We start from the raw sequence: 57,671 nt of genomic DNA, 5'->3' as shown, positions 1-57,671 counted from the left end.
TCCAGGACACGGTGTCCGTGACCAACCCCACCACCCGGCCGGTCACCGTACGGCTGCGCGGCACGGGCGTGCCGATCACCCTCGCCGCCACGGCGGTTCGCGTACCCGCCCGTACCCGGGCCGACATCCCGTTCACGGTGAACGTCCCCGCGACCGCCGCACCCGGCGACCGCACCGGCGCGATCGCGGCCCGCGACACCGACGGCCGGGAGGCGACGGTACGACTCCAACTCCACGTCAACGGCCCGAAGTTGTCCGCCCTGTCCGTCGAACACCTCGTGGTCCACGGCGACCGCATCACCTACGACCTGGTCAACCGCGGCACCACACCTCTCACCCCGAGCCTCGCCGTCCACGCCACCGGCGTCCTCGGTACCCACCTCGACCGCGCGCCGCGCACCCTCCCCGTCCAACTCCCGCCCGGCCGCCGCCTGAAGCTCACCGAACCCTGGCACCACCCCGCCCTCGACGCGGTCGACATCCGCCTCACGGCCACGGCACCGGGCGGCGCCCACGACACGGCGCAGACGTCGGCACGCTTCGTGTCATGGGGCGCGGTGGCGGGGGCCGGGGGTGCGCTGACGGCCGCGGGCGCGCTGTTTCTCGTACGACTACGACGTCGGTGGCGCCGTGGGCACAACGACGGTCGGACGGCCGAACCCCCGCGTACGGAAGCCGAGTTGACGGGAGCGGTGATGTGAGCGGCAAGGTGCGGATCTCGGCGGTGGTGGCGGTGGTCGCGCTGCTTCTGCTGCCGTTGGCGGGGGCGACGCCCGTCGCGGCGGCCGACGGACCGAAGGTGACGCTCTCCAAGTCGCAGGCGGGGAGCGGCGGTTCGATCACCGTCTCCGGCAGCGGCTGGCGGACGCACGCCCTGCTGATGGTGCTGATCTGCGGGCAGGCCACGCCCGCGCGCGGGGTGATCGGCGGCACCAACTCCTGTGCCAACGCGGACGGCCGGGCCGTCACGACCGACGCCAAGGGTGTCTTCAGCAAGAAACTGCCGGTGTCCGAGCCGCCGGTGCCGTGCCCGTGCGTGGTGCACGTGGCGACGGTGACGGGTGCGAGCGCGTCGGCGGACGCGGTCTTCCAGGTGGCGGGCCACGCGGTCGAACCGCTCCCCGCAGAGCCTGCCACCGGGCGGTTGTCGGTCCTCTCCGACACCCGGCTGGACGGTTCGAGCGGGCTGCTGACCTGGTTCGGGGCACCGCCGTCCCGCACGCTGGTCTTCACCGTCGGCAATGCCGGCTCGTCTCCCGTCAAGAACCCGGTGTTCCAAGTCGGCACCTCCCACGGGGTGTTCGCGCCGCAGTGGGACGACCAGCAGTTCAGCGGCACGATCGCGCCCGGCGGCAAAGCGGAGATCAGACTCCCGGTCGAACTGTCGGCCGGGGCGCACGGCGACTACAGCGTCTCCCTGAAGTACGGCGGCCGCGTGCTCGCCGAGGAGCCGTGGGGCGTGGGCCGCCCCTGGGGCGTGACCCTGTTCTGGATCCTGCTCTGCGTGGTCGTACCGGCGGCGGTGTTCCGCGTCGGCATGGCCGTGGTGGACCGGATACGGCCGCGCAAGGCGGGCCGCAGCAAGGGCCCGGCCCGGCACCGGGGCCTGCGCCTACGGCTGCGACAGGGGTTGCCCGAACAACTCGCCCTGCGCCTGCCGAAGTCCGGCACGGCCGCACCACCGCACACCACCCCCGTGGCCTCGACCCTGCCGTGGTTCACCCCGGACTCCGATCCGGGCACGGCCGGCCGGCTCTCCGCACCGCACGACGACAGTCCGACGAGTCCAACGACTCCCACCAGGAAGGGACTTCAGTGAGAAAGCGAAGGAGAGTCATACCGGCCGGCGGACGGAGGGCGGGTGCGGCGGCCGCCGCGATGATCCTCGGCGGCGCGGGCGTCCTGCTCGGCATGAGCGCCGGGTCCGCGCAGGCCGCCGAGGTGTCCTACGCCACCCACTGCGTGCCGCCCGCGGGCATCGACCCGGTCGACGGCACCACCAAGGTCGAGATCACCGCGCCCGCCACGGCACACGTCGGCGACACGGTCGACGTCGTGTGGAAGTTCACGCAGGCCGCGTCCAAGAACCCCGACATCATCGACCTGCCCGCCAACTCCGTTCAGCCGTCCGGGACTTTGAAGGCGGGAGGCGCGCAGACCGCCAATATCGCGATGCTTGGTCCGCGCGAGAATCCGGCGATCCCCAAGGGCGGCGCGATGACGCTGTCCGACATGAAGGGCACCCTGAAACTGACGACGGCCGGCGAGGTGACGCTGACACCGGACGCGTACACGGTCAACGCGTTCGGGACGGACACCAAGTGCGCGCCGACGGTGACGGTACCGACGTCGGCGACGATCGATGTGACGGCGGGGGACGGCAGTTCGCCGAGCACGTCACCGACCCCGACGGACTCGACGTCGGCGTCGGAGTCCGCGTCCGAATCCGCTTCCCCGTCCGAGTCCGCGTCGAGCAGCCCCAGCGACTCGACGTCTGCGAGCCCGAGCGATGGCACCGGCCAGACGGACTTCACCGGCAAAGAGGTCTCCGTCCCGTACGCGTGCAAGACGCCGATCGGTGACAAGAGCGCGACCTCGCCCGTGCAGATCAACGCCAAGAAGAACGGCGGGAGTTACGACCTCACCGTGCAGTTCAACGGCTCCGTGATGGACAGCCCCGCCGACATCCCGGCGAACTCCGTCAGCCCCTCGATGGAGGTGGTCCTCGGCGGCGCCGACAAGGGCACCGTCCACGTGGAGGGACCGACGAACTCCTCGGCCATCAAGTCCGGCGACCCGATCGAGATCCCCGACCTGACAGGCACGTACAAGCCGGGCGCGAGCGGTACGTCGACGCTGGCTCCCGGGGTCCTGACGGTCAAGGCCCTCGGCACGACGACGACCTGCACCCCGACCAAGTCCGAGGTCTCCCTGACGCTGGACACCACGGAGCAGGCGAGCGGCGCGTCGGGCAGCACGTCGTCATCCGGTGGTACGTCGACGTCGACCTCGGGCGGCCTGGCGGAGACGGGATCCGACAGTCACGGGGGTCTCAAGGCGCTCGGCCTGGTCTCCGGGACGGCGATCCTGTTGGGTGTGGCGGTGTTCACGTTCCTGCCGGGGCGGAGGCGACTGCGGTAGACAAGTGCCGTTGGGCCACTCGCTTCTTTGGCAGTGTCGGGCTTCCGCGGACCGAGTAAAGGGTGCTGCGCTGCGCTCCGCGTCGGCTTCACCGATGGCCCTGCGGGTCACCCTTGACTAGGTCCGCTCCAACCCGGTTGAGAAGCGAGCGAGCGGCCGGGAGGAGTGGGGGGCCGAGGTGTGTCGGTCCCTTGCGTGTCCTGCGTTGTGGGCCAGCGGTAGGAGAGGCGCGTCCGCGTTTCGTCGGCACGCCGGGCCGGCTCGGCGGCCACCCGCCGGTGGTGGGGGGAGGGGCGAGACCTGGGGGGTGGGGTGGGCCGTCAAAGAATCCACTCCCTCGCCGTTGGCCGCTGAGCCGACGCGACGCGGACGCGCTTCCGCTCCGCTGGTTGCGGACGCAGCCGACGTGAGGGGTTGGCGGACCTGGGCCCCCATTCCTCCGGGCCGCTCGCTCGCTTCTCAACCGGGCTGGAGTGGAGCGAGTCAAGGGTGGAGCGCAGCGGAATCGCCGCAGCCGACGCGACCGCAGGGAGCGCCCTTTACTCGGTCCGTGGAAACCCGACACTGGCAAAGAAGCGAGTGGCCCACCAGCACCATCAAAACACCGGCAACACGAACGCCGGCGTCAGCGCGTCAGTGCACATCCCCCATGAGCTCCCGCACCTTCTTCCGGTACATCCACACCGCCGCACCAGCAAGCACCGCAAGAACTGCCTGCAACGCGACAACGCCCGTCTTGTTCAGGTCCACTCCGGCGATCGACAGCAGACCAGTCGTCGCGTCGCCCGCCGTGACCGCGAGGAACCAGACGCCCATCATCTGGGAGGCGTACTTGGCCGGAGCCATCTTCGTGGTGACGGAGAGGCCGACGGGGGAGAGGGTCAGTTCGCCGACCGTCTGGACGAAGTAGATCGCCACGAGCCACATCGCCGCCGCCTTGTGACCGCCGTCGGCGATCGCGAGCGGGGCCAGGAAGAGGAAGAAGGACGCGCCGATGAGGATCAGGCCCATCGCGAACTTCGTCGCCGTGCTCGGCTCCTTGCCGCGGCGGGCCAGGGCCAGCCAGGCCCAGGCGAAGACCGGGGCCAGCGCCATGATCATGACCGGGTTGACCGACTGGTACCAGGAGACCGGGAAGTCCCAGCCGAAGATGGTGTTCTTCGCCGAGGAGTCGGCGAACAGGGACACCGTCGAGCCGCCCTGGTCGTAGATCATCCAGAACACGGCCGCGGCGACGAAGAACCAGATGTACGCCGACATTTTCGACTGGTCGGCACGGTCGAGGTCCTTGTCGCGCTTGATGCGGGCGATGACCACGACCGGGATGAGCAGACCGGCGACGGTGATGGGGACCAGCAGCCAGTTCAGCGTGTAGTGGCCGGAGAAGCCGACGACCGCGTAGAAGACCACGGCGACGGCCGCCCACAGCGCCGACTTGCGCAGCGTGGCCGCCTTCTCCTCGGCGGACAGCGGGGTGGGGACGACACTGGAGCGCGAGCTCAGGTGTCGCGTGCCGAGCAGGTACTGGGCGAGGCCAAGGGCCATGCCGACCGCGGCGAGGGCGAAGCCGAAGTGCCAGTTGACGTTCTCGCCGACGGTACCGATGACCAGCGGCGCGGCGAACGCACCGAGGTTGATGCCGATGTAGAAGAGCGTGAAGCCGCCGTCACGGCGCGGGTCGTCCGGGCCCTCGTAGAGGTGGCCGACCATCGTGGAGATGTTGGCCTTCAGGAGACCGGAGCCGATCGCCACGAGGCCGAGGCCCGCGAAGAACGTGCCCGAGGACGGGAGGGCCAGGGTGAGGTGGCCGAGCATGATGATCACGCCCGCGACGGCGACCGTCTTGCGGGGGCCGAGGACACGGTCCGCGAACCAGCCGCCGGGGAGGGCGAGCAGGTACACGAGCGACAGGTACACCGAGTAGATCGCGGTCGCGGTGGCCGCGCTCATGTGCAGGCCGCCCGGTGCCACCAGGTACAGCGGGAGCAGAGCCTTCATGCCGTAGTAGGAGAACCGCTCCCACATCTCGGTCATGAAGAGTGTGGCCAGTCCGCGGGGGTGGCCGAAGAAGGTCTTCTCGGAACCGGGGGTGCCCGGAGTCACCGAGTCCTTCGTCAGGCTGGACGCCATGGTCGTTCCTTGCTGGTTCGGGACGCGCGTGCAGGAGCGGGAGCGCGCCCGGTGGGGGGCGGCCGGCACCGGCGGGATCGGCACGTCCGTCCCCACGCCCTCGGGGAGTCCGCCCCGGGTCACGGGACGGTGGACGGCGACCGCCGGGATCCACGCCCGGCGCGTACTGCGCTCGGGCCCGGCCACAGGTCATTCCTTTCAAGGCTGGCGACAGCCAGCCCGCACACAAAAGAGACCTTCAGCAGTAAACGATCGCCAAAGGTCCCCGGTGGTGCTACAGGCGTTCAGGTCACCATACGGCAGGACACCGCCGGAAATGGAAGGACTTGAGACATCGATCACAGGGTGAAATGGAACCATGGTCGGCTTTTCGAAGGTGGATACAAGGATGGCATCCCACAGACACAGGTTCGGACCGGAATCTTCACCGTCGCGAATCCGACTTGACCCAAGGTAAGAATCACTCGTGGCGATCACACCTCGACCGCTGTCCGAGGCGGACTACCATCACCTCATGACCCGTGTACTGCTCGCCGAGGACGACGCGTCCATCTCGGAGCCGCTGGCCCGCGCTTTGCGACGGGAAGGTTACGAGGTCGAGGTGCGCGAGGACGGACCGACAGCGCTCGATGCCGGCATCCAGGGCGGCATCGACCTGTGTGTCCTGGACCTGGGCCTGCCCGGCATGGACGGCCTGGAAGTGGCCCGCCGACTGCGCGCCGAGGGCCACACCGTCCCGATCCTCATCCTGACCGCGCGCGCCGACGAGGTGGACACCGTCGTGGGCCTCGACGCGGGCGCCGACGACTACGTCACCAAACCCTTCCGGCTCGCCGAACTGCTCGCCCGTGTCCGGGCCCTGCTGCGGCGCGGCGCCGCCGAGCCCGCGCAGCCGCCCGCCACGCACGGTGTCCGGATCGACGTCGAGTCGCACCGCGCGTGGATGGGCGACGAGGAACTCCAGCTCACCGCCAAGGAGTTCGACCTGCTGCGGGTGCTTGTGCGGGACGCGGGCCGGGTCGTCACCCGTGACCAGTTGATGCGCGAGGTCTGGGACACCACGTGGTGGTCGTCCACCAAGACCCTCGACATGCACATCTCCTGGCTGCGCAAGAAGCTCGGCGACGACGCGGCCAACCCCCGGTACATCGCCACCGTGCGTGGTGTGGGTTTCCGCTTCGAGAAGAGCTAGCAGCCCGTGCGCCGTCGGCTCATCCAGTCCACGCTCGCCGTGGTGCTCGTGGTCATCGCCGTGTTCGGTGTCTCCCTTGTCATCGTCGAGACGCGCACGATCAGCAACAGCGCCCAGGAACGCGTGGACTCCGAGGCGCTCCGGCTGGCCAGCATCGTGGACAGCCGGATCCTCGGCGCGGAGATCGTCGACTCGGAGGTGCTGCGCACTCAGGTCACCGAGGATCGCTACGCCGTGATCCACATCCCCGGCGACCCGGTGATCGAGGTCGGCACCAAACCGACGGGTGACGTCATCCACTCCACCGCCAAGGGCGAGGAGGGCGAGACGGTCACCGTGGTGGAGCCGCGCTCGAACGTCACCCGCGAGGTCGGGCGGACGCTGCTCATCATCGGTGCGGTGGCGCTGCTCGCCGTCGTGGCCGCCGTACTGCTCGCGGTACGGCAGGCCAACCGGCTCGCCTCGCCGCTCACCGACCTCGCGGAGACCGCCGAGCGGCTCGGTTCCGGCGACCCGCGGCCCCGGCACAAGCGGTACAGCGTCCCGGAGCTGGACCGGGTCGCCGACGTCCTCGACTCCTCCGCCGAGCGCATCGCCCGCATGCTCACCGCCGAGCGCAGGCTCGCCGCCGACGCCTCGCACCAGCTGCGTACGCCGCTGACCGCGCTGTCCATGCGTCTTGAGGAGATCACCCTCACCGACGACCCGGACACGGTGAAGGAGGAGGCGACGATCGCGCTCACGCAGGTCGAGCGGCTCACCGACGTCGTGGAGCGGCTGCTGACCAACGCGCGCGACCCCCGTACCGGCTCCGCCGTCTCCTTCGACCTAGACGAGGTCATCCAGCAGCAGCTCGCCGAGTGGCGTCCCGCCTACCGCAGCTCCGGCCGCGCGATCGTCAGCTCCGGCAAACGGCATCTGCAGGCCGTCGGCACCCCGGGCGCGGTCGCCCAGGTGCTGGCCGCGCTGATCGAGAACTCCCTGATGCACGGCGGCGGTACGGTCGCCCTGCGCACCCGGGTCACCGGCAACCAGGCCGTCGTAGAGGTCACCGACGAAGGCCCGGGAGTCCCGACCGATCTCGGTGCGCGGATCTTCGAGCGGACGATCAGCGGCCGCAACTCCACGGGGATCGGCCTGGCGGTCGCCCGTGACCTCGCGGAGGCGGACGGCGGCCGGCTGGAGATGCTGCAGGCGCAGCCGCCGGTGTTCGGCCTGTTCCTGTCGCGCACGCCGCCGACGAAGCGGCTGCCGGCGGACGAGGAAGAGCCCACCGTCCGCTGAGGCGCAGGAGCGGGCCGTTCAGCTCACGCGCTGTTTGGGGCGGGACAGCGACTGCGGCTCGGACGGCTTAGGAAAAGCGTCGGCCTCCACGACCGGTTCCTCGGCCGGCAGCGCCTTGAACACCCAGCTGCGGTACGACCAGAAGCGGAACAGCGTCGCGATGCCGATGCCGAGCACCTTGAAGATGTTGCGCTGCAGCGAGCTGTCCCAGCCGAAGCCGTAGATCGCCGCGAACAGGACGCCGTTCTCGATCACCAGGCCGACCAGGCTGAACGCCAGGAACAGGGTGAGTTCCTTGGTGCGGGCGCTCTTGTCGCGGTCACGGTAGGTGAAGTAGCGGAAGCCGATGTAGTTGCACCCGATGGCGACAACCGTCGCGATCACATTGGCGCGCACGGCCTGCAGGCTGGTCAGATGCCACAGCAGGTTGGAGACCGCGAAGTTCACCACGGTGCCCACCACGCCCACCGCGCCGAACTTGGCGACCTCGCGCGCGAGCCGTTTGAAAGGCCCTTCGGAACCACGTTCCATGGGTGTGCAGGCCCCTGTCATCTCGGATGTCGTCGCGGATTCGTCGACCCAGCCATGCTAACCATCGCTTTCCCCCACCGCCCGTGAAGCCGCTCACAGGTCGGGAAGAGACCCGGAAAAGAACGGTAAGAGGGAGGGAAATCGGGCCCCCGTGGCGTGACCGATACCCTGGGGGAGTGACGTTCCCGGTAGTCGGCATGGTCGGCGGGGGGCAGCTCGCTCGTATGACACACGAGGCGGGCATCCCGCTCGGCATCAAATTCAAGCTTCTGAGTGACACCCCTCAGGATTCCGCGGCGCAGGTCGTCGGCGATGTCGTCGTCGGCGACTACCGCGACCTCGACACGCTGCGTGACTTCGCGCGGGGCTGCGACGTGATCACCTTCGATCACGAACACGTACCCACGGAGCATCTGCGCGCCCTGGAGGCGGACGGCATCCCCGTGCGCCCGGGCCCGGACGCGCTCGTGCACGCCCAGGACAAGGGCGTGATGCGCGCGAAGCTCGTCGAGATCGGTGTGCCGTGCCCGAGGCACCGCATCGTGAGCGACCCGGCGGACGTGGTCGCGTTCGCGGCGGAGGGTGGGGGCACCTCCCGGTCGAGCGGAGCCGAGAGTGGGGGAGGCTTTCCGGTCGTCCTCAAGACGGTCCGCGGCGGCTACGACGGCAAGGGCGTGTGGGTCGTCGAGTCGGCGGAGGAGGCGGCCGACCCCTTCCGCGCGGGCGTGCCCGTGCTCGCGGAGGAGAAGGTCGACTTCGTACGGGAGCTGGCGGCGAACGTCGTACGCTCCCCGCACGGCCAGGCCGTCGCCTACCCGGTCGTCGAGTCCCAGCAGGTGAACGGCGTCTGCGACACGGTCATCGCGCCCGCCCCCGACCTCGACGAGTCCCTCGCCCTCCAGGCGGAGGAGATGGCGCTGCGCATCGCCAAGGAACTCGGTGTCGTCGGCCATCTCGCCGTCGAACTGTTCCAGACCGGCGACGGCCGCATCCTCGTCAACGAACTCGCCATGCGCCCGCACAACTCCGGTCACTGGACCCAGGACGGCGCGGTCACCAGCCAGTTCGCCAACCACGTCCGCGCGGTCCTCGACCTCCCGCTGGGCGATCCCCGCGCCCGCGCCCCCTGGACCGTCATGTGCAACGTCCTGGGCGGCGACTACCCGGACATGTACTCCGCGTACCTGCACTGCATGGCCCGCGACCCCCAGCTGAAGATCCACATGTACGGCAAGGACGTGAAGCCCGGCCGCAAGGTGGGCCACGTCAACACCCACGGCACCGACCTGGCCGACGTCCTGGACCGCGCCCGCCACGCAGCCGGCTATCTGAGAGGCACGATCACCGAATGAGCCCCGTCGCAGGACCCGTCGTAGGAATCGTCATGGGGTCGGACTCCGACTGGCCCGTCATGGAGGCCGCCGCGAAGGCGCTCGACGAGTTCGAGATCGGCTACGAGGTCGACGTCGTCTCCGCGCACCGCATGCCCCGCGAGATGATCACGTATGGCGAGCAGGCCGACGGCCGCGGCCTCAAGGTGATCATCGCGGGCGCGGGCGGCGCCGCCCACCTGCCCGGGATGCTCGCCTCGGTGACTCCGCTGCCGGTGATCGGTGTCCCCGTACCGCTGAAGTACCTGGACGGCATGGACTCGCTGCTCTCCATCGTGCAGATGCCGGCCGGTGTCCCCGTCGCCACCGTCTCGGTCGCCGGCGCGCGCAACGCGGGACTGCTCGCGGCCCGCATCCTGGCCACCCACGACGAGGAACTCCTCGTCCGGATGCGGGAGTTCCAGCAGGAGCTGAACGACCAGGCCACCGAGAAGGGCAAGCGGCTGCGCGCCAAGGTCGAGAGCGGCTCCGGCGGCAGCGGCTTCGGCTTCGGGAAGTGACGGCCATGACGTCGCTGGACCAGGCCCGGGAGCTGCTCCGCGAGTTCCCGGTCGTCGACGGGCACAACGACCTGCCCTGGGCGCTGCGCAAGCAGGTCGGCTACGACCTCGACGCCCGCGACATCGCTGTACACCAGAACGCGCATCTGCACACCGACCTCCCGCGGCTGCGCGAGGGCGGTGTCGGTGCGCAGTACTGGTCGGTGTACGTCCGCTCGGACCTGCCCGACCCGGTGCCGATGACGCTGGAACAGATCGACTGCGTACGGCAGTTGCTGGCCCGCTATCCGCAGGAGCTGGCGCCCGCGCTGACCGCCGCGGACATGGAAGCGGCGCGTGCGGAGGGCCGTATCGCCTCCCTCATGGGTGCGGAGGGCGGGCACTCGATCGCGGGCTCCCTCGGCACGCTAAGGGGGTTGTACGCCCTCGGAGTGCGCTACATGACGCTCACCCACAACGACAACGTGGCGTGGGCGGACTCGGCGACGGACGAACCGGGGGTCGGCGGGCTGTCGGCGTTCGGCCGGGAGGTCGTGCGGGAGATGAACCGCGAGGGCATGCTCGTCGACCTCTCGCACGTGGCGGCCACGACGATGCGCGACGCGCTGGACACGTCGACGGCCCCGGTGATCTTCTCCCACTCCTCCTCCCGGGCCGTCTGTGATCACCCGCGCAACATCCCCGACGACGTGCTGGAGCGGCTGCCCGCCAACGGCGGCATGGCGATGGTGACGTTCGTGCCGAAGTTCGTGCTCCAGGCCGCCGTGGACTGGACGGCCGCCGCCGACGACAACATGCGCGCGCACGGCCTGCACCACCTGGAGACCACCGCCGAGGCGATGAAGGTGCACCGCGCCTTCGAGGAGCACCACCCGCGCCCGGTCGCCACCGTCTCCACGGTCGCCGACCACCTCGACCACATGCGGGAGGTCGCGGGCGTCGACCACCTCGGCATCGGCGGCGACTACGACGGCACGGCCTTCACCCCCGACGGTCTGAACGACGTCTCCGGCTACCCGAACCTGATCGCGGAACTGCTCGACCGCGGCTGGTCCAAGCCCGACCTGGCCAAACTGACCTGGCAGAACGCGGTACGGGTACTGGGCGCGGCGGAGGACGTGGCGCGGGACGTCCAGGCGACGCGGGGGCCGTCGAACGCGACGATCGAGTCGCTGGACGGCTGACCGGCGCGGCGCGGGAGCGCCGGTTCCCGCGCCGTACCCCGAACGCCCCGCCCACCAGGAAGCACCCACGTCAGCGTGCGACGGTGACCGTACTGCCGTAACGACGTACGGAGCCCGCCATGGCCGACCTCCAGGACCACCTGCACGCGACGACCGAGGTCGGCGAGCTCGACGACTTGGTCCACGAGCCCTTTCCCGCCGGGCCCTTCCCGCCGGACAGCGCGGAACAGTACGACCCCGTCTCCGACCCGGCCGCGGCCCCGCTGGAGCGCGCGCACGCCATCCTCGCCGCGCACCCCGTCGCCGACGGCTACAGCGGGCTGCCGTGGGCGCTGCGGCATCTGCCGTGGTTCGACCTGGAGCTGGGGGAGAGTTCCGTGGACACCGATGTGCCGCGGCTGCGCGAGGGGCATGTCGGGGCGCTGTTCTGGTCGCTGCACCTGCCCGAGGGACTGGCCGGGGACCGGGCGGTCGGCGCCACCCTGGAGCAGTTGGACCTGGTGAACACGGTGGTCCGCGCCCACCCCGAGGGACTGCGCCTGGCGTACACCGCGGGGCAGACCACCGACGTGCGCAACTGCGGCCGTGTCGCCGTGCTGCTCGGCCCCGCCGGAGCCCCCGCGCTCGGCGACTCGCTCGGCATCCTGCGCTCGCTGCACGCGCTGGGGCTGCGGGTTCTCACGCTGTCCGGGGTGTCCTGGGCGAGCGAGGCGGGGCTGACCCGGTTCGGCGAGGAGGTCGTGCGGGAGATGAACCGGCTCGGCGTGCTCGCCGACCTCTCCGGCGCCTCCGAGGAGACGATCCGCCGCGCGCTCGCGGCCTCGAAGGCGCCGGTGCTGTTCACCCGCTCCGCCGCCCGCACCCTGCGCCCGCACCCGGCGAACCTCTCCGACGCACTTCTCGCCGCGGTCGGCGCCGCCAAGGGCCTGTGCATGGTGCCGCTCACCGCCGAGCAGACCGGCCCGTCCGTCCGGGACGTCGCCGACCACCTCGACCACGTCCGCCGGGTCGCGGGCCCCGAGTCCGTCGCCCTGTCCGGCACCTACGACGCCGGCACCGCCCACCCGCAGGACCTCGCCGACGCCTCCTGCTACCCGAACCTCTTCGCCGAGCTCCTCCACCGCGGCTGGGCCGAGCCCGATCTCGCCCTGCTCAGCTGGGGCAACGTCCAACGCGTCCTGCGCAGCGCCGACTTCACGGCCCGCGCCGCACAGCAGCGGCGCGAGCCGTCGACGGCGAAGATCGCCGAGCTGGACGGGTAGCGCACAGGACCTACGGGTGGTCGATCCGGCAGAGGCAGAAGGGATGCCCTGCCGGATCGGCGTACACCCGGAAGTCCTCCTTGTCCTGCCGCTCCAACAGCCGCGCGCCGAGCGCCAGTACGGCCTTCTCCGCCGCCTCGATCTCCTCCCACGTCGACCCGGCGTCGAAGTCGAGGTGGAACTGCTGCGGCCGGTCCGCGCTCGGCCACTCCGGTGGGACGTACACCTCCACCCGCTGGAAGGCGATCCGCGGCCCGTCCGGGATGTCGAGTACGACCCACTCCTCGTCGGCTGCGCGGGGTGTGCCGCCCAGGACGCCGGCGTAGAACCCGGCGAGGGCGAGTGGGTCCGGGCAGTCGATCACGGTGGATCGGAAACGTGCGACGGCGGCCATGGTGATCTCCCTGGTGTCGTGGTGTCAGCAGGCGCAGAGGCAGAACGGGTGCCCCGCCGGGTCGGCGTACACCCGCCAGGCGCGTGAGCGGTCGTCGGTGTCCAGCGGCTTCGCGCCCAGTGCCAGGACGCCCGTCTCGGCCGCGTCCAGGTCCTCGACGGTCAGGTCGAGGTGGAACTGCTGCGAGTCGGCGGGCGCCGGCCACCTCGGCGGTACGTGCCCCGGCGCCTCCTGGAACGCCAGCGACTGTCCGCCGGGGACCTTCAGGTCCACCCAGTCGCCCTCTCCGTCGGCGGTGCCGCCCAGGATCTCGGCGTAGAACGCGGCGAGCGCACGCGGGTCGGGACAGTCCATGACGACGGTGCCGAGCTTGGCGATGGCCATGACGAACTCCTCCTAGTTACCTGTATGTGCCGTGAACCGGTAACGGTTACTGCATGCTCCCGCATTGGAGGTAACGTCGCAAGCATGAGTGAGAGAGTTCCCGCGCCCGGCGAGCTGGCCCTGATCGAGGCCCTGGTCAACACGCTGGACATCGAGTCGGGCACCGACGCACTCGACACGGAGGACGGCCGGGCCCGCTTCGCACTCGCGGAGGGGGAAGTGCCGCACGCCCGTGAACTCCGCGAGTCCCTGCGGGCCACGCTGCTCGCCCACGCGGGCCACCCCGCGCACCGCGCGAGCACCCCGCTCGGCGAACTCCTCGCGCGGGCCCCGCTGTTGGTCGCCATCGACGCCCACGACGGCTCCGCGCACCTCACCCCCGTCGAGGCGCAGCCCCTCCTCTCCAGGGTCGCGGCGGCGATCGCCCAGGCCGTCCTCGCGGGCACCTGGCCCCGCCTCAAGGCGTGCGAGGCGCCCACCTGCCACTGGGCCTACTACGACCGCAGCCCGGCCGGCCGGGGCCGCTGGTGCTCGATGGCGGTGTGCGGGGCGCGCGCGAAGATGCGGACGTACCGCGCCCGGCAGGCCGGAGAACCGTCCTAGCTCCTAGCCTCGTCCCCGCCGTCCGCCTGTGCGGCCCGCGACCCCACCAGCAGCAGGCACACGACGGCGACTCCGGCCACCAGCCCGGCCAGCACCAGCAGCGGATCCAGCGGACGGGACGTCGACGCGGTCTGCTGGACCTGTGCAGCCTGTGGCGCGGTCGTCGCGGGTGCCGGTGTGGCCGCCGCGGTCGGCATCGACATCGCGTGGGACGGGGACGAGGAGTGCGCGGGTGTCCTCGCCGCGACCGTCCGGCCCGGCACGGTGGCGTGTTGCTGCCCGGAACCGGACGACCCGGCCGATCCGGCCGACCCGGACGAACCCGACGAGCCGCCGTGCTCGTGCGCCGGGGCCGCCGCCGACGTCGCCGGGGCCGCCGCCTTCACCACCAACTGGGCCGTCATGCCCGGGTGGACGGTGCAGACATAGCCGTAGGAGCCCGCCGTGCCGAACGTGAAGCTCCAGCTCCCGCCCCTGCTCAGCATGGGGGAGTGGATCGCGACCGGACCCGAGGTCGTCTTCACGTCGTGCGGTGCGGTGTCCTCGTTGGTCCAGGTCACCGTCGTGCCTGCCGTGATCGTCAGCGCCGCCGGCGAGAAGGCGTACCCCTTCATCACCACGTGGTACGACGCGGCCGACGCCTGTCCGGCGGGCAGCACCAGCAGACCGAGAAGGGCGAGTACGGCGGCCGCGGCGCCCGGCACCGCCCGCCCCGCCGCCCTCACGCGAACTCCGCGGCGACCAGCAGCCGCAGCCGCGTGGCGGGACGGCCGGCCCGGAAACCCGTGGCCCGCCGCAGCAGCCGGTACGGCAGCCGGGCCGTACCCACCACGAGCAGCCGGTCGTCCGCGTGCTCGACGACGCGCAGCCGCAGCAGTACGGGGAAGGCGGTCCCGTCGATGTCGAGGTCACCGGTGAGCTGCAGCCGGCGACCCCCGGCGAGCGGCTCCACGCGCTCGGAGGTGAGCCGGGCCGAGAGCCGCGGATCGTCGAACTCGAAGCGGAACAAGGGGTGTTCGGAGGATTCGGGAACCGCGAGGGACGCCCCGGTGAGGGCGATGCGGCGGCGCAGCGTGGGCAACGGGCCGTACCAGCAGGTGAGCTCGACGAGCGAGCGGCCGGGCGCCACCGGGTAGTCGCCGGGCAGCGGCAGGCGACGGGTGCCGGTGTGCGACTCCGGTGGGGGCGGGACAGTGGGGAGAGTGACGGTTGTCATCCAGGTCTCCTGTGAAAGCGGTTCCGGAGTGGTGGTGAACACGTGGAGAATGGGCGGGCGCCGGTCCGGCCGACTGAGCCTCGGCCGGACCGGCGTCCTTGTCGTGTCGCGGACCGCGTCAGCAGTTGCCGGTGACGAAGTCCTCGGTGGGCGTGAGCAGTTGCTCGGCCCAGACCGTGTGCATCTTCACGTAGCCGTCGACGTCGAGCAGATCGGTGACCTGCTGCCCGAGCGACTCCTCCAGGTGTGCCTTGTTGATGTGGTTGAGCAGCACGCTGAGCGTGCTGTCGAGCACCGTGCCGCCGCCCTCGGTGACGGGCTTGAGGATCGTCTCGACCCACACCGTGTGCATCTTGATGTAGGAGTCGAGGGCGAGCGCGTCCTGCACCTGCTCACCCGGAGACCGTTCCAGGTGCGCCGAGTCGATGTGCTGGAGGATCGGCAGGAGCACGTCCTGGACGCTGGTGCACTGGGTGCTGCCACCGTCGGACCCGGTCGGCGTGGCGGTGGGGGCGGTGGTCGCCGTGTCGGTGGGCATGGGCATGCCGGTCGGAGTGGCCGTCGGGGTGGCCGTGGGCGTGCCGGTCGGGGTCGCCGTCGGGGTGGCCGTGGGTGTCGTACCGCCGCCCGTGCCGCCGCCGTCGTCCGCGACGACCTTCACCGAGGACACCATGTCCGGGTGTACGGCGCAGTAGTACTCGTACGTCCCGGCCTTGGTGAACGTGTACGACCACGAGTCGCCCTGGTTCAGGGTGCCGGAGTCGAACTTCACCGGGGCCTTCGTGGTGGTGACCGTGTGCGGCGCGGTGTCGTGGTTGGTCCACCGGACGGTCTGGCCGACCTTGACGACGAGCTGCTTGCCGTCGCCGAACTCGTAGTTCGTGATGTCGACCTGGTAGTCCGGTTTGGCAGCCGCCGCGGGCTGCACCTCGGCCGCCGCGGCTGCGGGCGCCTGAGCCGCGCCCGCTGCCGCCGTGTCCGAGGTTCCGCTGGAGCCGGAGGCCGCCTGCAGGAGCCCCAGGCTGAGCACGGCCGCGAGGGCCGCGCCGAGTCCGGCGACCAGCAGGGCCCGGTTGCCGGCCGGTGAGCGGCGCCGCCGGTCACCGGTCTCTTCAGTGCGTTTCAAAACAACTCCTTTGTTCCATGGGGGAGTTCAGCGGCCGGGGTCGGCCGTGACCAGCAGACTCGTCACGGCGAGCACGACGAGGACGAGCCCCGTCTCCGCCGCGACCGAGTAACCGAAGGGCCGCACGGTGGCGGCGTCGCCGCGCAGCAGCACGGCGAGATCGAGGCGGGTGCGCGTCCACTGGCGGCTGCACCAGGCGGCGGCCAGGACGACGGCGAGGACGCCCGTCTTGAGGAGCAGCAAGTGCCCGTACGAGGTGTGCAGCAGGGCGTCGTAGGACCCCACGATCTGCCAGGCGAGCACCAGACCGGCGGCCACGATCGCCGTCACGCTCACGGCGGCCAGTTTCGAGTAGCCGGGCACCACGGCCGCCAGCTCACCGGGCTCGCGGCGCGGCAGCACGGCCACCGTGAGCATGGTCAGCCCGCCGATCCAGAGCGAGACGCCGAGCAGGTGGACGAGGTCGGCGACGGCGCCCCAAGTGGGCTCGGTGCCCTCGGAGTTGTGACCCGCCATGCCGGTGGCCCGCAGCAGCCCGAGGGCCACCGCGCCGGCCCCGACCCGCCAGCCGGGCGAACGTGCGGTCCGCGCACCGCCCTGCAGCAGCGCGGCCAGCACCACGGCCGCGAGCACCCACAACAGGCCCCGGGCGGCGAGCGCGAGACCGGGCTCGGTGATGAGGACGTCGGCGTACGTCGCCGGGCGCAGCGCGTCCCGCAGACCGCCGAGCGCGGCGTACGCGCCCTGCAGGCCGAGGCTCGCCACGGTCGACGCCAGCCCGCACGTCCAGGCGAGACCGAGCAGCACCCGCGCCCGCCGCTCGCCCGCGCCGCGCGGCCACAGCAGGGCGACGAAGGCGAGGCCGCCCACGAACAGGGCCAGCGACAGATATCCGGTCCAGCGGGCGGCGACGAGGCCCTTGCGCACCCAGGGGGCGGGTGCGGGAGCGGCCGTGGCCTCGCCGCCGCGGTCCTGGGCGGTCCGCGTACCGATGTCGAAGGTCAGCCGCCCGGAGGTGGCGTGGCCGTCCTCCTCGTCGATGACGGACCAGGTGACCGCGAGGGCGTCCCCGCTCGCGCGGGGGAGCGCGACCCGCACCGTGGCACTGCCCCTGCCCGGAATCCGGGTCACGGGCAGCCGGTCGCCGTCCGGGGTCATGACGCGTATGTCGGCCGGGTCGACGGCCTCGTCGAAGACGAGGATGAGGTCGTCGGGAGCCTTCTCCAGCCTGGCGCCGCTCTTCGGCGTGGAACGGACCAGCTCGGTGTGGGCGGCGGCGGGGGTGGTGGTGAGGAGCCCGAGAAGGACGGCGGAGAGCAGGACCGGGAGGGCGCGGCGGACGGTCGTCGCGGTCGTCATGGGGTGGCCTCCGGCGACGGGGACGCGGACGAGGACGCGGAGGAAGCCGGTGCCGCCGTGGCGCCCAACAGGCCGTCCAGCGGGGCGAGTCCGACGCACGGTGAGGGCTGCGCGGTGGGCTCTTCGGCGTCCGCGCCGTCGAGGACGCCGAAGAGGGACTGGGTGAGTCCGGTCAGGAGCGGCGCTACGACGCGCACCTCGCCGTCCTCGCAGCCGCTGCCGACGGCGGGCGGCGCCGTGGTCGAGGAGCCCGACGGGGAGGGGGTGGGGGACGGGGAGGCGGGGGTCGGCGTGGGCCCGTAGGTGGGCGAGGTGCCGTGGTCGTGCCCGGTGCCGGTCTGTCCGGTGCCGAGGCCGGTGCCGAGCCCCGTGTCCGTGCCGGTTCCGCCGGTCACCGGGAACACCCCGGTGCCGCCCGGGACCTGGGCCTGCGTACCGCCCGGGGCGGAGTCGGCCGGAGCCGATCCGGCGGCCGGTGGTGCGGTGGCGGCGGGAGGCGTGGCGGCGGGCGCGGCGGCCTCGCCGGAGGCCGCGGGGGCGCCGATGCCCGACGCGTAGCCGAGCACGATCACCACGGCTCCGACCAGCGCGCCCGCGACCAGCTCGTCGCGGTGATCTCTCGGCCACTCCGCCCGGCGGAACAAGGGCATGATGAGACACTCCTGGCATGCTCAGGTCAATCCGACCGCGGAATGCGGCGGACGCGACTCAGTGCAGTGGAGTGCGGATTCCCCGCGACTACGGGCCAGTTAACCGCCTGTTGCCTGGCTCTCTTTCGGGTGCGGCCCGACTGTGAGACCGGGCGACATCGACGTTATTCCGCGCAATGCGACTGTGAAGAAAGCGCGCAGGGGGCAGCCCGATTCCCACACATTACTCGAATTGAATTCGAACTCGGCGCGGGAATTCCCGGAAATGGCATATGCCAATTCGGGTGCGTGCCGTGCAAGGGCGGTCAAGCCTCAGGACGCCTCAGGCTGCCCAGCCCGGGCCCCGGGCCCCCGGCCTCGGGCAGGGCCGGCGGCACGGCATCAACACGTACGGCCGCCCCCGTCCCGGAATTCCGGTGGGCCGCAGGGGAATTACCCGCCAAGTACCCCTCGGCCCCAAGACCCCTCCGCTCCGGACTCGTTATGCGGTGGGCCGACCCATCGCCCGGTAAGTCCAACCGGCCTTCCGCCACAGCTCCGGGTCGAGCGCATTCCGCCCGTCGAGAATGAGCCGGGCCCGCACGCCTTCACCGAGTTCGGCCGGGTCCAGCTCCCGGAACTCCCGCCACTCCGTCAGGTGCAGGACGACATCGGCGCCGCGCACGGCCTCCACGGCGGTGTCGGCGTAGCCGAGCGTCGGGAACAGCCGCAGCGCGTTGTCCATGCCCTTCGGGTCGTAGACCGTGACCTGGCCGCCCTGGAGGTGGATCTGGCCGGCGACGTTCAGCGCGGGGGAGTCGCGTACGTCGTCCGAGTCGGGCTTGAAGGTCGCGCCGAGCACGGCGACCCGCTTGCCCAGGAAGGAGCCGCCGCCGAGCGCCTCGCGCGTCATCTCCACCATCTGCCCGCGCCGCCGCATGTTGATGGAGTCGATCTCGCGCAGGAAGGTCAGCGCCTGGTCGGCGCCCAGTTCACCGGCGCGGGCCATGAACGCCCGGATGTCCTTGGGCAGGCAGCCCCCACCGAAGCCGATCCCGGCCCGCAGGAACTTCTTCCCGATCCGCTCGTCGTGCCCGATCGCCTCGGCCAGCTTCACCACATCGCCGTCCGCGGCCTCGCAGACCTCGGCCATCGCGTTGATGAAGGAGATCTTCGTGGCGAGGAAGGAGTTCGCGGCCGTCTTCACCAGCTCGGCGGTCGGGAAGTCGGTCACCACGAACGGCGACCCGGCCCCGATCGGCACCGCGTAGACCTCGCGCAGCAGCCTCTCGGCCCGCTCGCTCCGCACGCCGACCACGATCCGGTCCGGACGCAGGGTGTCCTCGACCGCGAGCCCCTCGCGCAGGAACTCCGGGTTCCAGGCCAGCTCGGCGTCCGCGCCGGCGGGGGCGTGCTCGGCGAGATAGGCGGCCAGCCGGTCCGCCGAGCCGACCGGCACGGTGGACTTGCCGACGACGAGCGCGGGGCGGGTGAGGTGTGGGGCGAGCAGTTCGAAGGCCCGGTCGACGAACGACATGTCGCAGGCGTACTCGCCGTGCTTCTGCGGGGTGTTCGTGCACATGAAGTGGACGTCGCCGAACTCCGCGACCTCGGCCCAGTCCATGGTGAAGCGCAGCCGCCCGCTGGAGCCCTCGATCCCGGCGACATGCTTGCGCAGCAGCTCCTCCAGCCCCGGTTCGTACATCGGGACCTCGCCCCGCTGGAGCATCGCGATCTTCTCGGGCACGACGTCCAGCCCCAGCACCTCGAAGCCCAGCTCGGCCATGGCCGCGGCATGCGTGGCGCCCAGGTAGCCGGTGCCGATCACGGTGATCTTGAGGGCCATGAGTGCTCCAGAAGGGGTACGGGTGCGATGCGCGCCCGAGCATAGTCGGAGGTCCTGACGGGCAACTTTCCCCCTGTCGCCAAGCTCACGTATCACTCCCGTGGGCGGGCCCCTAAAATTTGGGTTACTTAACAGTAATTAGCACCGTCATCACAGCGTCCTTGGAGCGTGAGAGACCTTGGCCGGATCGGCTGACTTCGACCTGTACCGCCCGTCAGAGGAGCACGACATGCTCCGCGACGCGATCCGCTCACTGGCCGAGGCGAAGATCGCGCCGTACGCCGCAGCGGTGGACGAGGAGTCCCGCTTCCCGCAGGAGGCGCTCGACGCCCTGGTGGCGAACGACCTGCACGCCGTCCACGTACCCGAGGAGTACGGCGGCGCGGGCGCGGACGCGCTGGCCACAGTGATCGTGATCGAGGAGGTGGCCCGCGTCTGCGCGTCCTCCTCCCTCATCCCCGCGGTGAACAAGCTGGGCTCGCTCCCGGTGATCCTCTCGGGCTCCGAGGACCTGAAGAAGAGGTACATGACCCCGCTCGCCAAGGGCGACGCGATGTTCTCGTACGCCCTCTCCGAGCCGGACGCGGGCTCGGACGCGGCCGGCATGAAGACGAAGGCGGTCCGCGACGGCGACCACTACATCCTCAACGGCGTGAAGCGCTGGATCACCAACGCGGGCGTCTCCGAGTACTACACGGTGATGGCGGTGACGGACCCCGAGAAGCGCTCCAAGGGCATCAGCGCCTTCGTCGTCGAGAAGTCCGACGAGGGCGTCTCCTTCGGCGCCCCGGAGAAGAAGCTCGGCATCAAGGGCTCCCCGACCCGCGAGGTCTACCTCGACAACGTCCGCATCCCGGCCGACCGCATGATCGGCGCCGAGGGCACCGGCTTCGCCACCGCGATGAAGACCCTGGACCACACCCGCATCACCATCGCGGCCCAGGCCCTCGGCATCGCACAGGGCGCCCTCGACTACGCCAAGGGCTACGTCAAGGAGCGCAAGCAGTTCGGCAAGCCGATCGCCGACTTCCAGGGCATCCAGTTCATGCTGGCCGACATGGCCATGAAGATCGAGGCCGCCCGCGCCCTGACGTACCAGGCGGCTGCCGCCTCGGAACGCGGCGACAAGAACCTCACCTTCCAGGGCGCGGCGGCCAAGTGCTTCGCCTCGGACGTCGCGATGGAGGTCACCGTCGACGCGGTCCAGCTCCTCGGCGGCTACGGCTACACCCGTGACTACCCGGTGGAACGCATGATGCGCGACGCGAAGATCACGCAAATATACGAAGGAACGAACCAGGTCCAGCGCATCGTGATGGCGCGCAACCTGCCGTAACGGCGAATGCGGAAGGGGCCCTTGGTGGACAAGGGCCCCTTCCGCATGTCACCGGTCGCGTCAGTTGCCCGAGACCGTCACCTTCTGGTCGTTGTTCAGCTCGTTGACCAGCGTCTTGACCTTCGCCTTGTCCCAGACGAGGTTGCCGCCGACGGAGCCCGAGATCGGCATGTTCATCGAGGTGCCGTCGCCGCCGCTGACGCCCTTCATCGCCCAGAACATGGACGCCAGGTCCCAGAGCGACATGTCCTTGTCGACGGACAGGGAGTCCAGGCCCGCGCCGAGCGTGGGGTAGAGCTTGAAGGGGTTCAGGAGGGTCCCGGGCGTCGCCACCTGGTGGGCGAGGGCCGACAGGAACTTCTGCTGGTTCTTCGTGCGCTGCAGGTCGGAGGCGGCGAACGCGTGCCGGGTGCGGACGAAGGCCAGCGCCTCCTCGCCGTTCAGCGTCTGCTTGCCCGCCTTGAAGTTCGCGCCCGAGTACGAGTCCTTGAAGCCCTTGTCGATGGTGAGCGTGACACCGCCGACCGCGTCCACGATGTCCGCGAAGCCGTTGAAGCCGATCTCGACGTAGTGGTCGATGTGCAGGCCCATGTTGTACTCGACGGTGCGGACGAGGAGCGTCGGACCGTCCTCCGCGTACGCCGCGTTGAGCTTCGTCTGGCGGCCCGTGTTCTGGTACGTCTTGCCCGAGGTGGATCCCACGTACGACGGGATCGTGACGTTCGAGTCGCGCGGCAGCGAGATCAGGGTGTCGCCGCTGTCGCCCACGTGCAGGATCATCATCGAGTCCGTGCGCTTGCCCGCGGCGGAGCCGGTGTGCAGCTTCTTCTTCTCGGCGGCGGTCAGCCCCTCGCGGCTGTCGGACCCGACGATCAGGTAGTTCGTGCCGTCGCCGCCCGCCGGCCGGTCGATGACCTTCGACAGGTCGACGTCGCGGTTCAGCTTGGAGTCGGCCCAGAAGTAGGTGCCGACCGTGGTCACGACGAGCACGGTGACCACGGTGATCGCGGTCCACTTGATCCGGCGGCGCCAGTTCGGCGCGCGCCGCGGACCCCGTCCGCCGTCCGGCCCGGCCGGTCCGCCGGACCCGCCGCCGTAGACCTGGCCGGTGTTGTAGCCGTCGTACCCGTTGTTGTCGTAGCCGCCCTGGCCGTAGCCGTTCTGGCCCTCGTCATAGCCCTGGCCGCCCGTGTACGACGGCTGCGGCGGGACTCCGGCGCCGTACGGCGGGGCCTGCGGGCCGCGTCGTACCTGGCGCATCACGCGTGCGCTCTCCGGCTGTGCGTTCGCGCTACCGCGTCCGTACTCGTTGCCGCGGTTGCCGCCGGACCATCCCTCGGGCCAATCGTTCATGGGGCCCAGTGTGCAGGCAGCGGCCATGTCGTTTACAAGGGTCGTAGGAAAATCAGGGCACTGCTGTTGCGAAGCCAACACAAAGTCCGCAGATGTCCACCCCGGCATAGGGTGGCGTCCATGACAGATCTGCCGGGCAAGCCGACGTCCGCCTCCCGGACCACCCTCAGTCACATCATGACGAACGCCGACACGAACCTGCTGGGGACCGTGCACGGCGGTGTGATCATGAAGTTGGTCGACGACGCGGCGGGCGCGGTCGCCGGGCGGCACAGCGGCGGACCGGCCGTCACCGCGTCCATGGACGAGATGGCGTTCCTGGAACCGGTCCGGGTCGGTGACCTCGTCCATGTGAAGGCGCAGGTCAACTGGACCGGCCGGACCTCGATGGAGGTCGGCGTGCGGGTCCTGGCGGAGCGGTGGAACGAGTCGACCCCGGCCACCCAGGTCGGCTCGGCCTATCTGGTGTTCGCCGCCGTCGACGCCGACGGCAAGCCCCGGCGCGTACCGCCGGTGATCCCGGAGACCGAGCGCGACGAGCGCCGCTGCCAGGAGGCCCAGATCCGCCGCACCCACCGGCTGTCGCGCCGCCGCGCCATCATGGAGCTGCGCGAGAAGCGGGCGGCGGAGGGCCTCGACGACTGAGGCCCCCGCACCGGCGCTGTTACGCGCAGCCCACCTCGTCCCCGGTCACCACCCCGAACTCGCCCTGCTGCACATCCGCCGCCCGCACCCGGGTGACCTGCTTGAAGTCGCTCCCGGCGATCACCTTCAGCAGCGGCCCCTGCCCCTTCACCGCCCGCAGTTCGCTCCCGGGCAGCGCCGCGGAGAGGGACTTCGCGGAGCGGTCCCAGCGGGGGTCGTAGACGACGACCGTGCGTCGTACGCCGTGGTCGGTGGCGCTCACCGGCTGGTGCGTAGTGCGGAAGCCGGTCGCCGCCAGTGCCGCGTCGACGCGCTTGCCGAGGCCGGCCGTCGCCGTCCCGTTCTCCACCTGGACCTGGATCTGCTGCGGGGCCACGTCCACCTTCACGGCGTTCGCGCGCGGCGCCCGGTGCACGGTCAGCGGCTTGTCGTCGCGCAGGGCCGCGAAGAGCTTCGCCGCCTTCGGCTCGTCCCACTTCAGGGTGGAGCCGATGCCCTTCACGACGTATCCCATCTGTCCGATGGGCACAGTGGTGAACTCGGAGGAGGAGGGCGAGAAGCCGCGCATCGCGCGGCCGAGGTCGAGGAGTTCGTCGGTGCCGAAGCCCTTGTCCGCGCGGACCGAGCCGAGCACGGCGCGGGTCACGTCACGGAACTTCAGCGGGTTCAGCAGCACCCCGGAGGAGGTGGCCTGGTCGATCAGCGCCGCCAGGAAGCGCTGCTGGCGCTTCATCCGGCCGAGGTCGGAGGCGCCGTCGACGTGCCGCGAGCGGACGTACTGGAGGGCCTGACCGCCCATCAGGGTGTGCGTGCCGGCGGGGAGATCGAGGCCCGTGTACGAGTCCTTCAAGGGTTCGGCGGTGCAGATCTTCACGCCGCCCAGGACGTCGACCGTCTTCATGAAGCTGGTGAAGTCGACCTCCAGGTAGTGGTCGATCTTCACGTGGGTCATGCTCTCGACGGTCTGGACGGTGAGGTTGGGGCCGCCCTCCGCGTACGCCGCGTTGATCTTGATGGGGTGCGGTCCGTGGCGCTCGCCGGTGGTCTGGTCGGTGTGCGGGGGCGTCTCGGCGTAGGAGTCGCGGGGGATGCTGACCACGCTGGCCCGCTCCCGGTCCTCCGAGATGTGCACGATCATGATCGTGTCGGTGCAGTGGCAGGGCGCGCCCCCCAGGTGGTACGCGCGCCGCTCCGCCTCGGTGATCCTGTCCCGCCCGTCGGTGCCGACGAGCAGGACGTTCATGCCGTGGCCTGCCCGCGGCCGGTTCTTCATGTCCTTGAAGGGGTCGACGCGGGCGATGTCCGCGTCGAGGCTGCTGACCACCGCGTGCCCGATCCCGGCGGACGCGAGCACCACCACGGACAGCGTCGTCGCGGCCCGCATGGCCCAGCGCGGCTTCTTCGGCCGTACGGGGGGCCGTGGGCGGCGCTGCGGTGGGCGGGCGGCGGGGGAGCGGCGAGGCGGCGTGGGCATGGGGGACACCTCCGCGAGGGCCGTACGTGGGATCTTGAGCACCGTAGGCCGATACGATCTGATACCACCGCCGCCGCCCCGGGCGGGGCGCGTCCGTGTCCCCCGTTCGCGGTAACGTGAGCCCCCTATGAACGCCAAGCCCGACGTGCGACTCCCCGCCGTTTCTGTGATCATGCCCGTCCTCGACGAGGAGCGGCATCTGCGCGGAGCCGTCCAAGCGATCCTCGCCCAGGAGTACGCCGGTGAGATGGAGGTCGTGCTCGCCCTCGGTCCCTCGAAGGACCGCACGGACGAGATCGCGGCCGAGCTCGTGCGCGAAGACCCCCGCGTCCACACCGTCCCGAACCCGGCCGGCCGCACACCCGCCGCCCTCAACGCCGCGATCAAGGCCTCCCGCCATCCGATCGTCGTCCGCGTCGACGGCCACGGCATGCTCTCGCCGAACTACATCGCCACTGCCGTACGGCTCCTGGAGGAGACCGGCGCGCAGAACGTCGGCGGCATCATGCACGCCGAGGGCGAGAACGCCTGGGAGGACGCGGTCGCCGCCGCGATGACCTCGAAGATCGGCGTGGGCAACGCGGCCTTCCACACGGGCGGCGAGGCCGGCTCCGCCGAGACGGTCTACCTCGGAGTGTTCCGGCGCGAGGCGCTGGAGCAACAGGGCGGCTACAACGAGGAGTTCATCCGCGCCCAGGACTGGGAGCTGAACTTCCGCATCCGCGAGGCCGGCGGCCTGATCTGGTTCTCGCCGGAGCTGAAGGTGTCGTACCGCCCGCGGCCGAGCGTGAAGGCACTGGCCAAGCAGTACAAGGACTACGGCCGTTGGCGGCACGTCGTCGCCCGCTACCACGAGGGTTCCATCAACCTGCGCTACCTCGCCCCGCCGACCGCGGTGTGCGCGATCGCGGCCGGCCTCGTGGTCGGCGCGGCCCTGACACCGTGGGGCTTCCTGGTTCCGGCCGGCTACCTCGCCGCGATCACCCTCGGCTCGCTCCCGGCGGGCAAGGGGCTGTCGCTGAAGGCCCGGCTGCAGATCCCGGTCGCCCTCGCCACCATGCACATGTCGTGGGGCTACGGCTTCCTCACCAGCCCCAAGTCCCTTGCGCGCAGGGTCATCGCGTCCCGGCGGCCCGCGGTGCTCAGCCCGTCCAACAGCTGAGCACCGCCGCAGCGACGGCCCGGACTACGACCAGATGTAGTTCGGGTCGACGTGCATGCAGGCCGTGGTGTCCGAGCCGTTGAGGGCGTCCGCCGACGTCGGGGTCGTGTCGTCCGCGGCCGGTGCCTTGTACTTGGTGCCGGTGCTCCAGTCCGCGCCGACGACCAGGGTGACCCCGGAGACGCTCGTCGACTTCTTCACCGCGCTCGTCGGGATGCCGAGCGCCTTGGCGACCCGCTGGGCGTCGCCCTCCAGATCGGCGCTCGGATAGCGGACGACCGTCGTGGCCTCGCTGAGGATCGCCGACGAGTCCGCCACCGCCTCCTTGAAGCCCCTGCCGACGAGGAGCTGGGCCACCGCGGTCGCCCGCCCCCGAACCGTGCCCGTGGTGTCGGTGCGGGTGCCGTTCTCCACCTGTACGGCGATCTTGTCGTCCGCGGCGGCCGGATCGGTGGACGCCTTCACCGCCGTGGTCTTCTTCTTGTCCTTGCCGTCCAGCGCGATGTCCTCACGGACCAGCCGGAACAGCTGCGCCGCGTCGGTCGGCCTGGGCACCACCCGGCCGCTGGTGCCCGAGTACTCCCACGGCATCGTCGTCATGGTGATCCGCTTGGTCGGAACCTTCCGCAGTTCCTTGCTCAGGTCGTAGAGCTTGGCGACGGTGCCGAGACCGTTGTCGACCGTGATCGCCTTCGTCGCCGTCTCGGCGAGGCTGCGCAGCTTGGTCGGGTTGCTCAGCGTGGCGTTCTCGCGCAGCCGGCGGACCATCGAGTTCATGTACTGGTGCTGCGCCTTGGTGCGGGCGATGTCCGTGTCGTCCTCGAAGCCGTAGCGGGTGCGCAGCCACTGAAGGGCCTGCTTGCCCTTGACGGACGTGGTGCCCTTCTTCAGCTTCAGGCCGGAGCCCTTGCCGGAGGAGGTGTGCGAGTAGATGTTGGCGTCCACACAGACCGGTACTCCGCCGATCGCGTCCGCCATCGACACCACACCCGCGAAGTCCACCATCATGAAGTGGTCGATGTGGATGTCGGTCAGCTTCTCCCAGGTCGCCACCGTGCAGCCGGGGCCGCCGCGGCCCAGCGAGTCGTTCGTGATGACGTCCGTCTCGGCCGCGTACGTCTTCTTGGTGTCCGGGTCCGTGCACTTGGGGATGTCCACCAAGGTGTCGCGCGGCATGCTCACGACCGACATGTTCGTGCGGTCGGCGGAGACGTGCAGCAGCATCTGGACGTCGGCGCGGGCCGGGGTCCCGAAGGTGTCCTTCGCGCCGCCGAGTTTCTGGTTCTCCGCGGAGTCCCGCGCGTCCGAGCCGATCAGCAGGATGTTCAGCGGGGTCTGCCCGGCCGCGTTGGCCTTGGAGGCGGCGGCCCGGTCCTTCTCGTCCCCGAGGTTCAGGGGGTCTTTCTTTATGTTGTGGTTGAGGTGCTCGTAGTACAGGTATCCGGCGCCGGCCGTCCCGAGTATGACCACCGCGAGAACGATCGCCGACCAGCGCAGCGCCCGGCGTCTGCCGCCCTTGCGTCTGCCCCCGTCCGCGTCCGCCGGTCTCTTCCCGCTCGCCGGCGTGAGCGACATCGTGTCCTCAACCGCTGTCCCCTCCCCACGCACGCTGCTCTGAGTCAAGTCCCCACCCCTCCCACGACGCGCCCTGACGCACGGGTCCGCCCCGCGCCCTGTTAGACGCGGAACGGACCCGTGTGGTCACTTACTTGGCGCACTCAACCTTGTCCGCCGTGGACTTCTGGACCCCCTCCGGCGTCGATCCCGCGGTCGAGGTGAGCGGGACGCCGGCTCCCTTGAAGTCCTTGCCCAGGGTCAGCGTCATCGCCGGCAGGCCCTGGGAGTTCTGCACACTCTTGCCCGGCTTCATCGCGGACCCCGAGAGGCCCATGATGGCGGCGAGCCGTCGAGCCTGGTCCGCCTGGTCGGGTGCGTACTCGAGGGTCGTCTTCGCGAGCGCCGCCGGAGCGTTGCCCGCGTTCTCGGACTTGAGCACGCCCTCATCATTCTGCAGCCACGTAAGAGTTTCCTGTGCGCTGCCGGCGACGGCCCCTCCGTTGAGGATCCGCACCCGCACCGCGGAGGCGGCGGACTTGGTGCCCTTGAGCCGGGCGGCCACGGCGGCCTTCTCCTTCGCGGCCTTCTGCTTGACCGCGGTGAAGGATGTGTCGCTCTTGATCAGGGAGAACACCTGAGGGGCGGTCGTGGTGTTGAGGACGACCGTCACCGGCGTCTTCTCCGCCGGATTGTCGACGACCGGCACGGTGGTGAAGGTCAGGTTCTTCGGGTTGAGCTTGCCCAGCTCAAGACCGAGGTCCTTCAGCTTGCCGATGGTGTTGAGGTTGTCGTCGACGGTCAGCGCCTTGGTACCGGCCTCGGCCAGCTTCACCATCTTCGAGGGGCTGGTGAGCGTGGAGTTGGACTTCAGCTTCCGCATCAGCGCGCTGAGGAACTGCTGCTGCAGCGTGATCCGGCTCAGGTCACCGCCGAAGCCGACCGAGTGCCGGGTGCGCACGAAGGCCAGCGCCTGCTCGCCCGACAGGTTGTGGGTGCCCTTGGACAGCTTCAGATGCGAGTCGGAGTCGTCGATGTCCTTGGCCAGACAGACCTCGACCCCGCCGACCGCGTCGGTCAGCGTCTTCACGGCGTTGAAGTCGGCCACCATGAAGTCGTCGGGCTGGATCCCGGTCAGCTCGGTGACCGTCCGCACCGTGCAGCTCGCCGTACGGCCGTCCTGGCCGAGGCTGGTGTTGAAGCGGACGCTGGTCGAGCCCGGGATGACCTTGGAGGTGCCGTCCGACTGGGTCGTCGGGCAGTCCGGGACGTCGGTGATCAGGTCACGGGGGATGCTGAGCGCGGTCGCGTTCGAGCGGTCCTTGGAGACGTGCAGCAGGATCGTGGTGTCCGCGTGGCCGACGCTGCCGGCGTCGCCGTAGCCCTCGTTGCCCGCGCCCGTGCGCTTGTCGGTGCCGATCACCAGCAGGTTGATGGCCTTGCCCTTGCTGAAGCCACCGGTGCTCGCGCCGTCGTCGGAGGCGGTCGTGATGTTGTCGTTGAGGTGCTTGATGTAGAGGTAGCCGGCCGCGGAGACGGCGACCAGGACGAAGGCCAGGCTTCCGCCGGTCCACATCAGGATCTTCTTGCCCTTGGCCTTCTTCTTCACCGGCCGGCGACCGCGCCGGGCCGGTGGCTCCTCGGGCGCGCCCCGCCGTCTGCGCGGTGGCGGCACCTCACGCCCGGGGGCCTTCGGGACCGTCTCCCGCTCCGGCGCCGCCACACTGCGGTTCTGCGCAGTGGCTCTACGGGGCCCCGGCACCGCTGACTGCGGTGTGGAAGGAGTCAGTCGCAGTTCGTATTCGCCAGTGTTCGGATTGAGTACCCACTGGTCTGCGGGGTCGATGTCGTCCGCCCGCCCACGGCCTTGCGCGTCCACGGTTTACCGAATCCTCCGTCGGGGCCACGCGGCGCCTTCCCCCTGCAGGCGCTCGGGTCTCGTTCATCCGGTGTGCAGGCACACCGGATCGCTCACACTATCCGGCCAGTTGAGCGTGAAGTGACGGCGGTGACAAATTCCACGTCCCTACAACCGGTCAATCCGCCCTATTTTTCGGAACAGGAGTTCGTCGACTTGGTGCGCGCTTTACCCGCAGCCGTCCTCGGCGGCGGTGTTCCCGCGAAACGTCGGCGCGGGCGTGGCCCCCGAACCGGGCGCCGGATTAAGGGTGTTTGCACCGGAATCCCGCGGAACCTCTGGAACTTCCCCGGCCACCGCGACCGTGGCGTCCGTACGAATCCGGGCGAACAGCTTTTCGGCTTCGGGCTCCACCAGTTGGTCGCGATTCGCGTTGTAGATGTACGACTCCCGCGGAACGGTAAGGAATTGCACATGTTCGGTGGGGATGTCCCGTACGCCGCGCACCAGTTCGTACAGGCCGCGCAGACTCGCGAGATCCGGATCGGTCGTCAGGGACGAGGTGGCCGCGTCCAGCACCGGATACAACTTCGCCGGATTGAACAGCACGTCGTCGCTCTGCACCTTGTTGACGAGCGCGCCCAGGAACCGCTGCTGACGGTCCATCCGGTCGGTGTCGCTGCCGTTGCCCAGCGACTTCCGCGCCCGCACGTACCCGAGCGCCTGCTCCCCGTCGAGCGTGACCCGGCCCGCGGGCAGGGTCAACTTGGCGGCTTTGTCGCGAATGGGTGCTTTGAGGCAGACCTCCACCCCGTCCACGGCATCGACCATGTCCTTGAACCCGTGGAAGTCCACCACCATGTGATGGTCGATCCGCACGTTGGTCAACTTCTCCACGGCCCGGATCGTGCACCCCGAACCCCCCACCTGGAACGCGTAGTTGAACATCGCGAACATCGGCTCGGTCCGCGTCCCGTCCGGCCGCAGACACCCCGGCACATCCACCATCAGGTCCCGCGGCAACGACACCGCGGTGGCGCTGCGCCGGTTTGCCGCCAGATGCAGCAGGATCGTCGTGTCCGACCGCTCGGTGCCCGAGTCCCGCCCGTACTCCGCGTTCCCGTCCCCGGACCGCGAGTCGGACCCGATGAGCAGAATGTTCTGCGCCCCCTTCACGAGGGCGGTCGGCCGCTCCTTCTCGTAGCGGGCGAGCTCGGCCGCGGCGGCGTTGTCCGGCGTGATGTTCCCGTCGAGCTTCGCGTAGACGGCCCACCCGGCCCCGACGGCCCCGAGAACGACCACGCCCACCCCGAGCCCCACCCCACGCACCCACCGCCGATGCCGCCGCCGTACGAGCCCCGCCCCGGAAGCGGAAGCACCCGCACCCGGCCCGAGAACCCCTCCTGCGGTGTCGTCGAACACGTGCGGTTCCACCCCTCATGGCCGTCGGTTCTCCTTCTACGACCATGGCGTGGATGGGATGGGGAGGCTGGTGGTGGGGAGCCATTCGGGTGACTGTTGCTCTCCGGGCGACTGGTGTCTTCAGGGGCGCGGGGAACTGCGCGACCAGCCCTCGCCGGCCCGCAGTCGCCAAACAACCCTCACCACCTCCTTCAGAGGCGCGTAACAGTCACCCGCTCACTCTCGACGCGCTTCGCCAACGACTCCTCGCCCAGCTGATCGAGATTCCGGCACAACACCACGGACCCTCCGGTCGCGAGCGGCCCGTACAGCCCCGCGCTCAACCCGTCCCACGTGTCGTACGCCAGCCCCGACAACACCCGGGCACCCGCCTCCCCGTCGGCCCGAGCCCGCTCGGCAACCTGCGCGCCCGTCAACTCCACCCCACCCACGACCAGGGCGGGTTCCTCGGGATCGACCGGCGAGAACGCGACGAACCGATCCCCCTGACTCGGCACCTCGACGGCATAGTCTGCGAACCCGACGGGAGTCTGCGGAAACCGCCCCCCAAGAGGCCGCAGCGCAAGAGCAACCCGCTCCCCACCGCAAGCCCGAGCCGCTTCCAGCGAGTCGGGCCCACTCACGACCACATCGGCCGCCGCGGGATCCCCGCCCACGTCCGCGACAACCCCCACGGACGAACACGCGAGCAACCACACCGCCGTCTGCCAGTGCGCCGGCAGCAACAGCACGACCCGATCGCCTGGCCCCGCCCCAAGATCGCCCTGAAGGAGATTCGCGGTCTTGGCCACCCAATTGGCGAAGGTGGCGACGGACAATTCGACACGTTCCCCCGTGGTGTCGTCGTAGAAGGTCACCAGGGGGCGGCCGGGATCCGCGGCGAGCGCGGAACGCAGCAGGTCGGCAGGGGTGCGATCGGTGGCGTTCACCCGCGAAAGCGTACGCGGGGGCGCGACCGTGCGCGGAGTGCGGGACCACCGGTTCGGACGAACAGCAGCCGACGGTCCGTCAGATCCCAAATGGACAGATATGTATGACTATGTTCAGGATCAGGGGCATGCGTGGATTTCTTGCTTCCTCGATCGGCGTCACCTGCGCCGCCGCACTGGCCCTCCCGCTCACCCTGCCCGCAGCCGCCGCACCGACCAGGGCTCCGGCTTCGGCAGCGCAGCCCACGAGCGGCGCGAGATCCGCGCCGACGGCCGCCGAACCGGACCTCCCCGGCAGCACCCAGTCGCTGCCCCTCGCCCCCGCCACCCGCGACCGCACCCTGGGCGCGGCCCCCGAACAGGGCCTGACCCGAGACGACGTCCACCGCTTCTCCCTCGTCGGCATCACCTGGACCGACCCCGACACCGAACTCCGCGGCCGGGTCCAGGTCCGCACCCGGGCCACCGGCACCGGTGAGTGGTCCGACTGGCAGGACGTCGACACCCACAACGAGGACCACGGCGCCGACCCCGGCACCGCCGAACGCGACTCGGGCCACGTCCACGGCTCAACGGCTCCGCTGTGGGTGGGCGACTCGGACGCGGTGGACGTACGCGTAAGAGCGGACCCGGGCACGGCACGGGCCGTAGGAGACCGGGCGTCCGCGCTCCCCGTCGGCCTGCACCTGGAACTCGTGGATCCCGGCGCGGAACCCCCGGCTCCGGCCGCGGGCGCCCGCCCGACCGCCCGCCGCGCCGCCGTGCCCCTCGCCGCCACCGAGCTCCCGGCGCTGAGCCGGGCGGCCACCGAGCGGGAGGCGGTCACGATGTACGGCCGCTCCCAGCCGTACATCGGACCGCGCCCGCGCATCATCACCCGGCGCGGCTGGGGCGCCGACGAGAAGCTGCGGGAGAAGGGGTACGTCTACACGAAGAAGGTCAAGGCGGTCTTCGTGCACCACACCGCCTCCGGCAACAACTACAGCTGCTCGCAGGCCTCTTCAGTCATTCGCGGTATCTACCGCTACCACGTCAAGAGCAGTGGCTGGCGCGACATCGGCTACAACTTCCTCGTCGACAAGTGCGGAAACATCTACGAGGGGCGCGCCGGGGGAGTGGCGAAGCCGGTCCTGGGCGCACACACCCTCGGTTTCAACACGAACAGCATGGGGATCGCCGTCCTCGGAACCTTCGGCACCGCCAAACCGTCCTCGGCGGCAGTGACGGCCATCGCCCGCCTCGCCGCGTGGAAGCTCGGGCTCTACGGAGTCAATCCGCGCGGCAAGACATACCTGAAGTCCGGTGGTGGCAATCTCTACCGAAAAGGAAAGAACGTACGACTCAACGCGATCTCCGGCCATCGGGACGGTTTCGCCACGGAGTGCCCAGGTCGGCAGCTCTACGGCAAGCTCGGCTCGGCCCGCTCCACGTCGGCCCGGTTCCAGGGCCGCTGACGACGCGGGATGCCGGGGAAGGGTCTGCGGGACGCGTGCACGGTCCGCATACACTGGCCGGCCGAAAAGGACACTTCGGCCGGTCCCGGCAGGAAGCAGAGACGACAGGTGACAGAAGCGATCCTCCTGGTCGGCGGCAAGGGCACCCGGCTGCGCCCCCTCACGGTGCACACCCCGAAGCCGATGGTCAGGGCGGCGGGGGTGCCGTTCCTCACGCATCAGCTGGCGAGAGCGAGAGCGGCGGGCGTGGAGCACATCGTCCTGGCCACTTCCTATCTGGCGGAGGTGTTCGAACCGCACTTCGGTGACGGTTCGTCCCTCGGCCTCCACATCGAGTACGTCACGGAGGACGAGCCCCTCGGCACGGGCGGCGCGATCCGCAACGTGGCCTCGCGCCTCCACTCGGCCCCCGACGACCCGGTCCTGGTCTTCAACGGCGACATCCTGACCGGCCTGAACATCAGGGCCCTGGTGGACACCCACGAGGCGACCGGCGCGGACGTCTCCCTCCACCTCACGAAGGTCACCGACCCGCGCGCCTACGGTCTGGTCCCCACCGACGGAACCGGCCGCGTCCTGGCCTTCCTGGAGAAGCCGCAGACCCCCGAGGAGATCGTCACCGACCAGATCAACGCGGGAGCGTACGTCTTCCGCCGCTCGGTCATCGACACGATCCCGGCGGGCCGCCCGGTGTCGGTGGAACGGGAGACCTTCCCGGACCTCCTCGCCGCAGGCGCACACCTCCAGGGCCTGGTGGACTCGACGTACTGGCTGGACCTGGGCACTCCCGCGGCCTTCGTCCGGGGCTCGGCGGACCTGGTCCTGGGCCGCGCCCCGTCCCCCGCGATCCCCGGCCGCTGCGGCGACCGCCTGGTCCTGCCCACGGCCCGCGTCGCCCCCGACGCCAAGCTGACGGGCGGCACGGTGGTGGGCGAGGGCGCGTTCGTCGCGGAGGGCGCGCGCGTCTTCGGCTCGACGATCCTCCCCGGCGCCGTCATCGAACCCGGCGCCGTCATCACCGACTCCCTCATCGGCACCCGCGCCCGCGTCGGCGAACGCTCCGTCCTCACCGGCACGGTCATCGGCGACGGCGCGGTCATCGGCGCCGACAACGAACTCCGGGACGGCGTGCGGGTGTGGTGCGACGCGCGGATCCCGGCGGGGGCGGTGCGGTTCTCTTCGGACCAGTAGGAGGGGACTTTTCGACTTGCCGAGTCGGGTGGTGGGCGGGCACAGGTCCGGGGTCCGGGTGCGGAGCCCGCGGGGTTGCCCGCCGCCACCCGCCCGCACGCTCACAACTTCCCGATGTCCCCGCGAGGCATCTTCGGCGCCCGCCGGGCAGGAGTCCGCCCGCTCAGCAGAATCAACCGGGCCGCCCGATGCCGCTGCCCCGCATACGGCTCCAGCAACGACAGCATCACCGCGTCGTCCGCGTCCCGGTCCCCGGCCAGCGCCCACCCCACGATCCCCGGCAGATGCAGATCCCCCACGGTCACCGCGTCCGCCGCCCCATGACTGCGCTGCACGGTCTCCGCGGACGTCCACGTCCCCACCCCCGGTACGACCTCCAACCGGGCCCGCGCCTCCTCCGCCGACATCGACACCGCCTGCTCCAGTCGCGCGGCGACCCGTACGGCACGCAGAATCGTCGACGCCCGCTTGTCGTCGACCCCGGCCCGGTGCCACTCCCAGGACGGAATCAACGCCCACGCGCGCGGCGCCGGCATGACCCACATCCGCCCGCCGACGGGCCCCGGCGCGGGTGACCCGAACTTCCGCACCAGCAACCGCCAGGCCCGGTACGCCTCGTCGGTCGTCACCTTCTGCTCCAGCACCGACGGGATCAACGACTCCACCACCAGCCCGGTCCGCGTCAGCCGCAACCCCGGCCGCCGGTGCTGGGCGACGGCGACAAGCCGATGCCGGGGCACGAAGGCGTCAGGGTCATCGGCGGCACCGAGCATCTCCGGCAACCGCTCCAACAACCACTCACCGCCGGGCCCCCAGGCCTCCCCGTGAACTTCCGAGCCCTGCGCGGTGACCCGCAAGGTCCCGGGTCCCACAGGCGTGAGACTGGCCCGCCACACGGATCCGTCGGCCATGGCCCGAAACGTGGGGTCCCCCGGGCCCCGCCGAAGCGGACCGAGGACCAATCCAAGATCCAACGGCCCCTCAGGAACCCAGCTCCGAACCCGCCCCGCCGCGACAGCCTGCCGAGGCACACCCCCAGGCACCACAACATCCCCACCCCGCACGGTTGTACGAGTGGGCCGATGAACGAAACGTCCGGCCACAGTGAGATCCAGGTGTGAGGCGAGGTACTTGAAGCGTCCTACGAGCCTAGGCGTCGGCGCCCCTTCAGGGGGCGCGGGGAACTGCGCGCTCAGCCACGGACAACCTGCACCCGCGAACCGACACAGCCCCGACGGCGAGTCAGCGCACCTCGATAAAACCTCCCGCATCCCGCTCAGCCCGAGCCGCAGGCTCAACCGCCGCATGCCCCACAGCCACCGCCCCCATCGGATCCCACCCCTCCGGCAGCCCCAACACCTCCCGCACGACATCCCGGCAGAACATCGTCGACGACACCCACGCCGAGCCCAGCCGCTCCCCGGCAAGCGCCACCAGGAAGTTCTGCACACCCGCCCCCACGGCCACCACGAACATCTCCCGCTCGGCCCCGTCCCGCCGCGCGTCCCCGTACGTGTGCGATCCGTCCATGACGAGACACGGCACCACGAGATACGGCGCTCCGCGCAGCACGTCCCCGCGCCGCACCCGCTTCGCGATGGACTCCTCGGACTTGCCGTCCCGCCGCAGATCCGCGACCCACGCGTCCCGCATCGCGTCCAGCAACTCCCCCCGCGACTCGGCGGACTCCAGCAGCACGAACCGCCACGGCGTCGTGTGATGCGGCGCCGGCGCGGTCACCGCCGCGGCCACGGCCCGCCGTACCGCACCGGGGTCGACCGGCTCGTCGGTGAACGCCCGTACCGTACGGCGCTGGGTCACCGCCTCCCGTACCGCCTCCGACGTCCCCAGCCGGAACATGTCGTCGCGCCCGCCCCGCACCATGGCCCGCGCCCCCGTCCCGTCGTCCTCGGAGGTCACGACGTGCGGCAGCCCGCGCACCACCGCGACCGGCAGCCCCGCGGCCTTGCCCTTGACGAGATCACCGGCGGCGGCGAGTTCGTCGGCGGTCGCCACGACCGTCGCGCTGAGCGAGTTGCCGTAGGCATCCGTGCCCCCGCGCAGATCGTCCAGCACCCGCACCCCGGCGGCGCCGATCGCGACATCGGTGAGCCCCGTGCGCCAGGGCCGCCCGAAGGTGTCGGTGACCACGACGCCGATGTCGACGCCGAGCGCGTCCCGCAGCCCGTCGCGGATCGCGCGCGCGGAGGCATCCGGATCCTCGGGCAGCAACAGCACTGTCCCGGCAGGGGTGTTGGAGGCGTCGACCCCGGCGGCGGCCATGACGAGCCCCTGCCGGTTCTCCACGATCCGCAGGGCTCCCCGCCGCGCCACGACCCGTACGGTCTCGGCGTCGATCGCGGCCTCCCGGTCGGCCGCCTCGACGATCCGTCCCTCCGCCTTGGACACGATCTTCGAGGTGACGAGGAGCACGTCCCCGTCGACCAGCCCGGGCTCGGCAGCCGCGATCAGCTTGGCGAGGTCGTCGCCCGCCGCGACCTCCGGCATCCCGGGCACGGCCCAGACCTGGTAGCCCTCCACCGGCGGCACTTCGCTCATGCGGCCCGCACCTCTTCCGCCAACGCCAGCGCCTCCCGCGCCATCCGCGCGGTCGCCTCGGTGTCGGTCATCATCAGCGGTACGGCCCGGCAGCGGATCCCGGCCGCCTCGACGTCCGGTACGGAGGCGGCGTCCACGGTGTCGACGAGCCAGCCGTCGAGCAGCCCGGAGCCGTAGTGCTCGGCCACCGCCGTGGCCGTGGACTCCACGCCCACCGCCGCGAGCACCTTGTCGGCCATCCCGCGCACGGGCGCGTCCCCGACGATGGGGGAGAGGCCGACCACGGGCACCCCGGCCTCGGCGATCGCCTCCCGGATGCCGGGCACGGCGAGGATGGTGCCGACGGAGACGATCGGGTTGGACGGCGGGAAGAGGATGACGTCCGCCTCCGCGATCGACTCCAGGACGCCGGGCGCGGGCTTGGCCTGTTCGGCCCCGACCGGTACGACGGCCTCGGCGGCGACCGACGCGCGCAGCCGCACCCAGTACTCCTGGAAGTGGATCACCTTGCGTTCGCCGTCCAGCTCGACGGCGACATGCGTCTCGACGCGGTCGTCCGTCATGGGGATCAGCCGCACCCCCGGCTGCCAGCGGTCGCACAGCGCCTCGGTGACCGCGCTCAGCGGAAACCCGGCGCCGATCATCTGCGTCCGCACGATGTGCGTGGCGAAGTCCCGGTCGCCGAGCCCGAACCACTCCGGCCCGACCCCGTACGCCCCGAGCTCCTCCTTGAGGTGGAAGGTCTCGTCGGCACGGCCCCAGCCCTGCTCCTCGTTGATGCCGCCGCCGAGCGTGTACATCACCGTGTCGAGGTCCGGGCAGACCTTCAGCCCGAACAGGTGGATGTCGTCCCCCGTGTTGCCGATCACCGTGATGTCCGCGTCCGGCACGGCCTGCTGAAGACCGCGCAGGAACCGGGCACCACCGATACCGCCTGCAAGAACCACAATGCGCATGGGCACAAGTCTTGCAGGCGGGTGTGACAACGCGGCAGGCAGTCGTCGCATCACCGGCCGGACAGCCACCGCATCGCGTCAGGCGGTCACGGCGTCGACCGCTTCCGCCGTGTCGCGCCGCGCACATGCCGTGTGCATGGGCATCTCGGTGAGACCGGGGAAGTAGACGTGCAGGCTTATGGCCGGTTCGAAGGTGTCGTTGACGACCTCGTGGACGTACCCCGGCGCGAACACGCGCTGCGCGCCCGCCCCCAGCGCGCGCGTGTCCCGCTCGGTGTGCTCGGTCAGCGTGCCGTCCAGGACGGTCAGCACACCGGAGGAGGGGCCGTGGTCGTGCAGTCCGCTGCCCTGTCCGGGCACCCAGGACAGCAGCCACACCTCGTAGCCGGGGCCGGTGCTCAGCCGGTGGTACCAGCGGGTCGTCGCGTCGTACTCGACGAGGTGCTCCCACTGGGCGCGGTCGCTGGCGATGGAGCGCGCCAGGCCGACGAACTCGGCGACGGTGGCCGGGTGTTCGCGCGCGGGCTGGAGGAGATGCGGGACTTCGAGGATGTCGCCGGCGATCTGGAGGTCGCTGTCGCTGTTCATGGGGGTGCAGTGGTTCCTCGGCGTAAGAAGAAACGGCGGGGGATGGGTGTCACCAAAAGAAGAGAAAGCAGGTGGGGCCGGAGCGCGGAGGGCTCAACAGCCGGAACAGCAACAACAGCTACAGCGAGCGTGGGCAGCACCGAGGGACCCGGCGGAGCGGGTCGAGGTGAGTGCCGAGTTCGCGAGCATGCCCACAAGGACATCGGTTCACACCCGCACTGTCAACTCGACGCCCGGTATGTGGGACATGTTTCACCTCATCCGGTTCATCTGGGAGGTGAAAGGTTTGTTCAGGATGCTATCGGGACACATGGCGCACAACCGGGCGCACAAACCCCGTGGGAACGAGATCGAACTCCTGAGCGTCCTCCCCCGTACAGGCCCTGTCTCGGGGTAGGAGGCCCACGAGGGTCTCCGCTGCCTGTCAAGGTTTATGCCGATTTGAACACTTTCCGCTAGGCCTTGGTTCCGCAGAGTGAATAAGGGGCCCAATAGCAGATCTCGGCTTGACTCGCCCGGAGCAGCACACTTGTAATTTCACTCGTGTCGTTCAGCCGGCATCGGTAACGGCTACATCACGGGGACGCGAAAGACAGACGAGGGGCGCACATGACCGAGCTGGTGCAGCAACTGCTGGTCGACGACGCGGACGAGGAACTCGGCTGGCAGGAGCGCGCGCTGTGCGCCCAGACCGACCCCGAGTCCTTCTTTCCCGAGAAGGGCGGCTCCACCCGCGAGGCCAAGAAGGTCTGCCTCGCCTGCGAGGTCCGCTCCGAGTGCCTCGAATACGCCCTCGCCAACGACGAACGCTTCGGCATCTGGGGCGGCCTCTCCGAGCGGGAACGCCGCCGGCTGAAGAAGGCCGCCGTCTGAACCGCGCGGCACACCTCGGGACTTACTGAACGGCCCGTCGCACCTGGGTTATCCACAGGCGGCGGGCCGTCGCCATGCCCAGCCGATAGTGTGGGCGCTCGTCCGAGACGTACCGCAGTCCCCTCGGGACGCATGCGTCCACCGCAGTCCATCGAACCGGGGCCCGTACCTCGATGTCCGTGCACAGCCACACGGCAGCCCAACACGACGCTGCCACTCCTGAGTTCCCGCGTCACGTAGTCACCGCGGTGCTCGTCTCCCACGACGGCGCCCGCTGGCTGCCCGACGCGCTCGCCGGGCTGCTCGGCCAGGAACGCCCTGTGCAGAGCGTCATGGCCGCCGACACCGGCAGCGCGGACGACTCCGCCCAGTTGGTCACCGAGACCCTCGGCGCCGACCGCGTGCTCCACCTCGCCCGGCGCACCGGCTTCGGCCAGGCCGTCGAGGAGGCCAACCGCACCGCCCCCGTGCTGACCCCGGACGACCTGCCGTACCTGAAGCGCCCCAGCGGCTGGGACCCCGTCACGCGCACATGGCGCGACGACGCCTACGACATGCCGGAGCTCCCGCACGGCGAGCCCGTCCAGTGGCTGTGGCTGCTGCACGACGACTCCGCCCCGGAACCCGACGCCCTGGCCCAACTGCTGCGCGTGGTCGACCAGGAGTACGAACTCGGCCGCGAGGACGTGGCCGTCGTAGGCCCCAAACTGCGTGGCTGGTACGACCGCCGGCAGCTCCTGGAGGTCGGCGTCACCATCGCCCACTCCGGGCGCCGCTGGACCGGCCTGGACCGCCGCGAACAGGACCAGGGACAGCACGACAACGTCCGGCCCGTGCTGTCCGTGTCCACCGCCGGGATGCTGATCCGGCGCGACATCTTCGACGAACTCGGCGGCTTCGACCGCCGGCTGCCCCTGATGCGGGACGACGTCGACCTGTGCTGGCGTGCCACCGCTGCCGGCCACCGTGTCCTGGTCGCCCCCGAGGCGGTCGTACGGCACGCCGAGGCGGCCTCCCGCGAGCGCCGCGCGGTCGACTGCGCGGGCCGCACCGTCGCCTCCCCGCACAAGGTCGACAAGGCCGGCGCCGTCTACACCCTGCTCGTCAACAGCCGCACGGCCGTGCTGCCCTGGGTCCTCGTCAGGGTCGTCGTCGGCACTGTGCTGCGGACCCTCGGCTATCTCGTCGGCAAGGTCCCCGGACAGGCCCTCGACGAGATCCGCGGCCTCCTGGGGACGCTGCTGCGCCCCGAGCGGATCATCGCCGGGCGGCGCAGGCGCGGCACCCCGCAGATCGACAAGGCGGAGCTGCGGCCGCTCTTCCCGCCGCCCGGCGCGACCCTGCGCGCGACCTTCGAACAGGCCGCCGCCAGCTTCGTCGACACCTCCGACCCCGAGATCACCTCGGGGGCCGGCCGCCATGGCGGTGCGGTCGAGTCCGGACCCGGCGGCGACGACGCGGACTTCCTGGAGATCGAGCAGTTCGCGCGCGTGAAGCGCATCGCCCGCAAGCCCGGCCCGGTGCTGTTCCTGGTGCTGCTGCTCGTCTCCCTCGTCGCCTGCCGCGACCTGCTCGGCGGCGGCGCGCTCACGGGCGGCGCGATGCTGCCCGCGCCCGGAGCCTCCGGCGAACTGTGGTCCCGCTTCCTGGACTCCTGGCACCCGGTGGGCGCAGGCGGCACCCCGTCCGCGCCGCCGTACCTCGCGCTCGTCGCGATGCTCTCCTCGCTGCTGTTCGGCTCGACCGGCCTCGCGGTCACGGTCCTGCTGGTCGCCTCGGTGCCGCTGGCCGGGTTCACCGCCTACTTCGCATCCCGCCCGCTCGTCGAGTCCCGCCTGCTGCGCGCCTGGGCGGCCGTCGTCTACGCCTTCCTGCCCGCCGCCACCGGCGCCCTCGCGGGCGGCCGCATCGGCACCGCCGTACTCGCCGTGCTGCTCCCGCTGGCGGCCCGCGCGGGCATCGCCGCCAGCGGCCTGACGCACTCCTCGGGCGCCCGCGGCAGCTGGCGCGCCACCTGGGCCTACGCCCTGCTCCTGACGGTCACCACCGCCTTCACGCCGATCATCTGGCCCATCGCCCTGATCCTCGGCATCGCGCTGCTGGCCGTGCGAAGGGGCGACATCACCGCCTACGGCCTGCGCTTCCTGGCCCAGCTCGGCACCCCGCTGCTGATCCTGGCGCCCTGGTCGCTGACGCTGCTCCCGTTCGGCTTCTTCCAGCAGGCCGGCCTGGAGTACGGCTCCGGGTCCGCGTCCCCCCTCGACCTGCTCGGCGCCAGCCCGGGCGGTCCCGGCACGGTCAACGGCCTGATGCTCATCGGCATCGTGCTGGCCGCGCTCGCCGCCCTGCTGCGCAGCGAGCGCACCTTCGGCATCCGGACCGCCTGGGGCGTCGCCCTGGTGGGCCTCGTCTTCGCAGTCCTGTCCAACAGCTCCACCTGGGCCGGCCCCGCGACCCTCGTCTACGGCCTCGCACTCCTCGCCGCCGCCGCGCTCGGCGCCGACGGGGCACGCGCGCGTGTCGCCGAACAGAGCTTCGGCTGGCGCCAGCCGGTGGCCGTCCTGATCGCGTTCGCCTCGGCCGCAGGACCGCTGCTCGTCGCCGTCGGCTGGATGCTCGGCGGCGCCGACGGCCCCCTGGAGCGCCGCGACCCGACACAGGTGCCCGCCTTCGTCGCCGAGGAGAGCGACACCCAGGACCAGGCCCGCACCCTCGTCCTCGACAGCGACTCCGCCGCCCACGTCGGCTACATGCTGGTGCGCGGCTCCGGCGCCCGCATGGGAGACGGCGAGTTCGCCGCGGCGGACGGGGAGAACAGCAGACTCGACAAGGTCGTCGCCAACCTCGTCGCCGGCTCCGGCGCCGACCAGGCCGACGAACTCGGCGGCTTCGCCGTGCGCTACGTCCTCGTCCACAAGGGCGCGCCCCGCGAGGTCAGCCGCGTCCTGGACGCCACCCCCGGCCTCAGCAGGCTCAGCCAGGCCGACGGCAGCGCTCTGTGGCGGGTCAACGCGCAGGTCTCCCGCGCGGCGATCGTCGCCGGTACCGCCGCCCCCAAGCCGGTCGCCGCGGGACCCGTGGACATCCACACCACGATCCCTTCCGGCGCGACCGGCCGCGTCCTGCGCCTGGCCGACTCCGCCGCTGCCGGCTGGACGGCCACCCTGGACGGCAAGCCGCTCACCCGCACCACGGTCGACGGCTGGGCCCAGGGCTTCGAACTCCCGTCCTCCGGCGGCCGGTTGGACGTCACCTACGACGACCCGATCGGGCACACCGCCTGGCTGTGGACACAGGGCGGGCTCGCCCTCGTCCTCGTCGTGCTCGCCCTGCCGGGCCGCCGCCGCGACGTCGACGACGACCTCCCCGAGGAGGAGCTGATCCCGGCCCAGGCGGTCGCGGGCGAGGGCCGCCGGGCCCGCCGCCTGCGCGCCCAGGCGGAGGCCGAGTCCACCGACCAGGCCGACGACCCCGCGGACACCGGGCAGTTCGACGCGTTCGCCGCGGGCACCACACCTCATCCTGCGGAGGAGGAGATCGCCGCCGCGATCCCGCAGCAGCAGTCCTACGGCATGGGGGTCCCCCCGGGCGAGGATGTTCGAGCCTGGGGGAGGGACGCCGCGAGTTACGCGGGCGCCGAGTACAGCACCTACGGCGGCGAGCGGTACCAGGCCGACCAGCAGTACCCGGCGGGCACCTACGACCAGTCGTACCAGGCGGACCCCTACCAGGGCGGCCAGTACGACCCGTACGCCTACGGCGGCCAGCCCCCGGCACCGGGGTACGACCCGACGTACGACCAGGGCTACGACCAGAACCAGGGGCAGAGCCAGGGCTACGACCCGAACTACGACCCCGCCTACGACCCGAACTACGACCCCGCCCAGCAGCATCCGCACGGCAGTGAGCGCCCCGACGGGAGCCAGCAGTGAACCGCACCACCCTGTCCTTCCTCGCCGGCGTGGCCGCGCTCGCCGCCGTCACCGGGTTCGCCGAGATGAAGACACCGGCCGCGCCCGGCGCGCACACCGCCAAGGCGGCCGCCCAGCTGCCCGTGGAGCGCACCAGCCTGCTCTGCCCGGCGCCGAGCACCTCCGACCTCGCCGACACGTCGTACACGTCCTTCACGCCCGTAACTAAGGGCACGGACGACAGCGGCAAGGCCGAACTGCAGGCCGCGGGCCAGGAGTCGGGCGACGGCACGAGCAGCAAGAACAAGAAGAAGCCCGCCAAGCCCGCCCTGGAGCCCAAGGCCCCCGGCACACCGGCCACGGGCGACAGCTCGGGCGCCGACTCGCCCGCGCTGCTCGGCACGGCCGAGGGCAAGTACGCGCCCGGCTGGACCGTCCAGGAGACCACCGAGGTCGCCGCGGGCAACGGACGAGGCCTCCAGGGCGTCAACTGCACCGCCCCGGACACCGAGTTCTGGTTTCCGGGCGCCAGCACCTCCGCCGACCGCACCGACTACGTGAACCTCACCAACCCGGACGACTCCGCCGCCGTCGTCGACGTCGACCTCTACGGCAAGGACGGCGACCTCAAGTCGACGGTGGGGGAGGGCATCACGGTCGAGCCGCACGCCGACGAGCCGATCCTGCTGTCCACGCTCACCGACGACCAGGAGACCGACCTGACCGTGCACGTGGTCGTGCGCAGCGGCAGGGTCGGCGCGGCCGTGCAGGCACTCGACGCCAAGCTCGGCGGCGACTGGCTGGCCGCGTCCACCGACCCGGCGGGCAGCCTGGTCATGCCGGGCATCCCGAAGGACGCCACGTCGGTACGGCTGATCGCCTTCACACCGGGCGACTCGGACGCCGACCTGAAGGTGCGGCTCTCCTCGCCCACCGGGATGATCACGCCGGCCGGGCACGAGACCGTGCACGTCAAGGCGGGCATGACGGTCGGCGTCGACCTCGGTGACGTCACCCGCGGCGACCCGGGCTCCCTGGTCCTGACGCCGACCGACCAGTCCGTGCCGGTCGTCGCCGCGCTGAAGGTCGTACGGGGCAAGGGCAGCAAGCAGGAGACGGCGTTCATCCCGGCGACCGGCGCGGTCGGGACGCGCGCGACGGCCGCCGACAACAGCGCCAAGGGCTCCACGCTGTCCCTGGTCGCGCCCACCCGCGCGGCGACCGTCAAGGTCACCGCGTCCGCCGGCAGCGGCGGCGGTACGCCGGTCTCCAAGACGTACACGATCAAGGCCGGCACCACACAGGACGTCGAACTCCCGGTCCCCGGCGGCCTGAAGGGCACCTACGCGCTGACCGTCGAACCCCAGTCGGGCGGCCCGGTGTACGCGGCCCGGACGATCTCGGCGACCGAGGAAGGCGTACCGGGCTTCACAATCCAGACGCTGCCCGACGACCGCGGGACGGTGTCGGTGCCGCAGACGGACGAGGACCTGTCGGTCCTCCAGAAGAAGTAGCGGCCCGCGACCCCACGCGCGCGGGGAGGGTGTCAGTCCTCCCCGTAGCGCGGGTCGACGGTCTCCGGGGTGAGGCCCAGCAGTTCGGCGACCTGCTCCACGACGATCTCGTGGACCAGGGCCGCGCGTTCGTCGCGTCCCTTCGTGCGGATCTCGACCGGCCGCCGGTAGATCACCACGCGCGCGGGCTGCCCCTCACGGGCGGCGATCGTGCCCCCCATGGGCACCGACTCGTCGTTCCAGCCCTCGCCCGCACCACCCAGTCGAGGGACTTCCAGGACGAGGAAATCGATGTCGGCCAGCTGCGGCCAGCGTCGCTCCAGGCGCTCCACGGAGTCCTGCACCAGATCCGCGAACGCCTCGGCCCGGCTCGCGGCCAGCGGAACCTGCGGCGGTGCGATCGGGCCGCGCATGCCCCGGCCGTGGCGATCGCGGCGGCGGGGCCCGGGGCCGGCGGCGGGGGGCGGTACGGGGGTGTCCATCACTGGTGAAGCGTAGTCCCCGTCAGGTCCCGCCGCCGGACTCCACTCGCCGTCCGGTCCCCTGGGCGCCATGTCGCCGGATGACCATTCCAGCCAAGGTTGGGCTCGATTCCGTATGTCTCCAAGACCGTCACTCTCAAGGCAATTGACGGTGTTTGTGCCGAGTGGTGACCGGGCCCGACCCCGTTCGAGATCCCGAGAAGGGGTGTTCGCGCAGGTCAGTGACGTGTTGTCGGAGAGGTGTGTGGGGCGTTTCGCAACCCGACACGGTGGAGTGACCTGAGGGAGAGTCGTCGCGGCCCGCTCAAGAGTGCGGTACCGTCCAACGTCGTGAGCCCTGTACGTCGCTGTTCGCGCACCGCTTGCGGCCGGCCTGCCGTCGCGACGCTGACGTACGTCTACGCCGACTCGACCGCGGTCCTCGGCCCGCTCGCCACCTACGCCGAACCCCACTGCTACGACCTGTGCGCCGAGCACTCCGAGCGCCTCACCGCGCCCCGCGGCTGGGAGGTCGTCCGCCTCCTCGACAGCTCCGCTCCGGCCCGTCCGAGCGGCGACGACCTGGAAGCGCTTGCCAACGCGGTCCGCGAGGCGGCCCGCCCGCAGGAGCGGGCGGCCGGGGCCGGCGGCGGAAGCGGGGGCGGGGCTCGTACGGCGGATCCGATGGAGGTCGCACGCCGGGGGCATCTGCGGGTGCTGCGGTCGCCGGAGAACTGACGGCGGCTGTCCGGTAGTTCGGTCGACCATCCCGTGGTGACTCCAGCCCGCCGGAGGGGCTTCCCGCGCGCATGGCTGCCCTGAACGCAGGTAAGAGTCTGTGGACGGCTCAGTTACCACACGTCGCGCTGCCGGTCCCTGCGGGTAGTTTGGGGCGACCGATAGGACTTTCTGGAGGGTTGGCCGTGTCTGCTGATTTGTCGCAGCTCGTGAAGGCGTACGACGTACGGGGCGTCGTCCCGGACCAGTGGGACGAGTCCCTGGCCGAGTTGTTCGGGGCGGCCTTCGTCCAGGTGACCGGCGCCACCGCGATCGTGACCGGACACGACATGCGGCCCTCGTCCCCCGGACTCTCCGCCGCCTTCGCGCGCGGGGCGGCGGCGCGCGGCGTCGACGTGACCGAGATCGGCCTGTGCTCCACGGACCAGCTGTACTACGCCTCGGGCGCGTTCGGCCTCCCGGGTGCCATGTTCACGGCCTCGCACAACCCGGCGAAGTACAACGGCATCAAGATGTGCCGGGCGGGCGCGGCCCCCGTCGGCCAGGACACCGGCCTCGCCGAGATCCGCCGACTCGTCGAATCCTGGCTGGACTCGCGCGCCCCCGAGGCCTCCGGTTCGACGGGAACGATCACGAAGCGGGACACGTTGGAGGACTACGCGGCGCACCTCCGCGGCCTCGTCGACCTGACCTCCATCCGCCCCCTGAAGGTCGTCGTCGACGCGGGCAACGGCATGGGCGGCCACACGGTCCCGACCGTGTTCGCCGGTCTGCCGCTCACTCTGGTCCCGATGTACTTCGAGCTGGACGGCACCTTCCCGAACCACGAGGCCAACCCGCTCGACCCGGCCAACATCGTCGACCTCCAGGCACGCGTCCGCGAGGAGGGCGCCGACCTCGGCATCGCCTTCGACGGCGACGCCGACCGCTGCTTCGTGGTCGACGAGAACGGCGACCCGGTCCCGCCGTCCGCGATCACCGCCCTGGTCGCCGCCCGCGAGCTGGCGAGGAACGGCGGCACGGGCGTGATCATCCACAACCTGATCACCTCCTGGTCGGTCCCCGAGGTCGTCAAGGAGAACGGCGGCACACCGGTACGCACGCGCGTGGGCCACTCCTTCATCAAGGCCGAGATGGCGAAGTCCGGCGCGATCTTCGGCGGCGAGCACTCGGCGCACTACTACTTCAAGGACTTCTGGAACGCCGACACGGGCATGCTGGCCGCCCTCCACGTCCTCGCCGCGCTGGGCGGCCAGGACAGCCCGCTCTCCGCCCTCGTGGCCCAGTACGACCGTTACGTGGGCTCCGGCGAGATCAACTCCACGGTCGACGACCAGGGGGCCCGCCTCGCGGCGATCCGCGCCGCCTACGAGGGCCAGGACGACCTGACCCTCGACGAACTCGACGGCCTCACCGTCACCTCCGCCGACTGGTGGTTCAACGTCCGCCCCTCCAACACGGAACCGCTGCTGCGGCTCAACACGGAGGCGCGGGACGAGGCGACGATGGGGAAGGTGCGGGACGAGGTGCTGGGGATCATCAGAGGCTGACGGTTTCCTTTCGTTGCCGGTCGGGGGGTTCCGGCCCGTCCGGCATCGAGGACGAGGCCGCTGAGGCCGAAGCGGGGTCCGGGGCGCAGCCCCCAGGTCCCGTCGGCCCCAACCCCGGCACGCACTCCCCACCGGCGGTAACCTGACCAGGCACATCCGCACGCACCGTCGTAGCCCCAGCCCTCGGAGGGACACCACATGCCGCTCGAAGCCGGCCTCCTGGAGATCCTGGCCTGCCCGGCCTGCCACGCCCCTCTCAAGGAGCAGGACACCGAGCTGATCTGCACCGGTGAGGACTGCGGCCTGGCCTACCCCGTACGGGACGGCATCCCCGTCCTCCTCGTCGACGAGGCCCGCCACCCCGCGTAACCGACGACGACGCGATCGGAGGCCTCCGCCCATGCTCGACGAATCGCTGCTCGACTCCCCGGACGCACTGGTCGAGGCCGACCGCCGAGCCCTGCTCCGCGGTGCCGCCGAAGCCGGTGCGAGGGTGCGCACAGCCGCCCGGCACGCCGCCGAGGCCGGCGTCCACGACCTGAAACCGGACGGCCGCCCCCGCGCCATCCTGATCGCGGGCCCCGGTGCCGCCGCCACCTGCGTCGCCGACCTGCTCGGCAAGCTCGCCGGCGCCAGCAGCCCCGTGACCCGCCTGGCACCCACCGGGGTCGCCCCCGCCGCCGGCGCCCTGCGTTGGGAACTCCCGGGCTGGGCGGGCTCCGTGGATCTGCTGCTGATCACCACCCCGGACGGCAGCGAACCCGGCCTCTCCCTGCTCGCCGAACAGGCCTACCGCCGCGGCTGCACGGTCGTCGCCGTGGCCCCGTCCCGCAGCCCCCTCACGGAGGCCGTGGACGGCGCCCACGGCCTCTTCGTACCGATGGCGACCGCACCGTACGAGCACGACGAGCCCCTGGCCGCCTCCGCCCCCGGAGTCCTCTGGGCGCTGCTCACCCCGCTGCTCGCGCTCCTGGACCGCACAGGCCTGCTCAGTGCGCCGCCGGAGGCCCTGGAGAAGGTCGCCGACCGTCTCGACCAGGTCGCCGAGCGCTGCGGGCCCGCCGTCGTGACGTACAGCAATCCCGCCAAGACCCTGGCCGCCGAACTCGCCGACTCGCTCCCGGTGATCTGGACGGAGGGTGCGTCGGCCGGTCCGGCGGGCCGTCGATTCGCCGCCGCGCTCGCCGAGTTGGCGGGCCGCCCCGCGCTCGTCGCCGAACTGCCCGAGGCGCTCGCCGAGCACAACGCCCTGCTGGCCGGCCCGCTTGCCGCGAGCGCCGACCCCGACGACTTCTTCCGCGACCGCGTCGAGGAGACGCCCGCGCTGCACGCACGCGTGGTGCTGCTCCGGGACCGTCCGATCGGCGGCCTCACTGCCGCTCCGACCGCCCGTGAGCTGGCCCTCAGCCACGACACGCCGATCAGCGAGCTGGAGCCCGAGGACGGCGGCGAGTTGGAGACCCTCGCGGAGCTGATCGCCATGACGGATTTCGCCGCCGTTTACCTGGCGCTCGCCGCCGGCGCCTGATCCTGTCGTCGAAACCCTGAGCCGCCGTACACCGTCGTACGCGGCGCGAAGCCACGTCGTACCCAGGTCGTCCTCGGGTCGTACGCAGAGAGAACCGGTAGAGAGCCACATGGACCGCCTCGACAACACCGTCCGCCCCTACGCCTGGGGTTCCACCACCGCCATCCCCAAACTGCTCGGCGTCGAGCCGAGCGGCGAGCCGCAGGCGGAGATGTGGATGGGAGCGCACCCGGGGGCACCCTCGCGCACCGCGCGCGGGACGCTCGTCGAGGTTGTCGAGGCGGCTCCGGAGCGGGAGTTGGGCGAGAAGGCGGTCGCGAAGTTCGGCCCCCGGCTGCCCTTCCTGCTGAAGATCCTCGCCGCCGGCGCCCCGCTCTCCCTCCAGGTGCACCCCAACCTGGAGCAGGCGAAGGAGGGTTACGCCGACGAGGAGCGCCGGGGCATCCCCGTGGACGCCCCGCAGCGCAACTACAAGGACGCCAACCACAAGCCCGAACTGATCTGCGCGCTCACGGAGTTCGACGGCCTGTGCGGCTTCCGCGACCCGTTGCAGGCCGCCGAGCTGCTCGCCGGCCTGGGCGTCGACTCCTTGAAGCCGTACGTCGACCTCCTGCACGCGCACCCCGAGGAAGCCGCCCTGCGCGAGGTCCTCACGGCGATCCTCACCGCCGACCCGGAGGAGACGCGCCACACGGTCACCGCGGCGGCGACCGTCTGCACCCGCCTCGGCGGCGACTACGCGCCCTACGCCGACATCGCCCACCACTACCCGGGCGACCCCGGCGTCATCGCCGCGATGCTCCTCAACCACGTCCGACTCCAGCCCGGCGAGGCCCTGTTCCTCGGCGCCGGCATCCCGCACGCGTACCTCAACGGGCTCGGCGTCGAAATCATGGCCAACTCCGACAACGTCCTGCGCTGCGGCCTGACCCCCAAGCACGTCGACGTCCCCGAACTCCTGCGCGTCGTCCGCTTCGAGGCGAGCGACCCCGGAGTGCTGCGCCCCGAGGCGTCCCCGGACGGCGAGGAGGTCTACGAGACCCCCATCGACGAGTTCCGGCTGTCCCGGTACGTCCTCCCGGCGGGCACAGGCGTCCACGACCTCACCCTCGACACCCCGCAGATCGTGCTCTGCACGGCCGGTGCGGTGACGGCGGGCGAGTTCGAACTCGCCCCCGGCCAGTCGGTCTTCGTCCCGGCCGGGGACAAGGCCGAGGTGTCCGGCGTCGGCACGGTCTTCCGGGCCACTGTGATCGTATGACCGGGCCTGTGGACACCTGACGAGCCGCCGCCGGACAGGGCTGCAAGAATGGCCCACCGGCAAAGGACGGGCAAAGACGGCCGGACGGCCCATCCGGGCAGATGTCCGGGGCAGACGGCGGACGTGGATGTCCGACCTGGACGTCCGGTACAGACGTACGAAGGCGAAGGGACACCGCGAACACATGAGCGCGTCAGGCGGCACCAGGGCGATCGTGGCGGCACTCGGCGCCAACCTCGCGATCGCGGCATCGAAGTTCGTGGCGTTCGCCTTCAGCGGCTCGTCCTCGATGCTCGCCGAGGGCGTCCACTCCCTCGCCGACTCCGGCAACCAGGCCCTCCTGCTGATCGGCGGCAAGAAGGCCCAGCGCGAGGCCACCCCGCAGCACCCCTTCGGCTACGGCCGCGAGCGGTACATCTACGCCTTCCTCGTCTCGATCGTCCTCTTCTCGGTCGGCGGCATGTTCGCCGTCTACGAGGGCTACGAGAAGATCAAGCACCCGCACCAGATCGAGCACTGGTACTGGCCGGTGGGCGTCCTCGTCTTCGCGATCATCGCCGAGGGCTTCTCCTTCCGCACGGCCATCAAGGAGTCGAACGAACTGCGGGGCACGCACTCCTGGTCGCAGTTCATCCGCCGCGCCAAGGCCCCCGAGCTGCCGGTCGTCCTCCTGGAGGACTTCGGCGCGCTCATCGGCCTGGTCCTCGCCCTCGGCGGCGTCGGCCTGGCCCTGCTCACCGACGACGGCATCTGGGACGGCATCGGCACCCTCTGCATCGGCATCCTGCTCATCCTGATCGCCCTGGTCCTGGCCGCCGAGACCAAGTCGCTGCTGCTGGGTGAGTCCGCCGGCATCGAGGACGTCCAGAAGATCGAGGCAGCCGTCGTCGACGGCCACACCGTCACCGGCATCATCCACATGCGCACGCTCCACCTCGGCCCCGAGGAACTCCTCGTCGCAGCCAAGATCGCCGTCCAGCACGACGACACGGCCGCCGAGGTCGCCACCGCGATCAACGCCGCCGAGTCCCGCATCCGCGAAGCCGTCCCGATCGCCCGCGTCATCTACCTCGAACCGGACATCTACAGCGAGTCCGAAGCCACCAAGGGCCCCGACCGCGAAGCCACCCCCGGAGGCCCGGCCCAGCACCCGGCGGCCGGGCACTGACTTCCCCGGCTCCTACGACAACAGGGCCCGCCGGGACACTCGACGGGCCCCGCGCTACCCCGGCTGGACGGGCACGGCGTCACCGGGGCCGCCCTCCGCCGCCGTACGACGAACGCGGCGAGGGCGATGTAGCCGGAGATCGCGATCAGCAGCCCTCTGACGACGATGAACGGGATCATGTAACTGACCCCGTTCATCAGCGACTTGTACCCGAGAATCCGTTCCCTGCCACTGGGCACGGCTGCCGCTCCGGCCGCGGTGTGCACGGGCGCGGACCGTACCTGCTCGATCATCCGCTCGGGATGACGAACGCCCTCGGCGACCCCGACCACGAGGACCCGCTTGCCGGTGAGGCGGCTCAGGTCCACATCCTTGTCCGCGGCGACGATCACGCCGTCAGCAGTCTGACATCGTTGTCTTCGAGCATGTTTTCAGCCCCGACGGATCCCTGCGTCTCCACCTTCATGTCGATGCCAGGGCTAGCGGCGGCCTGGGCAAGTTTCTCCGTCGCCATGTACGTGTGTGCGATGCCGGTCGGGCACGCGGTCACCGCGAGCAGCTTCAACCGCCGCCCCTCGGCACCGCCGCTGCCCGTAGGGGGAGGGCCGGCCGGACTGGTCACGTCGTTCTCCCAACACCTTCGTCGCACGGAACGCCGTCCCGGACGCCCCGCAAGATCGATCAGAGGCTCCTGTTCTGCCCGCATCCCGCAACATCCGCCGCCCGACTCAAAGACGCGAACATCCCTGATCGCCCGCGTCCGCCCCTCTCCCGCCAACGTTCGTAGGCACCCCGTCGGCGCGCTCCCCGAAGCCGATCCGATGCCGGGCGCCCGCTCGGTTCGGCTGGAACTGTCCGGAGCGGACTGGGGACCGCCGGTCCTACCGGTGTAACTTGGGACGGAGCCAGACGTCGCTGCTGATGGCGGTCGGGCGGTCCCACCGCGGACCGGCCGAGGGAGAGAGGGCCTCCGACGGACTGCGCTGCGCGCACGCGGGCATGCCTGTGTCCTCCTTGGGGCACCCCTGTGTCCGCCGCCGCGCAGACCAGCCGTACCCACCTCGCCCCAACCCCGAGGAGTACCTCGCAATGACGACTGTCGACAACCGACAGGACTTCAAGGTCGCCGATCTCTCCCTGGCCGAGTTCGGCCGCAAGGAGATCACCCTTGCCGAGCACGAGATGCCCGGCCTGATGTCGATCCGCCGGGAGTTCGCCGCCAGCCAGCCGCTGGCCGGCGCCCGCATCATGGGCTCCCTGCACATGACCGTGCAGACCGCCGTCCTCATCGAGACCCTGGTCGCCCTGGGCGCCGAGGTCCGCTGGGTGTCCTGCAACATCTTCTCCACCCAGGACCACGCGGCCGCCGCCGTCGCCGTCGGCCCGAACGGCACGCCCGAGAACCCCCAGGGCATCCCGGTCTTCGCCTGGAAGGGTGAGACCCTGGAGGAGTACTGGTGGTGCACGGAGCAGGCGCTGACCTGGCCGAACACCCCCACCGGCGGCCCGAACATGATCCTGGACGACGGCGGCGACGCCACCATGCTCGTCCACAAGGGCGTCGAGTACGAGAAGGCCGGCAAGGTCCCCTCCCTCGACACCGCCGAGTCCGACGAGCACCGCGTCGTCCTCCAGGTCCTGCAGCGCACGATCAGTGACGGCTCGCAGAAGTGGACCCAGCTCGCCTCGGAGATCCGCGGCGTGACCGAGGAGACCACGACCGGTGTCCACCGTCTCTACGAGATGCACCGCGACGGCACCCTCCTGTTCCCGGCGATCAACGTGAACGACGCCGTCACCAAGTCGAAGTTCGACAACAAGTACGGCTGCCGCCACTCCCTGATCGACGGCATCAACCGCGCCACCGACGTCCTCATCGGCGGCAAGACCGCGGTCGTCTGCGGCTACGGCGACGTGGGCAAGGGCTGCGCGGAGTCCCTGCGCGGACAAGGCGCCCGCGTGATCATCACCGAGATCGACCCGATCTGCGCGCTGCAGGCGGCGATGGACGGCTACCAGGTCACGACGCTGGACGAGGTCATCGACAAGGCCGACATCTTCGTCACCACGACCGGCAACAAGGACATCATCATGGCCGCGGACATGGCCAAGATGAAGCACCAGGCGATCGTCGGCAACATCGGCCACTTCGACAACGAGATCGACATGGCCGGCCTCGCGCAGATCCCGGGCATCGTCAAGGACGAGGTCAAGCCGCAGGTCCACACCTGGACGTTCCCCGACGGCAAGGTCCTCATCGTGCTGTCCGAGGGCCGCCTGCTGAACCTGGGCAACGCCACCGGCCACCCCTCGTTCGTGATGTCCAACTCCTTCGCGGACCAGACCCTGGCCCAGATCGAGCTGTTCACCAAGCCCGAGGAGTACCCGACCGACGTCTACGTGCTGCCCAAGCACCTCGACGAGAAGGTCGCCCGCCTCCACCTGGACGCGCTCGGCGTGAAGCTGACCACGCTCCGCCCCGAGCAGGCCGCGTACATCGGCGTAGAGGTCGAGGGCCCGTACAAGTCGGACCACTACCGCTACTGAGTCGACGACCCCGTCCGCCGTGACCGCGTCCGTGCACTGACGCGGTCACGGCGGCAGGACTCACCAGCAGATCCTCCGAGGCAGGCCCCCGCACCCCCGTGCCGGGGGCCTGCCCCTTTGGTTCCTTTGGCCGGACCGGCCCGTCAAGACCCAGGACCCCGATGCCCCGCGGCCGTTATTCGCTCCACGATCCGCACGATCACACCCCCTTCGCGGACGAGCACTTCCAGTGCGCCCCCGGCCCGTCCGGCTGGCGCTACGTCTCCCAGCTCACCGCCCCCTCCGGCGATCACCACGGCTCCGTCGACCTCACCCTCGACGAACTCGGCCGCCCCATCCGTCTGGAACTCCACGCGGCGAGCTGGCAGGTGCGCGGCGCAGCCCTCGACGGCGTCACCTGGGTCCGCACCGACCCCACCGGCACCGATGCCGCCGAAGGCAACGTGCGCGCCCACGCCTTCACCGGCACTTCCCCCGCGTTCCTCATCGCCACCACCCGTCTCCTGCGCCTCACCCCTTCCTCCTCCGCGACCCGCGTCCGCCTGGTCACCTTCACGGACCCGGTCCTCGCCCCGCGCACCGTGGACCAGTCCTGGGCTCTGCTGAAAAGAGAAACACACGGCACTGACAACGGCCCTCTGACCGTGGACGAATACCAGGTCACAGCCCTGGACACGGGCGAGCAGCATGCCGTGCACATCGCCGGTGACGTCGTGCTCGCGGCCCCCGGCATCGAGTTGGAGGAACTGGAGTCGCCGCCGTCCGTCTTCGGCTGAGCGACGCCGATTCCTGTCGGACGAGGGGGGATTCCGGTCTGGCCCGTGAGGGGCTCAGGCGGGCGGCGCGAATCCGGTGGAGGATCGAGGCTCGGCGGGCGATGCCTTCTGCGGAGCCGGAGCCGGAGCCGGGGGCTGCGGGCCGGGCGTCGGTGGGACCGGATCGGTTCCCATGCCGCCCGCGGTGGGCGAAGGGGGAGCGGCTGGGGCCGACCAGAAGGCGGGAGCAGACGCGGAAGCAGAGTCCGTAGGCGCAGGGGGAGCTGGAGGCTGCTGGAGCGCCGAGTTGCCGAAGGCTCCCGGCACACCGGTCCCAGGCCTGAACCCGCCGGCCGTTACGCCCCCGAACGACTGGGACGGCGAATGGGCCCCCGCTCCGCGGTCCCCGAAGGCCCGCCGCATGTCCCGCTCCTGCCGCTCCTGCACCACCGCCGCCAGATACGCGGCCGGCGGAACACCCTGCGGCGCCGGCGCTCCCGTACGGGCCACGAGATCCGTGGCCAGCCGCTCGGCCATGGCCCAACCCACCTGCGGATCCAACTGCTGCATCCGCGTCAGGTACTGCCGGATGGCCAGCCACAACCCATCCGGAACGGCGGACAGATCAAGCTCGGCGAAACGTCCCGTCAGCCAGAGCGGCGGAGGCGGTACGAAGGACGTCTGCCCGGCGGGCACCCTTTCCCGTACGACCAAAGTGCCCGCGAACACATCCCCGAGTCGCCGACCGCGCGCCGAAACGAGCGAGGCGATACAGGCGACGGTCCCGAACGTCATCAGGATCTCGACCACACCGATCGCACCCCGCACCAGCGCGTGCCGGAACCGGATCGGCCCGCCGTCGTCCCGCACCACGCGCAGCCCGAACGCCAGCTTCCCGAGCGAACGCCCATGGCTCAGCGTCTCCACCGCTATGGGCGCGCCCACCAGGACCAGCACGAAGGACGCGATCGACAGCGCGATCTGCGCCGCGTCGTCCAAAGAGGCCGTGGAGAACATCAGAGCCACGCTCACACCGATGTAAGCGGCCATGGCCACGATCAGATCGAGCAACACCGCCAGCGCCCTGCTGGGCAGCCTCGCGGGGCGCAACTCCAGCGCCACCGCCTCGCCCGTCACCAGCTCACTCACGCCCGCCGCCCTTCCCCTGCCCTGCCCCTGGAAGAGCCAGTCTGCCAAGCTGAGGGCACATCGTGCCCCAGTACGACAAGCTGATCCCCAACGAGCAGTCGACGAGCAGCCGAGGAGCAGGCAACCAGATGGACCTCGACGTCTTCGTCTCGGCCCACCGAGCCGAGTGGGACCGCCTCGACGCGCTGCTCCGCCGCCAGCGTCGCCTCAACGGCGCCGAGGCCGACGAACTCGTCGCCCTCTACCAGCGGACGGCCACCCATCTCTCCCTGATCCAGTCCAGCGCCCCGGACCCCCAGCTCACCGGTCGGCTCAGTCAACTCGTGGCACGCGCGCGTAGTGCGGTGACAGGAACCCGTCGCGCCTCCTGGCGTGATGTCACGCACTTCCTGGGGCACAGTTTTCCGGCCGCGGTGTACAGGGCACGCCATTGGTGGGTACCCACCGCGCTGTTGTCCACGGCAGTCGGGATACTCCTGGGCTGGTGGATAGGCACCCATCCCGATGTGCAGGCATCCATCGCGGCCCCGAGCCAACTGCGTCAACTCACCCGTCCCGGTGGCGAGTACGAGACCTACTACTCCAGCCACCCGGCAGCCGCCTTCTCGGCGCAGGTCTGGACGAACAACGCCCAAGCCGCCGCGACGTGCCTTGTCCTGGGAGTCTTCCTGGGCCTACCGGTCCTCTGGATCCTCTTCGAGAACATGCTCAACCTGGGCGTCGGCATCGGCCTGATGTCATCGGCAGGCCGGCTCGACACGTTCCTCGGCCTGATCCTCCCGCACGGCCTGCTCGAACTGACGGCAGTCTTCGTAGCGGCGGGTACGGGCATGCGCCTCGGCTGGACCCTCATCGACCCAGGCCCACGGTCGCGCCGCACAGCCCTCGCGGAAGAGGGCCGAGCCGCCGTGGGCATGGCCATAGGCCTGGCCCTGGTCCTGTTCGTCTCCGGCGCCATCGAAGGCTTCGTCACCCCGTCGGGACTTCCCACTTGGGCCCGCATTGGGATCGGCATCATCGCCGAAGGCACCTTCCTGTCGTACGTCTTCGTCCTGGGCGGTCGTGCCGTACGCGCCGGTGAGACAGGCGACGTTGAGGCATCCGAACGCAGCTCAACCGTCCCTACGGCTGCCTGATGTGCGGGCACTCCCGCTGAGCTGCTAGTCTCCTCTTCGCCCCAAAGGAGCCGTTGACACGGACCGGTCGGGGAGGTAGATTCGAACAGTTGCCTAGAACTGGATCTGGTCCGGTCGGCAGCAGTGAGTGTCTGTCTGCTTCTGGGAAATTTGATTCCAAAGAAGCCCCACTCCCGCATGAATCGGAAAAGAGCGGCCGGTCAGTCCGGCCCGAAACTTCTGATAAAGTCGGAGTCGCCGGAAAGGGAAACGCGGAAGCGGGAACCTGGAAAGCACCGAGGAAATCGGTACCGGAAACGGTCTGATAGAGTCGGAAACGCAAGACCGAAGGGAAGCCCGGAGGAAAGCCCGAGAGGGTGAGTACAAAGGAAGCGTCCGTTCCTTGAGAACTCAACAGCGTGCCAAAAATCAACGCCAGATATGTTGA

At 70.7% G+C, this 57,671-nt stretch carries 49 protein-coding genes and 1 pseudogene (1 of these 50 running past the window's edge); 27 read left to right on the top strand and 23 right to left on the bottom strand.

Annotated features, from left to right (window positions below):
• The 3 genes in view from AB0I51_RS08110 to AB0I51_RS08100 are tightly spaced (at most 59 nt apart) and all read left to right on the top strand, a layout consistent with a single transcriptional unit that may run on beyond the window.
• A protein-coding gene (locus AB0I51_RS08110) for a hypothetical protein (RefSeq protein WP_362972615.1) crosses the window boundary here: on the top strand, positions 1–701 show its 3' portion. Its footprint begins 166 nt before the window's first position; the window shows 701 of its 867 coding nt (coding positions 167–867); the start codon falls outside the window, past its left edge; the stop codon is at positions 699–701.
• The gene (locus tag AB0I51_RS08105; protein ID WP_362972613.1) at positions 698–1,819 is read left to right on the top strand and encodes a hypothetical protein; all 1,122 of its coding nucleotides are present in this window, start codon (positions 698–700) and stop codon (positions 1,817–1,819) included. Before AB0I51_RS08110 ends, AB0I51_RS08105 begins: the two co-directional genes overlap by 4 nt.
• A 59-nt stretch (positions 1,820–1,878) precedes the next feature.
• The gene (locus AB0I51_RS08100; RefSeq protein ID WP_362973122.1) at positions 1,879–3,141 is read left to right on the top strand and encodes a hypothetical protein; all 1,263 of its coding nucleotides are present in this window, start codon (positions 1,879–1,881) and stop codon (positions 3,139–3,141) included.
• A 633-nt stretch (positions 3,142–3,774) separates the two neighbouring features.
• Here AB0I51_RS08100 and AB0I51_RS08095 read toward each other — a convergent pair.
• A complete protein-coding gene (locus tag AB0I51_RS08095; RefSeq protein ID WP_362973120.1) occupies positions 3,775–5,271 on the bottom strand; it encodes an oligopeptide:H+ symporter in 1,497 nt (498 codons plus the stop codon).
• Between the two features lie 514 nt (positions 5,272–5,785).
• On the opposite strand from AB0I51_RS08095, the gene AB0I51_RS08090 reads away from it, so the two are divergent.
• Positions 5,786–6,463, top strand: a complete 678-nt coding sequence (locus AB0I51_RS08090) for a response regulator transcription factor (RefSeq protein WP_174447603.1) — start codon at positions 5,786–5,788, stop codon at positions 6,461–6,463.
• 6 nt (positions 6,464–6,469) lie between these two features.
• On the top strand, positions 6,470–7,747 hold the full coding sequence (locus AB0I51_RS08085; RefSeq protein ID WP_362972611.1) for an ATP-binding protein: 1,278 nt from the start codon (positions 6,470–6,472) through the stop codon (positions 7,745–7,747).
• An 18-nt stretch (positions 7,748–7,765) separates the two neighbouring features.
• On the opposite strand, the gene AB0I51_RS08080 is transcribed toward AB0I51_RS08085, so the two are convergent.
• Positions 7,766–8,278, bottom strand: a complete 513-nt coding sequence (locus AB0I51_RS08080) for a GtrA family protein (protein WP_362972609.1) — start codon at positions 8,276–8,278, stop codon at positions 7,766–7,768.
• A 140-nt stretch (positions 8,279–8,418) separates the two neighbouring features.
• Between AB0I51_RS08080 and AB0I51_RS08075 the strand changes: the two genes are divergently transcribed.
• From AB0I51_RS08075 to AB0I51_RS08060, 4 genes are all read left to right on the top strand, one after another.
• On the top strand, positions 8,419–9,630 hold the full coding sequence (locus AB0I51_RS08075; RefSeq protein WP_362973118.1) for a 5-(carboxyamino)imidazole ribonucleotide synthase: 1,212 nt from the start codon (positions 8,419–8,421) through the stop codon (positions 9,628–9,630).
• On the top strand, positions 9,627–10,169 hold the full coding sequence (gene purE, locus AB0I51_RS08070) for a 5-(carboxyamino)imidazole ribonucleotide mutase (RefSeq protein WP_200682615.1): 543 nt from the start codon (positions 9,627–9,629) through the stop codon (positions 10,167–10,169). Before AB0I51_RS08075 ends, purE begins: the two co-directional genes overlap by 4 nt.
• Positions 10,170–10,174: 5 nt before the next feature.
• Positions 10,175–11,353, top strand: coding sequence for a dipeptidase (locus AB0I51_RS08065; RefSeq protein ID WP_362972607.1), 1,179 nt, complete (start codon positions 10,175–10,177; stop codon positions 11,351–11,353).
• 119 nt (positions 11,354–11,472) lie between these two features.
• Positions 11,473–12,615 (top strand): dipeptidase, encoded by a 1,143-nt coding sequence (locus AB0I51_RS08060; RefSeq protein ID WP_362972605.1) that lies wholly within the window; start codon positions 11,473–11,475, stop codon positions 12,613–12,615.
• A 10-nt stretch (positions 12,616–12,625) separates the two neighbouring features.
• Here AB0I51_RS08060 and AB0I51_RS08055 read toward each other — a convergent pair whose 3' ends face one another.
• On the bottom strand, positions 12,626–13,009 hold the full coding sequence (locus AB0I51_RS08055; RefSeq protein ID WP_362972603.1) for a VOC family protein: 384 nt from the start codon (positions 13,007–13,009) through the stop codon (positions 12,626–12,628).
• Positions 13,010–13,033: 24 nt separating this feature from the next.
• Entirely contained in the window at positions 13,034–13,393 is a 360-nt protein-coding gene (locus AB0I51_RS08050) for a VOC family protein (protein ID WP_362972601.1), read from the bottom strand.
• Between the two features lie 84 nt (positions 13,394–13,477).
• Here AB0I51_RS08050 and AB0I51_RS08045 point away from each other — a divergent pair, with 84 nt between their 5' ends.
• Positions 13,478–13,996 carry a CGNR zinc finger domain-containing protein gene (locus tag AB0I51_RS08045; RefSeq protein WP_362972599.1) on the top strand — a complete coding sequence of 173 codons (519 nt, stop codon included), beginning with the start codon at positions 13,478–13,480 and terminating at the stop codon, positions 13,994–13,996.
• Here the strand turns inward: AB0I51_RS08045 and AB0I51_RS08040 are convergent.
• The 6 genes from AB0I51_RS08040 to AB0I51_RS08015 all read right to left on the bottom strand — a co-directional run bounded on the left by AB0I51_RS08040 (position 13,993) and on the right by AB0I51_RS08015 (position 20,172).
• Complete coding sequence (locus AB0I51_RS08040) at positions 13,993–14,721, bottom strand: plastocyanin/azurin family copper-binding protein (RefSeq protein ID WP_362972597.1); 729 nt, start codon at positions 14,719–14,721, stop codon at positions 13,993–13,995. The genes AB0I51_RS08045 and AB0I51_RS08040 overlap by 4 nt on opposite strands.
• Entirely contained in the window at positions 14,718–15,212 is a 495-nt protein-coding gene (locus tag AB0I51_RS08035) for a hypothetical protein (protein ID WP_362972595.1), read from the bottom strand. Before AB0I51_RS08035 ends, AB0I51_RS08040 begins: the two co-directional genes overlap by 4 nt.
• A 118-nt stretch (positions 15,213–15,330) precedes the next feature.
• Positions 15,331–16,338: a plastocyanin/azurin family copper-binding protein gene (locus AB0I51_RS08030; protein ID WP_362972593.1), complete on the bottom strand. Its 1,008-nt coding sequence runs from the start codon at positions 16,336–16,338 to the stop codon at positions 15,331–15,333.
• Positions 16,339–16,365: 27 nt separating this feature from the next.
• Positions 16,366–17,697, bottom strand: a complete 1,332-nt coding sequence (locus AB0I51_RS08025) for a CopD family protein (protein WP_362972591.1) — start codon at positions 17,695–17,697, stop codon at positions 16,366–16,368.
• The gene (locus tag AB0I51_RS08020) at positions 17,694–18,347 is read right to left on the bottom strand and encodes a hypothetical protein (RefSeq protein ID WP_362972589.1); all 654 of its coding nucleotides are present in this window, start codon (positions 18,345–18,347) and stop codon (positions 17,694–17,696) included. The genes AB0I51_RS08025 and AB0I51_RS08020 overlap by 4 nt, the downstream gene beginning before the upstream one ends.
• Positions 18,348–18,828: 481 nt before the next feature.
• Positions 18,829–20,172, bottom strand: coding sequence for a UDP-glucose/GDP-mannose dehydrogenase family protein (locus tag AB0I51_RS08015; RefSeq protein ID WP_362972585.1), 1,344 nt, complete (start codon positions 20,170–20,172; stop codon positions 18,829–18,831).
• Between the two features lie 178 nt (positions 20,173–20,350).
• Between AB0I51_RS08015 and AB0I51_RS08010 the strand changes: the two genes are divergently transcribed.
• Positions 20,351–21,508, top strand: coding sequence for an acyl-CoA dehydrogenase (locus AB0I51_RS08010; RefSeq protein WP_362972583.1), 1,158 nt, complete (start codon positions 20,351–20,353; stop codon positions 21,506–21,508).
• Between the two features lie 60 nt (positions 21,509–21,568).
• On the opposite strand, the gene AB0I51_RS08005 is transcribed toward AB0I51_RS08010, so the two are convergent.
• Positions 21,569–22,861 carry an LCP family protein gene (locus AB0I51_RS08005; protein WP_362972581.1) on the bottom strand — a complete coding sequence of 431 codons (1,293 nt, stop codon included), beginning with the start codon at positions 22,859–22,861 and terminating at the stop codon, positions 21,569–21,571.
• A gap of 120 nt (positions 22,862–22,981) precedes the next feature.
• Between AB0I51_RS08005 and AB0I51_RS08000 the strand changes: the two genes are divergently transcribed.
• Entirely contained in the window at positions 22,982–23,506 is a 525-nt protein-coding gene (locus AB0I51_RS08000) for an acyl-CoA thioesterase (protein ID WP_362972579.1), read from the top strand.
• Between the two features lie 19 nt (positions 23,507–23,525).
• Here AB0I51_RS08000 and AB0I51_RS07995 read toward each other — a convergent pair whose 3' ends face one another.
• Positions 23,526–24,980, bottom strand: coding sequence for an LCP family protein (locus tag AB0I51_RS07995; protein ID WP_362972577.1), 1,455 nt, complete (start codon positions 24,978–24,980; stop codon positions 23,526–23,528).
• Between the two features lie 127 nt (positions 24,981–25,107).
• Here AB0I51_RS07995 and AB0I51_RS07990 point away from each other — a divergent pair, with 127 nt between their 5' ends.
• Positions 25,108–26,142 (top strand): glycosyltransferase family 2 protein, encoded by a 1,035-nt coding sequence (locus AB0I51_RS07990; protein WP_362972575.1) that lies wholly within the window; start codon positions 25,108–25,110, stop codon positions 26,140–26,142.
• 24 nt (positions 26,143–26,166) lie between these two features.
• Here AB0I51_RS07990 and AB0I51_RS07985 read toward each other — a convergent pair whose 3' ends face one another.
• The 4 genes from AB0I51_RS07985 to AB0I51_RS07970 form a co-directional block, all read right to left on the bottom strand.
• The gene (locus tag AB0I51_RS07985; RefSeq protein ID WP_362972573.1) at positions 26,167–27,717 is read right to left on the bottom strand and encodes an LCP family protein; all 1,551 of its coding nucleotides are present in this window, start codon (positions 27,715–27,717) and stop codon (positions 26,167–26,169) included.
• A 130-nt stretch (positions 27,718–27,847) separates the two neighbouring features.
• Positions 27,848–29,575 carry an LCP family protein gene (locus tag AB0I51_RS07980; protein WP_362972571.1) on the bottom strand — a complete coding sequence of 576 codons (1,728 nt, stop codon included), beginning with the start codon at positions 29,573–29,575 and terminating at the stop codon, positions 27,848–27,850.
• A 207-nt stretch (positions 29,576–29,782) separates the two neighbouring features.
• Positions 29,783–30,976 carry an LCP family protein gene (locus AB0I51_RS07975; RefSeq protein WP_362972569.1) on the bottom strand — a complete coding sequence of 398 codons (1,194 nt, stop codon included), beginning with the start codon at positions 30,974–30,976 and terminating at the stop codon, positions 29,783–29,785.
• A gap of 191 nt (positions 30,977–31,167) precedes the next feature.
• Positions 31,168–31,905 (bottom strand): TIGR03089 family protein, encoded by a 738-nt coding sequence (locus tag AB0I51_RS07970; RefSeq protein WP_362972567.1) that lies wholly within the window; start codon positions 31,903–31,905, stop codon positions 31,168–31,170.
• A 128-nt stretch (positions 31,906–32,033) separates the two neighbouring features.
• Here AB0I51_RS07970 and AB0I51_RS07965 point away from each other — a divergent pair, with 128 nt between their 5' ends.
• Positions 32,034–33,359 carry an N-acetylmuramoyl-L-alanine amidase gene (locus AB0I51_RS07965; protein WP_362972565.1) on the top strand — a complete coding sequence of 442 codons (1,326 nt, stop codon included), beginning with the start codon at positions 32,034–32,036 and terminating at the stop codon, positions 33,357–33,359.
• Positions 33,360–33,467: 108 nt separating this feature from the next.
• Entirely contained in the window at positions 33,468–34,550 is a 1,083-nt protein-coding gene (locus AB0I51_RS07960) for an NDP-sugar synthase (protein WP_362972563.1), read from the top strand.
• Between the two features lie 101 nt (positions 34,551–34,651).
• On the opposite strand, the gene AB0I51_RS07955 is transcribed toward AB0I51_RS07960, so the two are convergent.
• The 4 genes from AB0I51_RS07955 to AB0I51_RS07940 all read right to left on the bottom strand — a co-directional run bounded on the left by AB0I51_RS07955 (position 34,652) and on the right by AB0I51_RS07940 (position 38,653).
• Complete coding sequence (locus tag AB0I51_RS07955; RefSeq protein WP_362972561.1) at positions 34,652–35,653, bottom strand: DNA-3-methyladenine glycosylase 2 family protein; 1,002 nt, start codon at positions 35,651–35,653, stop codon at positions 34,652–34,654.
• 139 nt (positions 35,654–35,792) lie between these two features.
• Positions 35,793–37,109, bottom strand: coding sequence for a coenzyme F420-0:L-glutamate ligase (locus AB0I51_RS07950; protein WP_362972560.1), 1,317 nt, complete (start codon positions 37,107–37,109; stop codon positions 35,793–35,795).
• Positions 37,106–38,065: a 2-phospho-L-lactate transferase gene (gene cofD, locus AB0I51_RS07945; protein WP_362972558.1), complete on the bottom strand. Its 960-nt coding sequence runs from the start codon at positions 38,063–38,065 to the stop codon at positions 37,106–37,108. Before cofD ends, AB0I51_RS07950 begins: the two co-directional genes overlap by 4 nt.
• 78 nt (positions 38,066–38,143) lie before the next feature.
• A complete protein-coding gene (locus tag AB0I51_RS07940; protein WP_362972556.1) occupies positions 38,144–38,653 on the bottom strand; it encodes a cysteine dioxygenase family protein in 510 nt (169 codons plus the stop codon).
• A gap of 609 nt (positions 38,654–39,262) precedes the next feature.
• Here AB0I51_RS07940 and AB0I51_RS07935 point away from each other — a divergent pair.
• The 3 genes from AB0I51_RS07935 (at position 39,263) to AB0I51_RS07925 (ending at position 44,951) form a co-directional block, all read left to right on the top strand.
• Entirely contained in the window at positions 39,263–39,526 is a 264-nt protein-coding gene (locus AB0I51_RS07935) for a WhiB family transcriptional regulator (RefSeq protein ID WP_003975777.1), read from the top strand.
• A 173-nt stretch (positions 39,527–39,699) separates the two neighbouring features.
• The gene (locus tag AB0I51_RS07930) at positions 39,700–43,458 is read left to right on the top strand and encodes a glycosyltransferase (RefSeq protein ID WP_362972554.1); all 3,759 of its coding nucleotides are present in this window, start codon (positions 39,700–39,702) and stop codon (positions 43,456–43,458) included.
• Entirely contained in the window at positions 43,455–44,951 is a 1,497-nt protein-coding gene (locus AB0I51_RS07925; protein ID WP_362972552.1) for a DUF5719 family protein, read from the top strand. Before AB0I51_RS07930 ends, AB0I51_RS07925 begins: the two co-directional genes overlap by 4 nt.
• Positions 44,952–44,983: 32 nt before the next feature.
• Here AB0I51_RS07925 and AB0I51_RS07920 read toward each other — a convergent pair whose 3' ends face one another.
• A complete protein-coding gene (locus AB0I51_RS07920) occupies positions 44,984–45,433 on the bottom strand; it encodes a metallopeptidase family protein (protein WP_317887900.1) in 450 nt (149 codons plus the stop codon).
• 279 nt (positions 45,434–45,712) lie between these two features.
• On the opposite strand from AB0I51_RS07920, the gene AB0I51_RS07915 reads away from it, so the two are divergent.
• From AB0I51_RS07915 to AB0I51_RS07890, 6 genes are all read left to right on the top strand, one after another.
• Positions 45,713–46,150 carry a DUF3499 domain-containing protein gene (locus AB0I51_RS07915; protein WP_362973116.1) on the top strand — a complete coding sequence of 146 codons (438 nt, stop codon included), beginning with the start codon at positions 45,713–45,715 and terminating at the stop codon, positions 46,148–46,150.
• A gap of 185 nt (positions 46,151–46,335) precedes the next feature.
• Positions 46,336–47,700: a phosphomannomutase/phosphoglucomutase gene (locus AB0I51_RS07910; RefSeq protein ID WP_362972550.1), complete on the top strand. Its 1,365-nt coding sequence runs from the start codon at positions 46,336–46,338 to the stop codon at positions 47,698–47,700.
• A 198-nt stretch (positions 47,701–47,898) separates the two neighbouring features.
• Positions 47,899–48,069 (top strand): Trm112 family protein, encoded by a 171-nt coding sequence (locus AB0I51_RS07905; protein ID WP_019072213.1) that lies wholly within the window; start codon positions 47,899–47,901, stop codon positions 48,067–48,069.
• Positions 48,070–48,100: 31 nt separating this feature from the next.
• On the top strand, positions 48,101–49,228 hold the full coding sequence (locus AB0I51_RS07900) for an SIS domain-containing protein (protein WP_362972548.1): 1,128 nt from the start codon (positions 48,101–48,103) through the stop codon (positions 49,226–49,228).
• Between the two features lie 109 nt (positions 49,229–49,337).
• Positions 49,338–50,489 carry a mannose-6-phosphate isomerase, class I gene (gene manA, locus AB0I51_RS07895; protein WP_362972546.1) on the top strand — a complete coding sequence of 384 codons (1,152 nt, stop codon included), beginning with the start codon at positions 49,338–49,340 and terminating at the stop codon, positions 50,487–50,489.
• A gap of 184 nt (positions 50,490–50,673) precedes the next feature.
• Positions 50,674–51,657 (top strand): cation diffusion facilitator family transporter, encoded by a 984-nt coding sequence (locus AB0I51_RS07890; RefSeq protein WP_362972544.1) that lies wholly within the window; start codon positions 50,674–50,676, stop codon positions 51,655–51,657.
• A gap of 134 nt (positions 51,658–51,791) precedes the next feature.
• Here the strand turns inward: AB0I51_RS07890 and AB0I51_RS07885 are convergent.
• Positions 51,792–52,279 (bottom strand): annotated as a pseudogene (locus tag AB0I51_RS07885) (fructose PTS transporter subunit IIB); the annotation flags it as partial.
• A 467-nt stretch (positions 52,280–52,746) separates the two neighbouring features.
• Here AB0I51_RS07885 and ahcY point away from each other — a divergent pair.
• Together ahcY and AB0I51_RS07875 are read left to right on the top strand one after the other, a co-directional pair.
• Positions 52,747–54,204 carry an adenosylhomocysteinase gene (gene ahcY, locus AB0I51_RS07880; protein ID WP_362972542.1) on the top strand — a complete coding sequence of 486 codons (1,458 nt, stop codon included), beginning with the start codon at positions 52,747–52,749 and terminating at the stop codon, positions 54,202–54,204.
• A gap of 161 nt (positions 54,205–54,365) precedes the next feature.
• A complete protein-coding gene (locus tag AB0I51_RS07875) occupies positions 54,366–54,980 on the top strand; it encodes a hypothetical protein (RefSeq protein ID WP_362972540.1) in 615 nt (204 codons plus the stop codon).
• A 54-nt stretch (positions 54,981–55,034) separates the two neighbouring features.
• On the opposite strand, the gene AB0I51_RS07870 is transcribed toward AB0I51_RS07875, so the two are convergent.
• Complete coding sequence (locus AB0I51_RS07870) at positions 55,035–56,108, bottom strand: RDD family protein (protein WP_362972538.1); 1,074 nt, start codon at positions 56,106–56,108, stop codon at positions 55,035–55,037.
• Positions 56,109–56,236: 128 nt separating this feature from the next.
• On the opposite strand from AB0I51_RS07870, the gene AB0I51_RS07865 reads away from it, so the two are divergent.
• A complete protein-coding gene (locus tag AB0I51_RS07865; RefSeq protein ID WP_362973114.1) occupies positions 56,237–57,244 on the top strand; it encodes a stage II sporulation protein M in 1,008 nt (335 codons plus the stop codon).
• The last annotated feature ends 427 nt before the right edge of the window (positions 57,245–57,671 follow it).

The organism is Streptomyces sp. NPDC050549, from assembly GCF_040655035.1.
Lineage (GTDB): Bacteria > Actinomycetota > Actinomycetes > Streptomycetales > Streptomycetaceae > Streptomyces.
Note: the sequence above shows the minus strand (reverse complement) of the source record. Positions and strands in the feature narration are given on the sequence as shown.

Coding starts and splice junctions, on each gene's coding strand:
- AB0I51_RS07985 (WP_362972573.1), bottom strand. CDS start 27,717: ATGTCGCTCACGCCGGCGAGCGGGAAGAGACCGGCGGACGCGGACGGG.
- purE (WP_200682615.1), top strand. CDS start 9,627: ATGAGCCCCGTCGCAGGACCCGTCGTAGGAATCGTCATGGGGTCGGAC.
- manA (WP_362972546.1), top strand. CDS start 49,338: ATGGACCGCCTCGACAACACCGTCCGCCCCTACGCCTGGGGTTCCACC.
- AB0I51_RS08095 (WP_362973120.1), bottom strand. CDS start 5,271: ATGGCGTCCAGCCTGACGAAGGACTCGGTGACTCCGGGCACCCCCGGT.
- AB0I51_RS08065 (WP_362972607.1), top strand. CDS start 10,175: ATGACGTCGCTGGACCAGGCCCGGGAGCTGCTCCGCGAGTTCCCGGTC.
- AB0I51_RS08100 (WP_362973122.1), top strand. CDS start 1,879: ATGATCCTCGGCGGCGCGGGCGTCCTGCTCGGCATGAGCGCCGGGTCC.
- AB0I51_RS08045 (WP_362972599.1), top strand. CDS start 13,478: ATGAGTGAGAGAGTTCCCGCGCCCGGCGAGCTGGCCCTGATCGAGGCC.
- AB0I51_RS08015 (WP_362972585.1), bottom strand. CDS start 20,172: ATGGCCCTCAAGATCACCGTGATCGGCACCGGCTACCTGGGCGCCACG.
- AB0I51_RS08090 (WP_174447603.1), top strand. CDS start 5,786: ATGACCCGTGTACTGCTCGCCGAGGACGACGCGTCCATCTCGGAGCCG.
- AB0I51_RS08025 (WP_362972591.1), bottom strand. CDS start 17,697: ATGACGACCGCGACGACCGTCCGCCGCGCCCTCCCGGTCCTGCTCTCC.
- AB0I51_RS07935 (WP_003975777.1), top strand. CDS start 39,263: ATGACCGAGCTGGTGCAGCAACTGCTGGTCGACGACGCGGACGAGGAA.
- AB0I51_RS08060 (WP_362972605.1), top strand. CDS start 11,473: ATGGCCGACCTCCAGGACCACCTGCACGCGACGACCGAGGTCGGCGAG.
- AB0I51_RS07875 (WP_362972540.1), top strand. CDS start 54,366: ATGCCCCGCGGCCGTTATTCGCTCCACGATCCGCACGATCACACCCCC.
- AB0I51_RS07930 (WP_362972554.1), top strand. CDS start 39,700: ATGTCCGTGCACAGCCACACGGCAGCCCAACACGACGCTGCCACTCCT.
- AB0I51_RS07990 (WP_362972575.1), top strand. CDS start 25,108: ATGAACGCCAAGCCCGACGTGCGACTCCCCGCCGTTTCTGTGATCATG.
- AB0I51_RS08020 (WP_362972589.1), bottom strand. CDS start 18,347: ATGCCCTTGTTCCGCCGGGCGGAGTGGCCGAGAGATCACCGCGACGAG.
- ahcY (WP_362972542.1), top strand. CDS start 52,747: ATGACGACTGTCGACAACCGACAGGACTTCAAGGTCGCCGATCTCTCC.
- AB0I51_RS07905 (WP_019072213.1), top strand. CDS start 47,899: ATGCCGCTCGAAGCCGGCCTCCTGGAGATCCTGGCCTGCCCGGCCTGC.
- AB0I51_RS08080 (WP_362972609.1), bottom strand. CDS start 8,278: ATGGAACGTGGTTCCGAAGGGCCTTTCAAACGGCTCGCGCGCGAGGTC.
- AB0I51_RS08000 (WP_362972579.1), top strand. CDS start 22,982: ATGACAGATCTGCCGGGCAAGCCGACGTCCGCCTCCCGGACCACCCTC.
- AB0I51_RS07995 (WP_362972577.1), bottom strand. CDS start 24,980: ATGCCCACGCCGCCTCGCCGCTCCCCCGCCGCCCGCCCACCGCAGCGC.
- cofD (WP_362972558.1), bottom strand. CDS start 38,065: ATGCGCATTGTGGTTCTTGCAGGCGGTATCGGTGGTGCCCGGTTCCTG.
- AB0I51_RS08050 (WP_362972601.1), bottom strand. CDS start 13,393: ATGGCCATCGCCAAGCTCGGCACCGTCGTCATGGACTGTCCCGACCCG.
- AB0I51_RS07890 (WP_362972544.1), top strand. CDS start 50,674: ATGAGCGCGTCAGGCGGCACCAGGGCGATCGTGGCGGCACTCGGCGCC.
- AB0I51_RS08005 (WP_362972581.1), bottom strand. CDS start 22,861: ATGAACGATTGGCCCGAGGGATGGTCCGGCGGCAACCGCGGCAACGAG.
- AB0I51_RS08055 (WP_362972603.1), bottom strand. CDS start 13,009: ATGGCCGCCGTCGCACGTTTCCGATCCACCGTGATCGACTGCCCGGAC.
- AB0I51_RS07865 (WP_362973114.1), top strand. CDS start 56,237: ATGGACCTCGACGTCTTCGTCTCGGCCCACCGAGCCGAGTGGGACCGC.
- AB0I51_RS07950 (WP_362972560.1), bottom strand. CDS start 37,109: ATGAGCGAAGTGCCGCCGGTGGAGGGCTACCAGGTCTGGGCCGTGCCC.
- AB0I51_RS08035 (WP_362972595.1), bottom strand. CDS start 15,212: ATGACAACCGTCACTCTCCCCACTGTCCCGCCCCCACCGGAGTCGCAC.
- AB0I51_RS07940 (WP_362972556.1), bottom strand. CDS start 38,653: ATGAACAGCGACAGCGACCTCCAGATCGCCGGCGACATCCTCGAAGTC.
- AB0I51_RS07920 (WP_317887900.1), bottom strand. CDS start 45,433: ATGGACACCCCCGTACCGCCCCCCGCCGCCGGCCCCGGGCCCCGCCGC.
- AB0I51_RS07900 (WP_362972548.1), top strand. CDS start 48,101: ATGCTCGACGAATCGCTGCTCGACTCCCCGGACGCACTGGTCGAGGCC.
- AB0I51_RS07965 (WP_362972565.1), top strand. CDS start 32,034: ATGCGTGGATTTCTTGCTTCCTCGATCGGCGTCACCTGCGCCGCCGCA.